This window comes from Nocardia pseudobrasiliensis NBRC 108224, assembly GCF_001613105.1.
GTDB lineage: Bacteria > Actinomycetota > Actinomycetes > Mycobacteriales > Mycobacteriaceae > Nocardia > Nocardia pseudobrasiliensis.
Map to the genome: position 1 here is coordinate 227,648 of NZ_BDBS01000005.1, position 57,671 is coordinate 285,318.

The following is a 57,671-nucleotide window of genomic DNA, read 5'->3' on the forward strand; positions in this document are numbered from 1 at the left end:
ACACCCAGCCCCGGTGTTCGAGGGACCTCGATCGCACCGTCGGTGAAGCGGAATCGCTCGGTGATCACATCCTCCGACTGCCACGGATAGTGGGTATCGCAGGCGTACCGCAGATCGGAGACGGTGGCGGCGACATGGGTCATGGCCGCGAGGCTGACTCCGAGGTGGGTGTTCGAATGCATCGACAGGCCGCGGCCCCAGGTGCGACAGACCGCGGCCAGATCGCGCGTGGCCAGCAGCCCGCCCCAGAAGTGGTGATCCGACAGCACGATCTGCACCGCGTCGCGCTCGAACGCGGGCCCGACCTCCTCGAAGGAGGTCACGATCATATTGGTGGCCAGCGGAATTCCGGTTCGCCGATGTACCTCGGCCATATCGTCGAGTCCGGCCGTCGGATCCTCGAGATATTCGATCGTCCCGCTCAGCTCCTCGGCCACCCGCAGCGCGGTCTTCAGTGACCAGCCGCCATTGGGGTCCAGACGTAAAGGCGCGGCGGGGAATTCGACCGCCAGCGCGCGCACGGCCGCGATCTCCTCCTCGGGCGGCCGCACCCCACCCTTCAGCTTGAAGGATCGAAAACCGCCGTACGCCTGGAACTTTCGGGCCTGCGCCACCACGGCGGCCGGATCCAGCGCCGCGCCCCAGTCGTCGCCCGGTACGCCCTCGTCCGGATGCTCGGCCCACTTGTAGAACAGATATCCGGAGTACTCCACTCGATCGCGCACGGCCCCGCCGAGCAGCGTATGCACCGGAACTCCGAGATGCCTGCCCAGCGCGTCCAGCACGGCCACCTCGAAGGCCGACACCACACTCGACCGCACCTTGTCGGTGGTCAGCGCACCCCGCAGCCCGCTCGCGGCCGGTGCGCCGTCGAGCAGTGCGTCCGCGCCCCGGCCCAGTCCGGCCACGGTATTGACCGCGCCGATCGACACCCCGATCAAATCCCGCGACAGCGCCGCGGCCTGTTCCGAATAGACCGAGTCGCCATAGGTTTCGCCGAGTCCGCTCACCCCCGAGGAGGTCAGTACCTCCACGATCAACCGCGGCGTATACGGCTGATGCACCCCGGACAGATTCAGCAGCGGCGGATCGGCGATCAGAATCGGGGTCAACCGCACGTCGGTGATCGTGGGCAGCGCGGCCATCAGCGCGTCCCGTCCACTCGCCGGGGCAGCGACCAGGGATTGGCCTCGCGCAGCGGGGGCGGCAGCAGCGCATCGGGAAAGCCCTGCCACGCCACGGGCCGCAAAAATCGCTCGATGGCCGCGGTACCCATGGAGGTGAAGGTCGGACATGTCGTCGCCGGATAGGGCCCGCCGTGCTGCTGGGCCCACGACAGTGTGATGCCGGTCGGCCAGCCGTTCCAGATCAGCCGACCCGCCAGCCCGGTCAGCGCGGGCAGCAGCGTGCGCACCTGATCGGCCTCGGACTCCTCGGCGTGGATCGTCGCGGTCAGGCCGGGTTCGAGAACCGCAAGCGCGGACCGCAATTCGTCGATATCGCCGTATTCGACGACCAGCGACACGGGCCCGAAGCATTCCGCCCCCAGCACATCGATATCCGCGGCGAAGTCGGTCGCCGACACCTTCGACAGCGTCGGCCGAAAGCCCGATGCCGCGGGCTCCGGCGCGAAAAGCGCTGTCAGCGAGGGACTTTCCGAGAGTCGATCCGAACCCGACCGATAGCCGTCGGCAATGCGCTCGTTCAGCATGGCCTGCACCGGCACCGCCTCGGCCGCCTCCCGCAGCCGATCGTCCAGACCGTGTCCGCGCGGTAGGAACAGCAATCCCGGCTTGGTGCAGAACTGCCCGGCCCCGAGCGTGAACGATTCGACGTATCCGGCCGCGATCCGCGCACCCCGCGCCCGCACCGCACCCGCGGTGACCACCACGGGATTGACACTGCCGAGCTCCCCGTAGAACGGAATCGGCCGCGGCCTGGCATTGGCGATATCGAACAGCGCCCGCCCACCGGCCCGCGATCCGGTGAACGCCGCCGCCGCGATATCCGGATGCCGCAGCGCGCTCACCCCGGCCTGCGCACCGGTGATGATTTCGAAGATGCCCTCCGGCGCACCGGCTTCCCGAAGCGCCGCCACCAGAACATCGCGCGTGCGCACCGACAGCTCCGGATGTCCGGGATGCGCCTTGAGTACGACCGGACAGCCCGCGGCCAGCGCCGCGGCGGTATCGTGCCCGGCTACGCTCAGGGTCAGCGGGAAATTGCTCGCCGCGAAGACCAGAACCGGCCCGATCGGCACCACGGTCCGGCGGATATCCGGACGCGGTCCCATCGGCCAGTCGGGATCGGCGTGATCGATGGTGGCCCTCAGGAATTCGCCGTCCGCCAGCACCTGGGCGAACAGTCGCAGCTGAAAGACCGTGCGCACCAACTCCGATCGCAGTCGCGGCCGTTCGGGCAGCCGGGTCTCGCGCGCGGCCAGCGCCACCAGTTCGTCGCCCGCCTTGTCGAGCGCGTCGGCGGCCGCGTGCAACCAGTGCGCCCGTTCGTCCGGCGTGGTCTCCGCCGATCGCGCCGCCGCGCGCGCGGCGGCCGCGATGATTCGGTCGATCTCGACCGGCGTTGTCTCGGTCGTCATTTCGTTCTCCGTCTCCTCGGATGTCATAGCCGCACCTCGTCGTCGGCGACGGTCCACGCGCGGGCCTGCTCGCTGATCGTCACGCCGAGCCCGGGCCGCGCGGACAGCCACATCCGCCCGTCCCGAATCCGCATGCGCTCGTCGAACAGCGGATCGAACCATTCGAAATGCTCCACCCAGGATTCGAGCGGATAGGCGGCCGCCAGATGCGCGTGCACCTCCATCATGAAATGCGGTGCCAGGGGCAGATGTTCGCGCGCCGCCTGCGCGGCGACCTCGAGAAACCGGGTGATCCCGCCGACGCGCGGCGCGTCCGGCTGCACGATATCCACACCGCCGCGGATCAATTCGCCATGTTCCGCGGCGCTGACGAGCATCTCGCCGGTGGCGATCGGGGTGTCGAAGGTCCGGGCCAGCTGCCCGTGCCCCGCGAAATCGTAGGCGTCCAGGGGCTCCTCGATCCAGGTCAGGCCGAACGGCTCGAGGTCGCGGCACATCCGCCGCGCGGTGGGCCGGTCCCACTGCTGATTCGCGTCGACCATGAGCGGCACGCGGTCGCCGATCTTCTCCCGCACCGCGCGCACCCGGGCCAGATCCACCGCATGATCGGGATGTCCGACCTTGATCTTGATACCGCCGATGCCGCGCGCCAGCGATTCGGCGGCCCGATCGAGCACCTCCTCGATCGGCGCGTGCAGGAAGCCGCCGGAGGTGTTGTAGCAGCGCACCGAATCCCGATGCGCGCCTATCAGTTTCGCCAGCGGCAAGCCGGCCCGCTTGGCCTTCAGATCCCACAGCGCGATATCGAAGGCCGCGATGGCCTGCACCGCGAGCCCGCTGCGTCCGACCGACGCGCCCGCCCACATCAGCCGATCCCAGATGCGCCCGATATCGCTGGGATCCTGACCCAGCAGTTCGGGCGCGAGCTCGCGAGCATGGGCGAATTGGCCGGGACCGCCCGCACGCTTGGCATAGCCGAATCCGATACCCCGCAGGCCCGCCGCGCTGTCGATCTCGGCCAGCAGCACCGACACCTCGGACATCGGTCGCTGCCGCCCGGTGAGCACCTTGGCATCGCTGATGCCGTCGGGCAGCGGCACCGTGATCGAGGAGATCCGCACCCCGGTGATCCGATCGAGCACCGGGGAATCAAAGTCAGGCAATGCTTTTCACCAGTTCGGTCAGATCGGCCAGTTCGGCCTCGGTCAGATCGGTCAGCGGCGGCCGCACCCGGCTCGACGGCCGCCCGACCGCCGCCAGCCCCGCCTTGACGATCGATACCGCGTAACCGGGACCGCGATCGCGAATATCCAGATACGGCAGCACGAACGAGCGCAGCAGTCGATAGACGCCGGCACGATCCTGCGCGCGCACCGTGCGATAGAACTCCAGCGCGAACTCCGGTACGAAGTTGAAGATCGCCGAGGAGTATGTGGTGACGCCCATCTGCGTATAGGGCAGCGCGAAGGTCTCCGCGGTCGGCAGACCGCCGATATAGGTCAGCCGATCGCCCAGCCGGGCGTAGATGCGGGTCATCGTCTCGATACTGCCGACACCGTCCTTGAAGCCGACCAGATTCGCGCAGCGCTCGGCCATGCGGGCCACGGTCACATCGTCGCAGGCGGCATTGCCGCGGCTGTAGAAGATCACGCCCAGCGAGGTGGCCGCGCACACCGCCGCGACATGTTCGACCAGTCCGTCCGGCCCGACCTCGGTCAGATAGGGTGGCAGCAGCAGAATGCCTTGTGCCCCAGCGGCTTCCGCGGACCGAGCCTGTTCCACGGCGATCGCGGTCCCGGCCGTTGCGGGCGCGATCACCGGCACCCGTCCGGCGGTCTCGGCCACGGCCGCGCGCACCACGCGATCGATCTCGGCGCCGGTGAGCGAGAAGCCCTCGCCGGTGCCGCCCGCCGCGAACAGGCCCGCGACGTCGTACCGCGCGAGCCAGTCGATGTGCTCCCGATAGGCGGCCTCGTCGAAGGCCAGTTCGTCGTCGAAATGGGTGACCGGGAACGACAGCAGGCCGCGGCCCAGTGCCGGTCCGAGCTCGTCGGCGGACAGCTGCGACACCGAATTCCTCCTCGTTCAGTTCGACCGGGCCTAGGTGGGCCAGGTCTCGACCAGGTCGACGACGCGACGCAGGGCCGGATTGGCCGGTCGTCGCCGCCAGACCGCGTACAGTTCGGCGCGTTCGCTCACCCCCGACAGGGGCCGATAACTCACACCGTCCGGATGCAGATGCCGAGCTGTCTCCGGCACCAGCGCCAATCCGCGCCCGGCCGCCACCAGCGCGAGCATGGTGTGCACCTGGGTAAGCCGATCGGCGGGTTCGTAGGACACCCCGGCCAGGACCCGGTTCATCAATTCCGCGAAATAGCGTGCGGGGCCGGGTGCGTAGACCAGCATGCGCTGACCCTCCAACTCACGCACCGGAATCGGATCGGCGATCGCGAGCCGGTGCTCGGCGGGCGCGGCCAGCATCAGTGGTTCGCGATGGACCAGGCGGCCGTCGAATTCGGCGCGGTCGAACGGCGGGCGCGCGAGCGCCAGATCCAGTTTGCCGCTGGACAATTCGTCGAACTGCACGGCGCTGACCTGCTCGCCGAGGATCAGCTCGACCGTGGGCAGCGCCTCGGAGATCCGATTGAGGAACCGGCCCAGGAATCCGAATCCGGCGGTGGCGGTGAATCCGATGCGCACCGTGCCGGAATGTCCGGCGGCCACCAGCCGCGCGGTGCTCGGGGCGGCCTCGGCCAGTGCCAGCAGTCGGCGCGCCTCGGCCAGGAAGACCGCACCGGCGGGAGTCAGCTCCACCTGGCGCTGGGTGCGATCCAGCAGCAGTACGCCGACATCGCGTTCGAGCTTCTGGATCTGTCGGCTCAGCGGAGGTTGCGTCATCCGCAATCGTTCGGCGGCCCGGCGGAAATTGCCCTCTTCGGCGACCGCGACGAAACCACGCACCTGTTCCAGGGACAACATGGCGGTCACGATCGGTCCTTCGGTCGCATGAATCTGCTCTCCCTGCAGGCTAGGAGCGGTCTTTGATACCAGTCCAACATCATTTGAGTATCAGCGAGTGCGAAACGGGTATCGGAGATTCGTTCACATATGTAGCCGCGATTCAGCCCCCGGATTAGCCTGCGAGACACAGGCAGTCGATCGAAGGAGTGTCATGTCACGCGGCGTCGGGCTGGGACGTGCCGAGCCGGAGAGCGGTGTGAAATCCGCGCGACGGGCGATCGCGGTGCTGGAGGTGTTCGCGGCCAACCGATCTTGGCTCGCGCTGGCCGAAATACACGCCGCCACCGGCTTTCCGCGCTCGAGCCTGCACGGCCTGCTGCGCACGCTGCGCGATGCGGGCTGGCTCGAGGCCGACGAATCGGGCAGCCGATTCCGGCTCGGCGTGCGCGCATTGGTCTGTGGCACGGCTTATCTCGACCGCGATCCGGCGATCCCGTTCGCCACCGAAACCCTCGAGCGCCTGCGCGAGGAGACGGGCTTCACCACCCACTACGCCCGGCTGGCGGGCACCGAGGTGGTGTATCTGGAGACGCGCGAATCGCGTAGTTCGGTGCATCTGGTGTCACGGGTGGGCCGCGCGCTGCCCGCGCACGCCACGGCTCTGGGCAAGGCGCTGCTGGCGGAACTGGCCGACGGGGAACTGGCCGCGCTGCTGGCCCCTCGGCTGGCGGCGCTCACCCCGGCGACCATCACCGAACGTCCCGCGCTACAGGCGGAATTGGGTGTGGTGCGCGAGCGCGGCTACGCGACCGAACGCGAGGAGGGCACCGCGGGCGTCGCCTGCGCCGCGGCGGCGGTGCCGTATCGCATCCCCGCCACCGACGCCCTGAGCTGTTCCATCCCGGTCGATCGAGTCACCGAGGGGGAGCAGCATCGTATCGGCGCGCTGCTGCGCGACGCCGCCGTCGAACTGGCCCGGCAACTGCGCCGAGCCGGAATTCGCTGATTACCAGCTTGATTCGGCAAGGAGTGATCCATGGAGCGTGTGCTCATCACCGGCGCGGCCGGTATCGTCGGCGCGCTGATGCGGCCGCGACTGGCCCGCCCCGGGCGGGTGCTGCGGCTGCTCGACCTCGCCCCGCTCGAACCCGCGAGTCCCGACGAGGAGATCGTCACCGGATCGGTCACCGATCCGCAGGTCATGGCCGCGGCCTGCCGCGGGATCGACGCCCTGATCCATCTCGGCGGCATCAGCCGGGAGGACGGCTGGGAGCGGATCGTCGAGGTCAATATCGACGGCACGCATACCGTGCTCGAGGCCGCCCGGGTCGCCGGAGTGCCCCGCGTCGTCCTGGCGTCGAGCAATCATTCGGTCGGCTTCCGCGCGGTCGGTGAGGCGGGGCCCGCGGGCCTGCCGTCGGACAGCAGTCCGCGACCCGACACCTACTACGGCGTCAGCAAGGCGGCCGTGGAAGCGCTTGGCAGTCTCTATCATTCGCGGTTCGGGATGGATGTCACCTGCCTGCGCATCGGCAGCTGTTTCGAACGGCCCACCGATGTGCGTCAGCTGTCGATCTGGCTGTCGCCGGACGACTGCGCCCGGCTGCTGGAGGCGTGCCTGGCCACCGAGAAATCGGATTACCGTGTGCTGTGGGGGGTTTCGGCCAATACCCGCGGCGTGGTCTCGCTGCGCGAGGCCGAACTGATCGGCTATCGCAGCCATGACGACGCCGAGCGGTACGCGGCCGAGGTATCGCCGGGTGAACTGCCGGAACTCCTGGGCGGCGCGTTCTGCGAAGTGCCACTGGGGCAACACAATCCGATCTGACGATTCACATATCTGAACGCATCCCTCGATACCGAATAAGCATCGGAATTCGTATTGTGTTCGCCATACCGGCATGTGACCCTGAGCACACTTATCTGGCTCGGCAAGGAAGTCGCATATGCGGATCGGGGTCTGGAATCTCTATTTCTTCGGGGCGCTCGGCGGAATTCTGTTCGGTTACGACCTCGGGGTGATTTCCGGGGTTCTGCTGTTCGTCAAACCACTGTGGCAGCTCGGGTCTGTGGCCCAGGGTGTACTCGGCGGCTGTCTGGCGGCGGGGGCGGTACTCGGCGCGGCCTTCGCCGGGCGCATCACCGACCGGTGGGGGCGGCGGCGCTCGATCATGGTGGCCGCGGTGGTATTCACCATCGGAGTACTCGGTTGCACCGTCGCGCCGAATTTCGCGATCCTGGTGGTGGCCCGCTTCGTCACCGGCGTCGCGGTCGGCTGCTCCTCGGCGACCGTGCCGACCTATCTGTCCGAACTCGCGCCGACGCGGGTGCGCGGCGCGCTGTCGACGCTGAATCAGTTGATGATCGTGTCCGGCATCCTGATCGCCTACATCGTCGACTGGGCGCTGTCGGACGCGCAGAACTGGCGGCTGATGTTCGCCATCGCCGCGATCCCCGCGGTGGTGCTGTTCTTCGGTCTGATCGGCATGCCCGAGACACCGCGCTGGCTGGTGAAGGCCGGACGTGAGGCCGAGGCCCGCGAGGTGCTCGAGCGGACCCACCGCGACGGCGATATCGAGGGCGAACTAGCCAACATCCGCGAGGTGATCCGGCTCGACGCCGAACAGCGCGGGCGGCTGCGCGATCTGCTGACGCCCTGGGCGCGTCCGGCGCTGATCGTCGCGCTGATCCTCGCGATCGGCCAGCAGTTCGCCGGTACCAACGCGGTGAATCTGTACGCCCCCACGATGTTCAAGGATCTCGGCCTGGCCAATAACGGCTCGCTGCTGGCGTCGATCATCATGGGCGCGGTGAAGGTGGTCTTCACCGCCTGGGTGTTCCTGGTGGTGGACCGCTGGGGTCGCAAACCCCTGCTGCTCATCGGCAATGTGCTGATGGCGCTGGCGCTGTTCCTGCTGGGCGCGGCGGTGCTGGGTATGGACAAGGGCACGGGGACCGGCATCGTGGCGCTGGTTCTGCTCAATCTCTACTGGGTCGGTTACGAACTCGGGTGGGGCGCGGTGGTCTGGGTGATGATGGCCGAGATCTTCCCGCTGCGGGTGCGCGGCATCGGCATGGGCGCGGGCAGTGTGGTGCTGTGGGCGTCGACCTTCGCCATCACCTTCCTGTTCCCGGTGATGAACGACCATCTGGGACTGGCCTGTTCGGCCTGGATCTTCGCCGCGGTGAGCGTGGTGCTGTTCGTGCTGGTGCGCCGATTCGTACCGGAGACCAAGGGGCGCAGCCTCGAACAGATCGAATTGGATCTGCGCGATCGGGTCGGGGGAGCGGCGTGAGCGTGGTCTATGTCTCCAATGCGGCGAGCGCCGAGATCTCGGTGCTGCGGCTGGACTCCGACGGTGGGCTGGCGCATATCCAGACCATCGCCACCGGAGGTACGGTCATGCCGCTGGCGCTCTCGCCGGACCGCCGTCGGCTCCACGCCGCGCTGCGCTCGCGGCCGTATTCGGTCTCGAGTTTCGGAATCGATTCCGAGACAGGGCGTTTGCGGCATCGATCCACGGTGCTGCTGCCGGACAATATGGCGTATATGACCACCGATCGCAGCGGTCGATATCTGCTGTCGGCGTCCTATACGGGAAATGTGGTCTCGGTCAACGCCATCTGGCTCAACGGTGTGGTGGAGGAGCGGCCCGTCGCGGTGTATTCCACACCGCCGCACGCACACTCGGTCGTGGCGGATCCGTCGAATCGGTATCTGTTCGTGGCCGCGCTGGGCGGCGATGCGATCCTGCAGTACCTGTTCGATCCGGACACCGGCCGCGCCGTGCCGAACACCCCGCCGGTCGTCTCCGTCAAATCCGGCGCCGGGCCGCGACATCTGATCTTTCATCCAGGTGGGTGCTTCGTCTATGTGAGCAATGAACTCGACGGCACGGTCGGAGCCTACGAATTCGATTCGTACTCAGGCACTCTCGCGCTGATCGATCAGTATCCGGCCCTGCCGCCCGGCGTCACGCGGGCCTGGACCGCCGAGCTGCGGCTCACCCCCGACGGCCGTCACCTCTATGTATCCGAGCGGAACTCGAGTACTCTGGCCGGATTCCGGGTCGATCCCGCCTCCGGGGCGCTGGAACCGATCGGCCACACCCCTACCGAAACCTGTCCGCGCGGCTTCGCGATCGATCCCGGCGGCCGCTTCGCGGTGGTCGCAGGTCAGCGCTCCGACTCGGTGACCGTACACGTCATCGACCCGACGACGGGCGCGCTGACCACGCACACCCGGCTGCCGGTCGGCCGGGATCCGAACTGGGTCGAGATCGTCGATCTGCCCGCTGTGCCATGCTGAGAGGCATCAGGTGACGAGTCGGGGAGGCGATATGAGTGTCGAGGAACTGCGACTGAACGCGGGCGATGCGGAACTGGTGGTGAACCCCGACACCGGCCGCGTCACGCATTTCCGGATCGGCGGCGTCGAAATCCTGCGCACCGGCGCGCGATTCGGCTCCTTCCCGATGGCGCCGTGGTGCGGCCGGATGCGCGACGGCGTGCTGAACTGGGACGGACAGACCTATCAGCTGCCGCGCACCGCCGAGCCGCATGCCATCCACGGCACCGTGCGCGATCGGCCCTGGGAGGTCGTCCGGCACTCCGGCGGCGAACTCGAACTGGCTCAACGGCTGACCGAGCCCTGGCCCTTTCCGGGTCGGGTGGTGCAGAACTTCGCGCTGGCCGCGGATGCCGCGACCTTCCGCATGACCGTCGAGGCGGCGGCGGAACCCTTTCCGGCCCAGGTCGGATGGCATCCGTGGTTCGAGCGCAGCCTGAGCCCGGACGGTAAGCCGGTCGAGATCGCCTTCACCGCGGCCTGGCAGGAACAGCGGGGCGAGGACTATTTGCCCGACGGTAATCGCATCGCGCCGCTGCCCGGTCCGTGGGACGACTGCTTCGGCATGCCCGACGGCGTCGATGTCACCCTCACCTGGCCGGATACGCTGGAACTGTCGGTCACCAGCCCGGTGCGCTGGGTCGTGGTCTACGACCAGCCCGCCGAGACGGTATGCGTCGAACCCGAATCGGGCCCGCCCAACGGCCTGAACACCCAGCCCCGCGCGGTCCGGCCGGAGGAACCCCTCGTCGCCGAAATGCGCTGGCGCTGGCGGACGCTCGGCTGATCAGGAGGCGCGCGAGGAATCCGGGACGAGATGTCCGGCCTGGACCAGGACGCGTAGCGCGGCCCGGCGACGCGGGCAGTCCTCGGTGCGGCAGTCCAGATGCATCTGCATGATGGCGTGGGCTTGCTCCGGGGTTGGCGCGATGGGCTCGATCCAGCACGTGCTGAACATATCCACGGTTGCCGCCTCCCTCATCGTCACCTCGCCTCGCCGGTCCGAGACTATGCGTAGATTCCGCTCGAAAGAATGTGCCGACCGGACCGAATGTTGGTAATTTCGGACGGTGGCCGCCTTCGGTGCTCCATCCGGTGTCGTCCCGCACGGCAGCGTCAGTGTGCGGATGATGGCAGGCGTCGGACAGGCGCACGGTGTGGCCGAGTCGACCCTGTTGGCGGACAGCGGAATCGAGCCCGCGGACCTCGCCGACGAATATGCCAAGATCTGGCCCGATCAGGAATTCACGGTGGCGCGCAATCTGATCGCGGCGGTGGGTGATCGTCCGGGTCTGGGCATCGAGACCGCGCGGCAGGCCACCCTCGGCAAGGCCGGGATCGTCGGGCTGGCCGCGCTTGTCAGTCCGACCGTCGGACATGTGCTGACGCTGGCCATCCGTTATCAGGCGCTGGTCGCGGTCGCCGTGCGATATGTATTGCAGGAGCAGGGCGATCGGGTGCTGCTGGTGGTCGACGGGGACGGGATCCCCGAGGATGTGCGCGACTACTTCATCGAGCGCGAGGTCGCGCTGATCTTCATCGCGGGCCAGCGGCTCGGGGTCCGCATTCCGGTGCTGCGCCTGGATGTGCAACTCGACGCCGGACGCGGTGCGGTGCTGACCGAACTGCCGTCGCTGGCTCGTGAGCTGGTGGCGTTCGGGCGGCCGCGCACCCAGCTCGTCCTGCCGCGCAGCTATCTGGAACAGCCTATGCCGCAGGCCGATTCGCAGACCGCGACGCTGATCGAGCGGCAGTGCCGAGAGGCGTTGCAGCGGTTGGTGGCCGGGGGCTGGCGATTGTCGACCCAGGTGCGCGATCGGCTGTTGCGCGATCCCGGACTGGTGCCGTCGATGGCCGATATCGCCGCCGAACTGCACATCACCTCGCGCACCCTGCGCCGTCAGCTGGCCGCGGAGGGTGCGACCTTTCGCGGGCTGCTCAATACGGTGCGTGAGACTCGCGCGGCCGAGCTGTTGCGCACCGGTGCGTCGGTGGAGGATGTGGCACGGCTGCTCGGCTATGCGGAGACCGCCAACTTCACCCATGCCTTCACCCGCTGGCGCGGCATGTCACCGCGGGCGTATCGGCAGTCGCTGACGCGTAAGTCCACGGCCCGGGATTGATTCCCGAACGGATCCGCCTGTAAGCGCGATCACGGAAGCGTACTGACAGTTATTTTATAGGTAAAACACCTGTTAATCTTTTCATATGTCCACGACTGCCCGAGGCTCCGACCAGGACGATCGCCCGCGTCGCGGCCTGCGCCGGGCGCTGCCGGTGCACGGTCTGCTGCGATTGCGGCCCGTCGCCGATACGTGGCGATGGTCGGCGCTGAGCGCGCTGATCGCGATCGGCGTGCCGGAGTTGGTGCTGCTGGCGCTGGGGCATCTCGAGCTCGCGCTCTACACCAGCGCGGGTGGACTGTGCGCGCTGTACGCGCACGGGCTGCCGTATGCCGCGCGGGCGCGCACGCTGATCTGGGTGGTGCTGGGTATGACCGCCGGAACGGCCGTGGCCTCGCTCGCCGCGGCGCTCATCGACTCGGCGGCGCTGAAGGTGGCCGTGATCGCCCTGCTGGCAGGGCTTTTCAAGGTGGGCTGCGATGCGACGCGGGTCGGGCCGCCCGGCAATGTGGTGCTCACCTTCGTCGTCGCGACCGCGGCCTTCGTTCCGGCGCGGCTCGGCGATCTACCGTTGCATCTGGCTCTGGTGCTGTTCGGTGGGGCGCTGGCCTGGCTGGTGTGCTTGGCGCCCAGTATGTTTCGGCCGCATGCGCCCGAACGGCTGGCCGTGGCGCGGGCCCTGACGGCGACCGAGCGGCTGCTGCGCAGTACAGATGACGGACCAGCCGGGGCGCGGCTGCGCTACGAGGCGGCCGCGGCCGTCTATGCCGCCTGGCAGACATTGCGTCTGGTGCCCGCGGGCGCGGCCGAGCGCGCACCCCTGGCACGCCTGGTGGCCCGGGCCGAATCCTGCGCGGCCGCGCGGCGTTTCGATCAGGCCGATACCCTCGCCGAATGGGCGCGGGAATTGCGCCGCCCGCACGGCATACCGGTGGTTCGCTCGGCCACCGCCGAGGAGGCCGAGATGCGTGGTGCGGCAGTCGAATACGCGGCCGACAGTCCCGTCGGCGGGCTGCGTGGTCTGCTCGCGGCGTTCGCCCCCCGTTCGCCGCTGCTGCCCATCGGACTGCGGGTCGCCCTGGGCGGGGCCGCGGCGGGGTGGACCTCGATGGCGCTGGGTGTGGAGCGGCCCTACTGGGCGGTGCTGACCGCGGTCGCGACCTATGTCGCCAATACCGCGTTGACCTGGCAGCGTGCGGTACTGCGCGTACTGGGTAGTCTCGGCGGCGTGCTGTTGTTCACCGCGTTGGCGCCGCTGTTGCACAGCGCGGCGGCCCTGGTCGCAGTCTCGCTGATCTGTCTGCTGGCGACCGAGGCGACCATCTCGCGCAACTACGGCCTGGCCATGATCTTCGTGACGCCCATGGCATTGGCCATGTCGGAGTTCGTCATTCGCACCCCCGCGCACCGCCTGGTCCTCGACCGCTGGCTCGATACCTGTGTGGGCGCGGCCATCGGCATCGTCTTCTGCTTCCTCATCCCGAATCGCCGCGTCTCCGGCCGCGTCACCTCGGCCCTGCGCACCCTGGAAGCCGCCACGGCCACCGCCCCGACCACCTCCGACCCGACCGCCGCCCGCACCCGCCTGACCGCGGCCCTGATCGAAACCCGCGAAGCCACCGATATCGCGGTGGGCGAGTGGTGGAGCGCCCCCCTGCCCGAGGAACGCATCGTCGCCGCCGAACGCGCGGGTCACCGCGCCCTCGCCGACCTGACCACCAGATCGGTGGCGATTCCGTGACACCGTCACCCTCCGAGGACGCCGTCTTCGGCGTTCTCCGTCAATGGGCCGGCGTGCATCCCGACCTCGATACCGAGCCGGTCGGGATCATCGGCCGGATCAATCGCTGTGCCGCGCTGTTCCAGCAGGTCGGGGACGCGCCGCTGGGGCGGGCGGAGTTGAGCCGACCCGAATTCGAGGTGCTGTGCGCCATGCGACGGGTCGGTGGGGAATTGACGCCCGGACGCCTGGCCCGCGAGACCTTCGCCTCGCCCGCGGCGGTCACCAAACGTGTTCGGGGGTTGGAGGTTCGGGGCCTGGTGGCGCGGCGGCCCGATGGGCGCGACCGCCGGGTGGCCCATTTGTCGCTCACCCCGGCCGGAGTGGAATTGGTCGACGAGATCCTGCCGCGGCAACTCGCTTACGAGAAGAACCTGCTGGCCGGACTCCCCGGGGACGAACGCGCCGATCTGGCCCGCATCCTCGCCGCTCTGCTGCTGCTCCTGGAAGGCCGCCTCGGCGCGATCGAGCACTGAGCTTTAGCCACGAGCCGCCGGGGTAAGGCCACCATGGGCCGTTTCGAGAGGAGTGGACATGGGTTTTCCCGAGCAGCAGCAGGAAGTTCCCGGGGTGCAGGGCCGGATGACGCCCGTACCGGATTGCGGTGAGGACAGCTATCGGGGCAGCGGCAGGCTGACCGGTAAGGCGGCGGTGATCACCGGTGCGGACAGCGGTATCGGCCGCGCGACCGCCATCGCCTTCGCCCGTGAGGGCGCCGATGTGCTGATCTCCTATCTGAATGAGCACGACGACGCGAAACAGGTTGCGGAGCTGGTCGAACAGGCCGGTCGCCGGGCCGTCCTGGTCGCCGGTGACCTGTCCGACCCCGCGCACTGCCGCGCCGTGGTCGACCGGGCCGTCGAGGAATTCGGCCGCATCGATGTCCTGGTGAGCAATGCCGCGTATCAGATGTCGCACGACACTCTGGAGGAGATCAGCGACGAGGAGTGGGACTACACCTTCGACCTGAATATCGGCGCGATGTTCCGCCTGGTCAAAGCCGCGCTGCCGCATATGGGCCCGGGTTCGTCGATCATCGGCAGCTCATCGGTCAACTCCGATATGCCCCGCCCCAAACTCGCTCCCTACGCCGCCACCAAGGCCGCCATCGCCAACTTCTGCGCGAGCCTGGCGCAGTTGCTGGGGGAGCGCGGAATTCGCGTCAACAGCGTCGCCCCGGGTCCGATCTGGACCCCGCTGATCCCGTCGACCATGCCCACCGAGAAGGTCGCCGAATTCGGCGACAACACCCCACTGGGGCGCGCGGGCCAGCCGGCGGAGCTGGCTCCGGTGTATGTGATGCTGGCCGCGGATGAGAGCAGCTATGTTTCCGGTTCTCGGATCGCTGTGACCGGCGGTAATCCGGTTCTGTAGGGGGCCTGGTTCCCGGCGCTGGGCGCCGGGAACCAGGAAAGGGGATCAGGAAAAACGAGCCCAAACCCGATGCTCCCCGAGCGCGTCCACCAACCCGTTGGAGATCCGCTCGAGATCCTCACCCAGATAGGCCCCGGCCTGATCGCCCGCGATGCCATTGCGCTTCATGGCCTCTTCTCCGGCCCCCGCCGCGGCGAGTGGTTTGCCGTGTCGCCACATCTCACCGATCAGTAGGTCGACGCGGTGGTCCGAGGCGGCGGTGAGGAAGACCGCGGCATCGAATTCCACCGACCGCATGGTCGCGAAGCTGCGATCGATCGCGATTCCGCTCTGGTGGTTCAGCTTTCCGGCATGCGGGGCCACCACCATCGGGCTGGTCGCGGCGCGCTGGAAGTACCGCACGAGATCGTCGAGCATCGAGGTGTCCACCGCATCGTCCACCACGATCGCGACCTTGCGCCCGTCCACGGGGAACGCCCCGCGCAACTGTGACAGCGCCGGACTCGGAGCGAGTTCGACGACCGTCGACTTCGGTTGCGGCACAGGCAGTCCCAGCTGCGTTGCGACGAAACCGGCCAGATCGGTATCGACCTCGGCGACCATCTGCACCCCGCGCTCCCGGATCGTCTCGTCCTCGCATTTGCCCAGTTCGAAGGCGAACGCCTCACCGAGATGCCGCTGCTCCACCGGGGTCAGGCTGCGATAGAACATGCGCGGCTGCGAGTAGTGATCCGAGAACGACACCGGCGCATCGGTATTCGCCGACATGCGCACCTTCCGTGCGGGCGGTGCGATCGGCGTGGGCGATTCCACATAGGCCCGATCGGCCGTCAACGCCGTGAACGGGCAACCGCCGCCGGTCGAATTCGGTTTGTACGCATTGATTCCCGGATGCACGCCGGTCTGATGCATACCGTCGCGGAAGTTGTCGTTGACCGGCGCGTGCGGTCGATTGATCGGCAGCTGTGTGAAATTGGGCCCGCCGAGCCGGGTGAGCTGGGTGTCCAGATACGAGAACAGCCGCCCCTGCAGCAGCGGATCGTCGCTGGGCTCGATACCCGGCACCAGATGGTCGGGGCAGAACGCGATCTGCTCGGTCTCGGCGAAGAAGTTCACCGGATTCGCGTTGAGCTGCAGCGTGCCGATGATCTGCACCGGCGCCAACTCCTCCGGAACGATCTTGGTCGGATCCAGCAGATCGATACCCTCGAATGTCTGCTCGGGCGAATCCGGAAAGACCTGCACGCCCAGATCCCATTCGGGAAATGCCCCGGCCTCGATGGCATCGGCCAGATCCCGGCGATGGAAGTCCGGATCGAAGCCGCCGGTCAGCTGCGTTTCCTCCCACAGCATGGAGTGCACGCCCAGGCGCGGCTTCCAGTGGAATTTGACGAGGGTGGTGTTTCCGGCGTCGTTCACCAGCCGGAAGGTGTGGATGCCGAAGCCCTCCATCATGCGGAACGACCGCGGCAGCGCCCGATCCGACATCGACCAGAAGGTGTGCGCGGTCGCCTCGGTATGCAGGGTGACGAAGTCCCAGAACGTGTCGTGGGCGGTCTGCGCCTGTGGAATCTCTCGATCGGGGTGCGGTTTGGCCGCGTGGATGACATCGGGGAATTTGATGGCCTCCTGGATGAAGAAGACCGGGATATTGTTGCCGACCAGGTCGTAGACGCCCTCGTCGGTATAGAACTTGGTCGCGAAGCCGCGGGTGTCGCGCACGGTGTCGGCCGAACCGCGCGAACCGGCCACGGTCGAGAACCGCACGAATACCGGCGTCTCCACCTCGGCCCGCAGGAATTTCGCCCGGGTCAACTCGGCCGCCGCGCCATTGGCCCGGAAGACGCCGTGCGCCCCCGCGCCGCGCGCGTGCACCACCCGTTCGGGGATGCGCTCGTGGTCGAAATGGGTGATCTTCTCGCGAAAGTGGAAGTCCTGCACCAGCAGCGGTCCGCGCGGACCGGCCTTGAGCGCATGATCGGTATCGCTCATCACCACCCCCTGCGAGGTGGTCAGGGCCTCGCCGCGCGGGCCGCGCGCGCCGGGTTCGGCGTTCACGGGCTCACCGGTGGGACTGCGATACTCCGGTTCGCGCTGATCGAGCGCGGGTCCCGGCGGCGGACAGGTCGATCCGGTCTCATCGGGCTTGGTATCGGTCATACCGCAGCGGCTACCCGGCAGCCATGAACTCAATCCCGCGCGCGATCTCGCCCGTTCGACCCCGGCACATCGGTCGATCCCACGGGAGAGCTCACCGCGGGATCGACCGATACGCCGGTGGCGTGGGCTACTGGTTGGCGACCGCGGACAGTCCACGGTCCATCGCCCGACCGGCGGCCGGAATACGCGGCAGCCGAGCACAATCCAGCGCCGAGTAGTACGCCGCCTCATATCCGGCCCCGAGCTGATCCACCGAGAAGCGCTCGATCACCCGGCGGCGGCAGGCGACCGGATCCAGTCGCGACGCCTCGGCCATGGCCGCGGGCAATTCCGCCGGATCGTCACAGATGAAGCCGGTGACCCCGTCCTCGACCACCTCCGCGACCGCGCCGCCGCGCAGCGCGACGACCGGTGTGCCGCAGGCCATCGCCTCGATCATCACGATGCCGAACGGTTCCTCCCACCGGATCGGGAAGATCAGGCAGCGCGCCTGGGACAGCAACAGCCGCTTGGCGACCGCGTCGGCCTCGCCGAAGACGAAATCGCGATCGGTCAGCAGCGGCTTTACCGCACGCCGGAAATAAGCCTTTTCCGCGGGTTCGTTCATCTTCGCGGCGAGTACCAGTGGCATACCTGCGGCATGCGCGGATTCCAATGCGAGATCCGGTCCCTTGTACGGCGCATAGCGGCCCAGGAACAATGCGAAATCCTGCTTTTTCTTCTGGAATGGCCATTCGCTCGGCAGTACGGCGTTGTAAACCCGTCCAAGCCAATTCAATTGCGGCGCCAATTGCCGCTGCCGGTCGCTGATCGCGATCAACTGGGCCGAATCGCCCAGCGCCCGATAGTAGGTCTGCTCCTCGCCGTCGACCGGACCGTGCACGGTCACCACGGTCGGGATGCCGAGCGCCTCATACACCGGCGCGTTGAGCGGGCCCGCGAAGGTGTGGTCGTGGATGACGTCGATGCGCTCGGTACGAGCCAGTTCGGCGATGATCTTGCGCACCTTCAGGGCATTGAGTACCTCGGGAAACGGATCCCCCAGGCGTTCGGCGAGAATTTTGTCCCAGACCCGGATGAAGCGGGCGGACGTGCCCGCCCGGCCCGCGCCCAGGAGGGTGACCCGGTGTCCGCGTGCGACCAACGCATCGACAAGCTGTGCCACCACCGCTTCCACGCCGCCGTATCCGGCGGGCGGAACTTCGAAATACGGCGGGGCCACCATGACGATATTCAGTGGCGCACCGGAACCCTGAATGTTGTATATCAGGGAATCGGAACCGGACGGGGTACTGCTCATGGTACTGCCTCCTCAACGGTGTGAAGCTGCAACCAAGACGGCATACGACAACCCTCGGATCGGGGTCGATCGCTCGACCGGTGTGATACCCAGCACAGCCCGAGTTAATCCCTTCAGGCCGAAATTCGGTTATCCACCGCGGCGTTCGAACAACCGATCCCGCGCGACATCGAGCGCTCTGGACACCGCACCCGCGAGCACTCCGTCCTCGCCCAGCGCGCTGGCCACCAACCGTGGTCGCAGTGGCCCCAATTCGGTCATCCGTTCGGTTATCGCCGCGCCGAGCAGATCGAGGTTGTGGCCGATGCCGCCGCCGAGCACCACCAGTTCCGGATCGAGAATGGCCGCCACGGCGGTGATCAGCGCGCCGATCCGGCGGCCCTCGGCGGTCACCACCGCGGCGGCGCGTGCGTCACCGGCCGCCGCGGCGGCGAAGATCTCCGCGGCCGAGCCGGCGGCCAGCCCCGCGCGTTCGGCGATGCGCGCCACTCCGCCCGCGGCGGCGACGGATTCGGTCATACCGCGCTGGCGGGCATCCGAGGCCGGGGTGTCGACCTCGGTGGTGGGCAGGAACGACACCTCACCGGCCGCGCCCGAACTGCCCACGTAGAGTTCGCCGTTGATCACGATGCCCATACCGACACCGGTGCCCACGGAGATCAGCACGAAGTTGCGCACCCCCGCCCCGGCCCCGAATGCCAACTCGCCCAGGGCGGCCAGGTTGATATCGTTCTCGATCGCGGTCTCCACCGCCAGCGCGGCGTGCAGCCGTTCGACCAGTCCGGCGCGACCCCAACCGGGCAGATTCTGCGCGTAGTCCAAGCGCCCGGTCTCCGGATTGAGCACGCCCGGACTGCCCACGACCGCGTAGGTGACCGCCGCCCAATCCATTTCGGCCTCGGTGGCGACCCGATCGGCGAGGGCGCGCACGCGCCGCACCAGATCGGCGGCCGAGCGCGCCGAGTTGCGCACTTCGCGCCGGGCGATGAACTCACCGCGCAGATCGGCGATCGCGATGCGGATCCACTGCCGGCCGATATCGATTCCGGCCACCACCCCCGCGCGGGCATTGAGATCGTAGATCGCGGTGCTCGGCCCCGGCCGCCCCGACAGCGACCCGACCAGTCGGACCAGTCCGGCCTCCTCGAGACCCGAAAGCGCCGCCGACACCGTGGGTTTGGACAGCCCGCTGGCCTTCGCCAGCGCGCCGCGCGAGGACGGCCCGGCCAGGCGCAGATGATCGAGCAGCAGGCGTTCGTTCATGGTGCGCAGCAGTTGTGGCTTGCCGGTCGGAATCATCGAAACTCTCCTCGCACCTCTGGACACCCGATAGTTAGTAAACTACCTTTCTTACCAACGCTCAATCGGGCGTGCCCCTCTCTCTTCGGCACGGTGATCCTCATGCGTCGAATTCTGATCGTCGCCGCGGCGGTGGCCGCACTCGCCCTGGCGACCGGATGTTCCTCCGGCACAGGCACAAATCGCAAGGTCGGCGGTACCCCGACCATCGCGCTGCTGCTTCCGGAATCCAAGACCACACGGTACGAGGCCTTCGACCGCCCCCTGTTCGAGGCCAAGGTCGCCCAGCTGTGCGCCGGCTGCAAGGTGCTCTATTTCAACGCCGACCAGGACGCGGCCAAACAGCAGAACCAGTTCGAGGCCGCACTCACCCAGGGCGCGGATGTGATCGTCTTCGATGCCGTCAATGCCGATGCGGTTGCGCCGCAGGTGCATTCGGCTCAGCAGAAGAAGATTCCGGTCATCGCCTACGACCGGCTCATCTCCGGTGTCGGCTACGACTACTACGTCTCCTTCGACAATGTGAAGGTCGGCCGGGTGCAGGGCGAGGCGCTGCTGGCCGAACTGGCCCGCCGCGGCACCCTCGACAAGGGTCAGATCCTCATGCTCAACGGCGCGCCCACCGACCCCAGTGCGGGTGACTACAAGAAGGGCGCGCATCAGGCCCTCGACGGCAAGGTGCGGATCGGCCGCGAATTCGACACTCCCGACTGGAGTCCCGACAAGGCGCAGCAGGAGACCGAACAGACCATCACCGCCCTGGGTAAGGACGCCGTCGTCGGGGTGTACTCGGCCAATGACGGAATGGCCAGCGGCGCGGTGGCCGCGCTACAGCGGGCGGGTTACTCGACCCTGCCGCCGCTGACCGGTCAGGACGGGGAATTGGCTGCGGTGCAACGGATTCTGACCGGCCAGCAGACCATGACCATCTATCTGAACTACCGCGCGCAGGCGGAGAAGGCGGCCGAACTGGCCGTGGCCCTGGGGCGCGGCGACAAGCCCGCGGCGCCGGCCACCACGAACAACGGCGCGGCGGATATCCCGTCCTATCTGCTCGACGCCATCGCGGTGAACAAGGACAATGTCGCGAGCACCATCGTCAAGGACGGCCTCTACAAGGCGGCGGAGATCTGCACGCCGGATGTGGCGGCGGCCTGTGCCTCAGCGGGGGTGAAATGAGTTCCTCCGCAACGGTTCTCGAGGCGCGCGATATCACCAAACGGTTCGGCGGGGTGCAGGCGCTGGCGGGTGCGGATCTCGAGGTGCGTGCCGGGGAGGTGGTCGCGCTGGTCGGCGACAACGGCGCGGGGAAATCGACTCTGGTGAAGGCGATTTCGGGCGCGGTGGCCGCCGACTCCGGCGAGATCCGGTTCGCGGGCGCGCCGGTGCGCATCGCCCGGCCCCAGGACGCGCAGGCCCTCGGCATCACCACGGTCTTCCAGGATCTGGCCCTGTGCGACAACCTCGACGTGGTCGCCAATCTTCATCTCGGTTCGGAGACGAGGAGTCTCGGCGTGCTCGATGAGATCCGGATGGAGCGGGCCGCCCGCGATCTGCTGACCTCGCTGGATGTCAAGATTCCCGATGTGCGCACGCCGGTGCGCGCGCTGTCGGGTGGTCAGCGGCAATCGGTGGCGATCGCGCGGGCGCTGCTGGGTGAGCCGCGCATGGTGATCCTCGACGAGCCGACCGCGGCCCTCGGTGTGGAACAGACCGCGCAGGTGCTGGCGCTGGTGCGGCGGCTGCGCGAACGCGGGCTGGCGGTACTGCTCATCAGCCACAACATGGTCGATGTGCGGGCGGTCAGTGACCGGGTGGTGGTGCTGCGATTGGGCCGCAACGCGGGGGAGTTCGAGACCGCGACGAGTACCCAGGAGGCCATAGTCGCGGCGATCACGGGAGCGGCGCAATGAACCGACTGAGGGGTCCGGCGGATGCGGTGACCGACCGCATCCGCCGGGGGGAGGTCGGTTCGGCGCCGGTCGTGATCGGGCTGGTCGTCATCGCGATCGTCTTCGATCGGCTCAACGCGCACTTCCTGTCCCCGGAGAATCTGACCAATCTCGCGCTGCAGATGGCGGCCACCGGCACCATCGCACTGGGCATCGTGCTCGTGCTGCTGCTGGGGGAGATCGATCTGTCGGCGGGTTCGGTGAGCGGGCTGACGGCCGTGGTGATGACCCTGCTGTATGTGCGCCACGGCTGGAACTGGGTTTTCGCGGTGCTGGCCGCGCTGGTCGTGGCGGCGGCGATCGGGGCGCTGCACGGCGTCATGCTGACTCGATTGAATATGCCGTCGTTCGTGGTGACGCTCGCCGGGCTGATCGGCTGGCAGGGGTTGATGCTGTATCTGCTCGGTAAGCAGGGCACCGTCAATCTGCCGTTCGATCGCGGGATCGCGGTGATCAGCGATACCTGGCTGGCGCCCGGCGTGGCGTGGGCGCTGGTGGTGCTGCTCGCGGGCGGGCAACTCACGGCGAGCCTGCGCACGCGCCGGTTGCGCTCGCGGGCCGGGGTGGCCGTCGCCTCGCCCGCCTGGCTCGCGGCCCGTTCGGGGGCGCTGGCCCTCGCGCTCGCGGTGACCGCGCTGGTGCTGAACTCCGATCGCGGCGTCCCGCTGACGCTGGTGATCTTCGGCGGCCTGGTCGTCGCCGTGGATCTGGTGTTGCAGCGCACCGTATTCGGCCGTCGCATCTATGCCGTGGGCGGTAATGCCGAGGCGGCCCGGCGGGCGGGGATCAATGTCACCCGGGTGCGGATCGCGGCCTTCGTCGGCTGTTCGGTGCTGGCGGCGGTCGGCGGCATTCTCGCCGCCTCGCGGTTGGTCGCGGTGAATCAGAGTTCCGGAGGCAGCGATATTCTGCTCAATGCCATCGCCGCCGCCGTCATCGGCGGCACCAGCCTGTTCGGCGGGCGCGGGCGCGCCTATGCCGCGCTGCTGGGAATCCTTGTCATCCAATCGATCACCAATGGCATGCTGCTGCTCAATGTCGACTCTTCGGTGCGGTTCATGGTGACCGCGGTCGTGCTGGCGGTGTCGGTGGCGATCGATTCGGTGGCGCGGCGGGGCGCGGAGGGCGCGCGATAGCGGTCAGCCCAGGCGGCGGATGGCGATGATGTTGTCGAGCAGGACGGCGGATTCGCCATCCGGGCCGACGGCGGGACGCTCGCGAGTATCCAGAACCTCGGCGCGCCAAACGTTTTCGTCCAGGCCCAGCTCCTCGTACACCTCGTTCGGGGAGGGGAAGTGGACGTGGTTCTCCGGGTGGCGCGACCACGGCGGCATGGCCCCGTGATCGATGATCAGCAGCAGCCCGCCGGGGACCAGCGCCCGCGCGGCCCGGCGCAGCACCTGCGCGCGCGGGAACTCCACCGGCGACTGCAGGAACTGCGCGTTGACCAGATCGAATGCGCCGTCGGGGAATTCGGCCACCAGATCCCGCCGCTCGGTCCGAATCCGTTCACCCACACCACGTTCGGCGGCCGCGGCCCGCAAGCGGCCCAGCGCGATCTCGGTGATGTCGACCGCGGTGACCTGCCACCCGCGCTCGGCCAGCCACACCGCGTCCCCACCCTCGCCACACCCCAGATCCAGCGCCCGCCCCGGCGTCAGTTCGGCCCCGAACGCCACCAGCCAGTGGTTGGGATTCCCACTCCAGATCCGCTCTCGCTCTCCGTAGAGCCCGTCCCAGAACTCCTGCGCCGATGCCGCCGGTTCGGGACTGTGATGATGCGTCGTCTCGGTCATATCTCCACCATGGCGACACCTGCCCCGGACTGACAAACTTCTTTGCCGATCCGGCAAGTCAGGAGCTCTCCCGCTTGGCTCGCGCCCGGCGCTTTCCCTCGTGCATGGCCTGGACCCGGGCGATCGGGATGATATGACCCTCCTCGATGAGATCGATGGGCAGCGATTGCGGGGCGGGCATTTCCGTGGCCCAGGGGTCGCGGTTGCCGAGGGCCTCGGGGGCGGTGTGGATGGTGAAGTCGCGCGGGGCGATGTTGTCCAGATCGGACCAGGTGAGGGGGAAGGAGACCGTGACGCCGGGGCGGATGCGGGGGCTGTAGGCGGTGACCACGGTGCCGCCGCCGGAGCGGGTGGAGTCCAGGAAGACCTTGCCGCCGCGGTCCTCGCGGATGAAGGCGGTGGTGGCCAGGTCGGGGTCGAGGCGTTCGGCGCGGGCGGCTATCGCGCGCGTGGCCGCGGCGGTGTCCTCTATATCCAGGCCCGCTCGGACCGGAACGAAGATATGGACGCCCTTGGAACCGCTGGTCTTCACCGCACCCGCGAGGCCGTCGTCGGCCAGGGCCCGGCGGACCAGATGCGCGGCGTCGACGGCCTGCCGGAACGGCTGATCGGGGGCCGGATCGATATCGAGGACCAGATGTGTCGGACCCGCGGCGTGGTCGGTCAGCAGCAGCGTCGTGTGATATTCGATCGCGCGCTGATTGCCGAACCACAGCAGCGTGCGCAGATCCTCGCAGACGGCATAGGTGATCTCGCGCCGCGAACTCTCGGCCCACATGGTCACCCGCGGCACCCACTCCGGCGTGTACTTGGGCAGGTTCTTCTGCATGAACGGCTCCTGCCCGGGCCGCACGCGAACCACCGACAGCGGCCGGTCCCGCAGATGTGCCACCATCCGGTCGCCGACCGCCTCGAAGTATTCGATGAGATCGCGCTTGGTCGCGTCCGCGCCGTCGAACAGCGGCTTGTCCAGATTGGTCAGTGAGACGCCCGCACGGACCTCGTCGCCGGTCATGAATCTCACCCTGCCCCGCGCCGACCGGGCGGTCAACCAGGCAGGGCGATATCCACCCGGATTGTCTTCGGCCGACGCGACGCCAGACTGATCACGCTCGCGACCAGGAGATTGAGGCCCAGCGCGATGAGCCCGCCGTTCACCCCGAACAGCGGATCGCGCCCCACCGCGTGCAGTCCGAATACCACGACGCTGCCGACGATCAGCCCGGCCGCGACGCCGAACGCGGTCAGCCGCCGCCAATACAGTCCGAGCAGCACCGCGGGCAGCAGCTGCGCGATGCCCTCGTAGGACAGCACCGACAGATTCACCAGGGCCTTGGGATACAGCACCGCCCCGGCCAGCGCGATCGCGCCGACCACCACGCACACCAGCTGCGACCAGCCGCGCTGTCGCGCCTGCCCGCCGGTCCCGCCGCCGAGAACGGTTCGGCCCCACAGCGTTCCGATGGCCACCAGGAATACGCTCATCGGCACGATCGCCGACAGCGCCCCGGCGATCCCGATCACCGCCACCAGCGGCGCGGGCAGTGAATCGGTCACCAGCTCGTACAGCGCCAGATCCGAATTGCCCAGCGCCGGAAAGACGAACAGCGCCGCCGCGCCGATGAGGATCGGAACAACCAGCAGCAGCTGATACCACGGCAGCAGCATCGAATTGCGCCGCAGCGCCGTCGGTCCGGACGCCGACAGATACCCCGCGACCGTGGTGGGGAAGATGCAGATGGTGGCCACATTCAGCAGGATCGTCGACACGTACCAGGTCGCGCCGAAGGAGCCGCCGCCCGCGCCGGGAAAGGTCAGCCACTGCGGCCGCTCCGCGACCAGCCGGTCCAGCAGCTCGCCCGGACCGCGAAAGTAGTGCCAGGGCACCCAGATCGCGAGGAATACCACCGACAGCACCGCGAGCCCGTCCTTGAGCACGCTCACCCACGCCGATCCGCGCAGTCCGGAGGTCAGGATGAACGTCTCCGCCACCACGAACGACACCGCCGCCGCCACCCGCAGATCCACCGAGCCGTAGGACATCGCGTGCACCACCACGCCCATGCCCTGAATCTGCAGCTGTATATAAGGAACGAGGAACACCGTGCACAGCACCGCCACGGTCACGCCGAGCGGCCGTGAGCCGAACCGGTGTTCGGCGATATCGGCGATCGACAGCAGTCCGTGCCGGGCGCAGTAGGTCCACAGCAGCGGCGCGACGAAGTAGGCCACCACCAGTCCGGTGCTCAGATAGGCGATCAGATAGAAGATCGGCACCCCGTACCGGTAGGACCATCCGGCCGCGCCGAGAAACGAGAAGCTGGTGTAGGACTCGCCCGCCATCAGCAGCAGCACGAACAGGGTGCCCAGTCCACGCCCCGAGATCGACCATTCCGCCAGGGATTTCGCCCGGCCGCGCCCGGACAGCACGCCGATGACGACCGTCACGACCATCGCCACCGCGAACAGGGATACGGCCACCGCCGCGCGACCGGTCACGACCGCTCCCGCTCGATGTCGTCGTCGACCGGGACGAATTCCGGTGCGCCGCTTCGATAGGCCGGATCGAAGCGGGCCACCAGGGCCACCAGCGGACCGGTCAGCGCCGTGACCGCCAGCAGATAGCAGACCAGGAACGGGATTCCGAACACCCGCGGCTCGATTCGATCGGCGACCACCGGCGCCAGGCAGTACAGCAGTCCGGGCAGGATCAGCAACCACAGGACCGGGCCGCGACGGCGCAGCGGTGTGGGGTCGGACATCGTTGCCTCTCGGTGGGTTCCGGCGATCGGTCCCAGCCACCTTTGCCGATGCGGGCGGCGGTGGCCAGCGCGACAGGGGTGTGTCGCGCACTGGTTGTCTCATTCGTCCGGATTGCTGTCCGGGAACCGTTGTGCTAGGGGGTTATTCGGTCGATCGGATGTAACCTCCCGTTCAGCGAGCCGTCAGCTTCCGAGAAGATGTCCGATTTGTCTGTTTAGTCGAATTCGGAAATGAGTTCGACGTGCAGATTTCCGATTTATTACGAATGTCCCCATGTCGCTTTGGATTTGCCCCCGGGGGATCGGATCTCGGTAGCTAAATAGTACCTGATGCCGTTTCGGATCCGCATTTCAAGATCATGTAAACGAAGATCAAAAGAGTTGCCACACAAGCCTGTTGGTATGTGTAAGCTGACGGTCAATCACGAACCCACTACGCGGTGGGTTGAATCGGCGAGGGCGGTGTCGTAGTGACTGTCGACAGACTCCGAATGCGCCGCGTAGCGGTTATTGTGGCCGCTCTCGGCGTATTGGCTTTGATGATTACCGGTGCACTGGATCGGGTGCTGCTGGGCGTATTCGTCTGCGCCGGACTCGGACTGGGCTGGCTCAATGCGCAACTCACCTGGAAGTCGGTCACACACGTCATTCGGTCGGAAACCGCGAGCAAGCAGGGTTTGGTGCTGTCCACGGCGGTACGCCTGCTCGCCACGACGGTGCTCGCGATCCTGGTGGCTTTCCTGGCCCGTCCCAATGGAATCGGCATCTTCTTCGGGCTGGCCGTCTTCCAAATCGTCGTAGTCCTGCACACCGTGGTCCCCGAATGGAAAGGGCTGCGCCAAACGCCATGAACATCGTGCATCTCCTGGCTCAGGAGGAATCCGAGCCGAAGATCAAGGTCGGCCATCACGCCGTCGCGCACCTGTGGGGTATGGATTTCAATGTCGACACGATCGTGTCGACCGTGGTCGCCGCGGTGATCGTGATCGGATTGGCCGTATTCGTCCGGATCAAGGTCACCTCCGGGGTGCCCAACGGCCCGCAGTTGTTCTTCGAGGCCGTGACGATTCAGATGCGCAATCAGGTCGAATCGGCCATCGGTATGAAGGTCGCGCCGTTCGCATTGCCGCTGGCGGTCACGCTGTTCACCTTCATCCTGCTGTCGAACTGGTTGTCGGTGCTGCCGGTGCAATACGGCGACGGTGAATTGATCGCCCCGCCCGCGGCCGACGTCAATTTCGTTTACGCGCTGTCGCTTTTCGTGTTCGTCTTCTACCAGGGCGCTGGTATCGCGCGCCGCGGTCCGGTCAACCACGCGAAGCAATTGCTCAAGGGACATGCCGGCTGGTCGATGGTGTTCATCAACGTCATCGAGGAGATCGCCAAGCCGCTGTCGTTGTCGCTGCGATTGTTTGGCAATATGTTCGCTGGCGGCGTCATGATCTCGGTGATCGCGTTGTTCCCGTTCTGGATCAGCTGGGGGCCCAACGTCGTCTGGAAGCTGTTCGATGTGTTCGTCGGCGCGATTCAGGCGTTCATCTTCTCGCTACTGACCGTGCTCTACTTCAGCCAGTCCATGGCCCTGGAGCACGAAAACCACTGACCGACTCTTCGCCGAAGAGAAAACGTTCGAGAACAGGAAGTGAAACATGGCAGCAGATCCCGCGATTGTCCAGGGCGCCCTGATCGGTGGCGGCCTCATCATGGCCGGTGGCGCCATCGGTGCCGGCATCGGTGACGGTCTCGCCGGTTCGGCGCTGATCAACGGGGTCACCCGGCAGCCGGAGGCCGAGGGCCGGTTGCGCGTCAACTTCTTCCTGACCGTCGGTCTGGTCGAGGCGGCGTACTTCATCAACCTGGCCTTCATGGCGTTGTTCGTCTTCGCCACACCGGGGGCGTAACCCCCATGGCCGCGCGAACGGATGTCACGGCCGCGGGGAACTTCCTCATCCCCAACGGCACCTTCTTCGTCGAACTGTTGATCTTCCTGATCGTGCTCGGAGTTATCTGGTTCTTCGTCGTTCCGCCGATCCGAAAGGTGTTGGCCGAACGCGAGGCTCGGGTCGATGAGACCACGGCGAACTTCAAGGAAGCGAAGGAGACGTTCGCCGAGGCCGAAGCTCGTTATCAGTCGGGACTCGAGAAGGCCCGCGCCGAAGCCGCCGAAATTCGCAATACCGCGCGCGCCGAGGGCCGGGCCATTCTCGAACAACTTCGCTCCGAGGCCCAGGAGGAGGCCGACCGGATCGTCGCCGACTCCGCCGCGCAGTTGCGGTCGGAGGCGGATCAGGTGGCCGCGGAGTTGCGCGCGGAGGTCGAACCTCTGGCGGAATCGCTGGCCGAGCGAGTTTCCGGCGTCAACGGCCAGCGGGCCGGCAGCAGCGCCGGACGGCAGAGGGGACAGGCGTCGTCATGAATCACACCAGCGGCATCCTCGCCGCGGGGCCGTACCACATCGTCTTCGAATGGCCGGTCTTCTTCAGTCAGCTGTTCGCCTTCGGCGTGATCGTGTTCGTCTTCGTCAAATGGATTCAACCGCCGCTGAAGTCGCTGATGGCGCGCAATCAGGAGGCCGTTCGCAAACAGCTCGAGGAGAGCACCGAGGCGGCGGATCGGCTGACCAAGGCCAAGCAGGCCTACGACAACGCGATGGCCGAGGCTCAGAAAGAGCTGGAGCGCATGCGGGTCGACGCGCAGGACGACGCCGAGCACATCATCGCCCAGATGCGCGAGGCCGCCGCCGCCGAGGTCGAACGGGTCCGCAAACAGGGCCGCGAACAGATTCTGCAACTGCGCCGCCAACTCATTCGCGACCTGCAGACCGATCTCACCGCGGCCATGCTCGACCGCACCGAGGAGAAGGTCCGCATCCGGATCACCTCGCCCCAGGCCCAATCCGAGAGCATCGAACGCTTCCTCGAGGAGCTCGAGGTTTTGGCCAATGGTGAGCACGCCGTTCGCAGGCAGGCGCAATCCCGCTGGAACTGAATCTATTTCGGGACGAGTGCCGCGAGTCCGGAAGGGCTTGCGGCACTCGCCGTTTCACCGGATGACGACTATTCCTTCTCTTCCGGTGCCTTCTCCAGGGCCTTGGTCTCCGTCTTGCTCATCGCGAGATCCTGGGTCAGTTCGGCCCGGACCTTGTAGGACTCACCCTCGGTGAATTGGCCTCCGCTGGTCTTGGGGATCCCTGCCCTGACGTCGGCGGTCCCCTTGCCCTCCTCACAGCTACCCGAGCCGGTGCCCTCGGCGTAGACCAGCTTGCTCAGGTCCTCTTTCTTGTTGCCGTCTTTGTCCTTGCCGGTGTCGCGCACTGTCACCGTGATGGTGTAGTCGGCGTCGGAATTCTCCGGGCAGGTGAAGGAGACCGCCACCGAGGCCTCGTTCTCGCTGACGGCGGTGAGCTTGTCCACCGTCACCGTCGACTCTTCCTTCGTCGTTCCCTCGTCCTCGGCGTGGGCGGGGATCACCCCGCACAGTCCCACGAGGGCACCACACGCCATCACACCCGCAACCTTGTTGAGCACGTAACTCAATCCTTTCCTGCCGGATGGAAATTCGATACCGAGTGTTCTTCGCTACCGAACCGGCTCGAGATTGGTCAGCGGATCAGTCGGTGACCATCGCTCCGGTGTGCAGGGCCAGACCGGCGCGCGGCGCGAGATCCGCGTGCAGCCAGCCGGATTCGTCGATTTCGACGATGGGCCCGGTGCAGGTCCCCGCACTCGGCAGGCCGTGCATGACATCGCAATAGCGGCCCGGCGGAAGCGAAGTCCGGTACGAGCGGGTAGCCGGGGAGTCCGAACCGTTGAGGACGATATATCCGGCCGAACCGCGACCGAAGGCGATGAGATCGCCCGAATCGTCGGTCCAGTCGACCACCGGTTCGTCTCGGACCCGCTGATGGAACCCGACCATACCGCCGATGCCGGGCCACGCGTGCTCGCACAGCCAGTGTCCGTCGCCGCAGACCGCATCGGTGGTGCGGCCCAGCGGATCCGAGGGCGAGGGTTCGTCGTAGGCGTCGAAGGCGTAGTCGCTGAGGACCTTCGGATGGCCGTAGGTCCAGGCGAGCAGGAAGGCGTTGGCGAGGGTGTAGCGCTCCGGATCGGCGTAGGTGAGGGTGGAGCCGTTGCGTTCGGTGTCGTGATTGGCGACGAAGACCACCGAACCCGCCGACGGCAGCGCCGAGCCGAAATCGCGCAGCTGGGCCAGATGTCCGTGGCGGAAGATCGCGCTCAGCGTGCCCGCGTAGCGCAGATCCATGACGTCGCCGGTGGCCAGATACTCCTCGGGCCGCACCTGCTCGTTCCAGCTGTAGACGACCTCCTGATATACGTAGGCGGGCCGGGACAGCCGGGCCTCGATGGCCGAAAGATCCTCGGGGGCGATGTATTTCGCCGAGTCGACGCGGAAGCCGTCGATACCCAGCGACAGCAGATCGTTCAGATAGCCCGCGATTCGGTCGCGCACGCGATCGTTCTCGGTCGCCAGATCCGAGGCGTTGAGGGTCTGGCAGTGGTGCGTCTGATAGCGGTCGGAGTAGTTCTCGATGGCGTCGTTCGGCGTGCCGCAGTGATGGAAGTCGTCGGGACCGTAGGGTACGGCCGGATACTCGTAATGGCAGTAAGGCGTTGCGCCACTACCGATTCCGCACCCCTGGATCGCCGACATATTGTTGATGATCGTGTCCACGTACACCCGCACCCCCGCGGCATGGCAGTCGCGGACCATACCCGCCAGCTCCGCGCGCGTCCCGTACCGGCTGGTCAACCCGTAGGACACCGCCGAATAACTCTGCCACCACGGAAAACCCAGCTCCGGTAGCAGCGAATGCTCCTCCGGCGGCGAGGTCTGCACGGCCCCGTAACCCAGCGGACCCAGCGTGCGGCCGCACTCCCGGCCGATCGAGCGCCAGTTCCAGCCGAACATCTGCGCGATGACATCCCGCTCCGGCGCCGGTTCGGCGGCGACCGGAGCGGTCAGTCCCACGACGACGGTCAGCGTGCCGAGCAGCAGCGCCCAGGACCGAAGCATGTCCGGCCTAGCCGATTCGGGCATTGCTCGGCGCCGCAACGAGACCGCACAGTCCGCGAATGCTCATGGAGGCTCATGGTAGCGGTGATCAGTCCTTTTCCTCGGCCATGACCGCCTCGCCGCGAGCCACCATGCCCGCCTCATCGGACAGCTTCAGATGCGGAATGAACAGCGTCAGCACGAAGGCGAGGATCGCACCCGGAATCACGTACCAGAAGCCGGGCACCAAGGCGTCTGCGTAGGCGCCGACGATGGCGTCGTGCAGCGGGCCGGGCAGGTGCTTGACCACCGAGGGCACCAAACCGCCCGGCTGCAGACCGGATTGGGCGGCCTCCTGCCAGTGCGTCTTGAACACATCGGTCAGCCCGTCGGTGAGGCGGCTGGTGAAGATCGACCCGAAGATCGCCACACCGATCGCGCCGCCCATCTCGCGGAAGTAGTTGTTGGCGCTGGTCGCGGTGCCGATCTGCCCGGGGGCCACCGCATTCTGCACCACCAGCACGATGATCTGCATGATCAGACCCAGGCCCGCGCCGATGACCAACAGCATCGCCGACACCAGCCACATGGAGCTGTGCGCGTCGATCCGGGTCATCCACAGCATGCCCGCGATGATGATCAACGCGCCCAGCGGCGGATAGATCCGGTACTTGCCGGTCTTGGTGATCGCCGTCATCGAGGTGATGAGGGTCGCCATCATGCCGATCATCATCGGGATCAGCAGCAGTCCGGACACCGAAGCCGAAGCGCCGGTGGCCATTTGGAGATAGGTCGGGATGAATGCCAGTGCCGCGAACATCACCAGGCCGACCACCAGGCCGATGGCCGAGGTCAGCACGAAGGTGCGATTGCGGAACAGCCACAGCGGCAGCATCGGCTCCTCGGCCCGCGCCTCCACGACCACGAAGACGCCGACGATGATCACCAGGGCGGCCGCCATCGACAGAATCGTCGGCGAACCCCACGCGTACTGCTTACCGCCCCAGTCGGTGATCAGAATCAGCAGCGTGGTCGCGGCCGACATGAGCACCACGCCGAGATAGTCGGGCTTCACCTTGGGTCGGTGGCTCGGGATGCTCAGATAGCGGAACGCGATGACCAGCGCGGCGAGGCCGACCGGGACATTGATCCAGAAGCACCAGCGCCAGCTCAGCTGATCGGCGAAGAAGCCGCCCAGCAGCGGTCCGGCCACCGAGGTGACGCCGAAGATCGCGCCCATGGGCGCCATGAACTTGCCACGGTCCTTGGCCGGGACGATATCGGCGATGATGGCCTGCGCCAGGATCATCAGACCGCCGCCGCCCACACCCTGCAGCCCGCGGAACACGATGAATTCCCAGAAGCCGGTGGACAGCGCCGCGCCGATCGAGGCCGCGGTGAATACGGCGATCGCGAACAGGAACAGCCAGCGGCGGCCGAACAGATCGCCGAATTTGCCGTAGATCGGCATGACGATCGTGGTGGCCAGCAGATACGAGGTCGCGGTCCAGGCCATATTCGAGATGCCGCCGAGCTGGCCGACGATGGTCGGCATCGCGGTGCCCACGATGGTCTGATCCAGGCTGGCCAGGAACATGCCCGCGATCAGCGCGGAGAAGATGAGCCAGACGCGCTTCTGGGTGAGGACTATCGGGGTGGGCGGCGATTCGGCCGTCGTGGTCATCGGGAGCTCTCCTCGGTGGTCGGTAGGTCGTCGCGGAACAGGCGGGCCGCCAGTTCGCACTGCTCGTGGAGGGCGGTCGCCAGGGACCGATCCGATTGGTCGGCCAGCGACATCGCCGCGTGGGTGGCGAGGGTGGACATGAGTGCCGCGGTGAGGGACGCGAATTGGGGTGGGAGCCCGCCCAACCGCGCGGTCAGCAGCTCGCCGACGGCATCGCCGTGCCGTACGCCCGCGGCGACGAACGCTGCCACCACGCGCGGTTCGGTCTTGACCAGCTCGAAGATGAGCGAAATGCTCTCGCGCACCACGGCTTCGGGTTCGTACGCTGAGGCCCAGAGCGCGGTGAGGTCCTCGATCAGCACGCCGGTGGGACCGCCCGCGACGAACTGCTCGCGCATTTCCTGGGTACCGATCTCGATCGGGCCGAGGACGGCGTCCATCTTCGTCTCGTAGTAGTTGAAGAACGTGCGGGGGGAGACGCCCACCGCCTTGGCGATGTCGTCGGTGGTGGTGGCGTCCAGTCCGCGTTCGACGGCGAGGCGACGCGCGGCCAGGCACAGATCGTGCCGGGTCTTGCGCTTCTTCAACTCGCGCAGGCCGAGTTCCGGTGCGGTGTCGTACTTCTGGATGACCACATCTAAAAGTTACAGGATCTGCAATTTTTCATGCACTGCAATTTGCGTCACATCGGCCGCAGATAGGTGAGGGCCGCCTCCAGGATGGTGTCGGCGTAGGTCGAGGTGAGGCCGTCCAATCCCAATGACCAGCGGTATTGCAGTGGGCCGAGCAGTAGATCGATGGCGATCTCGGTGTCCAGATCATGGCGCAGCTGACCCGTGGCGACCGCCGAGTTCAGGCGTTCGGTCAGGGCCGCGCGCTGCGGGAGCAGTAGCCGTTCGCGGTAGTAGCGGCCGATCTCCGGATCGTGCTGGATCTCGATGTACATCGCGCGCAGGAAGCCGTCCTTGGCCGGATCGGTGAGTTCGGCGGCCGCGCCGCGCAGCAGCAGGCGCAGATCGGCGCGGATATCGCCGGTATCGGGCAGGCTCAAACCTTCGGGGCTGGAATAGCTTTCGAGCATCGCGTCCAGTACCACCGCACCCTTGGACGGCCACCAGCGATAGATCGTCTGCTTGCCGACCCCCGCCCGGGCGGCGATCGCCTCGATGCCCAGTTTGGGATAGGGCACCTCGCCGATCAGTTCGGCCGCGGCGGTGAGGATGGCGGCCCGGGCGCGCTCGCTGCGCCGGGTGGCGCTCGGCTTGTCGGTCATGGCGTGGAGTTTAGCGCGAAATGAGACGATACGTCTCGTCTTGACATGACGTGGGAAGGGATGGGATGCTGCTGCGGCACGAGACGGACCGTCTCGTTACGAGAGGAGTTACCTTGACCAGAACTTGGTTCATCACCGGAGCCAACCGCGGCCTGGGCCGGGCCTTCACGGTGGCGGCGCTGGCGCAGGGTGACCGCGTCGTCGCGACCGCTCGTGATCCGCGGACCATGGCCGACCTCGCCCAGGATCGGCTGACCGTGCTGCCGTTGGATGTTCGCGACCGCGAGCGCGTATTCGCCACGGTCGAGCGGGCGTTCGAGGTCGCCGGATCGATCGATGTCATCGTGAACAACGCGGGCTACGGCCTGGTCGGCGCGGTGGAGGAACTCGACGAGCGGCAGATCCGCGAACAGATGGACACCAATTTCTATGGCGCGGTGTGGGTTACGCAGGCCGCGATCCCGCATCTGCGCGAGCAGGGGTCGGGCCATATCGTGCAGATCTCGACCGTCGGCGCGGTCGGATCGCTGCCGCTGTTCAGCATGTACAACGCCAGCAAGTGGGCGCTGGAGGGTTTCAGCGCCTCGCTCGCGGATGAGCTGCGCCCCTTCGGCATCTCGGTGACGCTGGCCCAGATGGGCGGCTTCGACACCGATTGGGCGAAGTCGAGTATGCGCTTCGCACAACGCAATCCGGCCTACGACGAGATCCGCGCGGGCATTCTCGGCATGGCGGAGTATCCGGATCCCGCGAATCCGCCCGCCGCGGCCGAGAATCCGGAGTGGGCGGAGCCCGCGCCGGAGGTGGCCGCGGCCGAACTGCTCGACCTGGTGGCCATGTCGAATCCGCCGCTGCGCCGGATCATCGGACCGGGCGCCCACGAGATGGTGACGATGGCCCTGGATCAGCGTCGGCTCGACTACATCTCCGATCCGAAGTTCACCTGGCCGAGCTGAGCCGCCGTTCGCCGCGCCACGGAACCGATCGGTCGGATACCGTGCACGGGTGTTGTTCCGGCTGGTGGTTGTTATCGCTTCGGTCTGTGCGGTGTTGTCGTTGAGCGGGGCCGATCCGGACCCGAGCGGATTGGCCCGCTTCTACGGTCAGCGGCTGAGCTGGCAGCCCTGCGGTATCGATGAGATGGACGCCGCCGGAGCCGAATGCGCCGAGGTGCGCGTGCCGCTGGACTACTCCCGGCCGCGCGATCGCGCCATCACCGTGGCGATCTCGCGCATCCGGGCGGGCAATGGGGAGCAGCGGCGCGGGGTGCTGCTCGCCAATCCCGGCGGTCCCGGCGCGGAGGGCTTGGACACCGTGGGACTGCTCGGCGATGTACTCGATCCGGAGGTTCTCGCCCGCTACGACCTGATCGGTATGGATCCGCGCGGTATCGGACGGTCCACCGCCGCGCCGCTGTGCGGCTGGCCGGTGGGGGAGATGATTCGCTCGGCCGGGCTGTCGGACAAGGGGTTTCGCCACGACACGGTGGAAGCGGCCGGTATGGCGGCCACCTGTCTGGCCCGCGACTCCGCCACGCGGCGGCAGTTCACCACCCGCAATACCGCCCGGGACATGGACGTGATCCGGGCGGCGCTCGGCGCACCCGCGCTCGCCTACTACGGCGTCTCCTACGGCACCTATCTGGGCGCGGTCTACACACAGATGTTCCCCAGCCACAGCGATCGCATGGTGTTCGACAGCGCCATCGACCCCGCTCGGTATTGGGAAGGGATGGTGCGGGATTGGGGGCCGTCGGATGAGATCGCGCTGGACGAATGGGCGCGCTGGGCGGCCGCGCGCGATGAGAGTTATCGCCTCGGTGATACTCCGGACAAGGTGCGTGCCACCGTCGAGGAGCTGCTCCGCGCGGTCGGGCGGCAGCCGGTCATCCTGGACGGATTCGCCATCGATGACCACTGGCTGCCGTTTCTACTGCACAATCTGGTGGTCAGCTTTCGATCCAATGGCGTACTGGCGGAAACGATTCGGGAGATAACGGATGCGGTGGGCCAGCCGCCCGCGGCGGCGCGGACCCCGCGGTTGCAGGGTCTGCTCGAGGCGATACGGGACGGGGAGAATTCCGCGCTAACCGAGATCGCCTGCGCCGATGCCGGTGCGCCGACCGAAATCGCCTGGTACCGGCGCAATATCGAGGCGACCCGGGTCACCCAGCCGGTATTCGGCGCGATGGCCAACAATATTCAACCGTGCGCGTTCTGGCCGCGACCGGTGGAACCGGCCACGGCCGTGCGCAATGCGGTGCCCGCGCTGATCGTGCAGGCCGCCGACGATCCGCGCACGCCCTATGCGGGAGCCCTGCAGCTGCATGCCGTCATGGCCGAATCCCGGCTGATCACCCTGCGCGACACCAGAATTCACATGACCTTCCGGCCCGGACTGAGCGCCTGCGTTCGGTTCTCCGTCAACGCCTACCTGGCCACCGGGTTCCGCCCCGCGGCCGATGCGATCTGCGATCCGGACGAGCCCACGCGCTAGGCGTCAGGGCACGATCACCAATTTGCCCCGGGTGTGGCCGGTGCGGCTGGCGTCGAAGGCCGCGCCGACCTCGTCGAGGCCGAAGGTCCGCGCGACCTCCACCGTGAGCGCGCCGCGGTCGGCCAGCGCCGCCAGTTCGGTGAGTTTCGCGCCGTCCGGCCGGACCCAGATCACATGTCCGCCATGCTTTTCCACCTCGCCGTCGGCGATCGAGGCGTGTCGGCCGCCGGTCGCGAGGATGGCCAGGGTGGTGTCGAGCTGACCTCCGACGAAATCGGCCACCGCGGTGACGCCGTCCGGGGCGAGCGCGCGGATCCGCTCGACCTCGCCGTCGCCGTAGGCCACCGGTTCGCCGCCCAGCTCGCGCACGAAGTCGTGATTGCGTTCGGAGGCCGTCGCGATCACCCGGGCGCCGCGGTCGCGGCCGATCTGTACCGCGAAGCTGCCGACGCCCCCCGAGGCGTTGTAGACCACCAGGGTGTCGCCGGGGCCGACCTCCAGCCGATCGAGAGTGCGCTGGGCGGTCATCCCCGCGAGCGGCAGGCCACCGGCCTGTGCCCAGTTCAGCGCCGCGGGTTTGCGGGCGAGGTACTCGGCCGGGACGGCCACCAGTTCGGCGAAGGTGCCCGCGTGCACGACCTGCTTGCGGGCATAGGCCATCACCTCGTCGCCGACCGCGAATTCGGGGGCGTCCGGTCCGAGGGCGACCACCTCGCCCGCCACATCCCAGCCCGGGATCACCGGGAACACGCCCTCGATCATCGGATCCAGATATCCGGCCAGGACCTTCCAATCGACCGGGTTCACCCCCGCCGCGCGCACCCGGACCAGCACCTCACCCGGCCCGAGCCGCGGTTCGGGCAGTTCACCGACCCGCAGCGTGGAATTGTCGTGGGCGTAGGCGTCGTAGCTGACGGCACGCATCGAATCAGGCCTCCTCGGTTCGGGGTTCCTGCTCGTTCAAGTGCTACCCACGTCCATGGTATTTCCCCGCCGCGAATTCGGTGGGAACCGTCACGTCAGGCTGGCAACCCCATGCCCTCGGCCAGCAGCGGCCACGAATCGTGCAGCGCTTCCTCCCAGTACGGCCAGTAGTGGGTGCCGACCGGGGTGAACTTGTAGGTGGCCGGGATACTCAGCGAGTCGAGCCGGTTCTTCAGATTGGCCGTGCAGCCGTTGACGGCCGCCTCGATGATCATGCCCAGCGCGAGGTTCACCCCGCCCGTCGGTCCCGGGGCGTTGGAGGTGTAGTACTTCACATCCTCCATCACCGGAATACCGCTCCCGCTCGAGACGTAGAGCAGCGTCCCGCGCAGCTTCTCGGCATTGATCACCGGATCGTTCTGCGACCACAGCGGGCTGTCGGAGGGCCCGTACATGTTCTGGGTGTTGCCGCCCGCCCAGGTCTCGGTGGCGAGCTTGACGAACTGCTGTCCCATCGGATCGGCGATCTGCGCGCAACCGCTGTAGGCGGCCACCGACTTCCACAGCCCCGGCTTGGCCTCGGCCAGCTGCAGCACCGACGTGCCGGAGGTCGACAGACCGGCCAGGGCGTTGAGCCCGGTGGAGTTCAGCGTCGAATCCAGCAGCGGCGGCAGTTCCTCGGTGAAGAACGTCTTCCACTTGTTCACGCCGAGAACGGGATCCGGCTTCTGCCAGTCGGTGTAGTAGCTCCCGCGCCCGCCGATCGGCTCGATGACGTTGACCTGCTTGTCGGCCAGCCACTCGAGCGCCTTGGTCTGCGCCTGCCAACTCGCGGTGCCCTCACCACCGTCGAGCCCGTTGAGCATCCACAGATTCGGCGCGGACCGGGACTCGTCCACCGGCCGCTGCACATCCACAGCGACCTCGGTATCCATCGCCGCCGAATACACCTTCAAATGCCAAGTCCGCCCGTCCTTCTTGACGGAGGTGACCGCCGACGCCTTCCCCGGCTCCGCCGAGGCGGTCTGCCCGACCAGCCCCACGGCCAGCATCGCGGCGAGCGCCACGGCACACGCCCGGGCGGTGGCGTTACGTAGTAGAGAGAATCCCACGATTCGATAAGTCTGTTGCGGGTGCGATTCCGTTACGGGTCAATCCTGTTCGTCGGCTACGACTTCGACAGCTGCATCACCTGCAGTGAGGAGATGGCCGTCGCCACCAGTTTGTTCTTGCTGTTGTAGGCCTCCGCGCCGACGAACATCGCGCTCGAGCCCGGTTTGCGGACCGTGGCGGTGAGGGTGAGGCGTTCGCCGACGAAGACCGGGCGCAGGAAGTGGGTTGTCAGGTCCAGGCTCGTCGTCGGGTTCTTGGCGGTGATGTAGCTCAGGGGGGCCATCAGGTCGTCGAACATGGCGGCGAGGAAGCCGCCCAGCAGCAGGCCCATCACATTGCCGTACTTCTCGGGGATCTCGACCGAGGCCGTGATCGAGTGACCCGGGGTGAACTCCTCGAAGTGCAGGCCCAGGGTCGTCGTCGCGGGCGGGGGGAGTTTCAGTTCGACGCCGGGCGGGGTCATCTGATCGACCGCCGCCATGGCGTACTTGAAGATCTCCTCGTGTCCCTTGATCGTGGTGTCATCGGCCATGATCGGTACCTCCCTCGCCTCGGATAATTGCCTCGTAGCGCTCCGGCGTCAGTTCCCGATAGCCGTGCTCGACGCCGTCACGGATGTAGATGGATTCCCCTGCTCGCGGCGCGAAGCCCTCACGCTGCAACGTCAACTTCGAAAGTTTCAGTGTCGCTGTCGTTTCCAGCGCCGAGCGTACCCGAATGAACAGCGGCTGTGCGTAGGTTGGCAAGGCCGCATCGAGGTGGGCGGCCAGCGCCTTGCCGTCGAACCGGACGCCGTCGCCGAGTACGACGGCCGCCATACCCGCGCGACCCTCGCTGCCGGGCACCGTCACGCCGTACACGCTGGCCGCCGCGATACCGGGCCACCGCGTGAGCTGCTCGGCCACCTCGATGGTCGAGACGTTCTCGCCCTTGTAGCGGAAGGTGTCACCCAGCCGGTCCACGAAGAACAGATTGTTCCCCTCGCCCAGGCGAAAGGCATCGCCGGTATTGAACAACGCGTCTCCGTCACGGAAGGCATTGGTGACGACCTTCGTGCGGGTGGCCTCGGCATCGCGATAACCCGTGAACGGGGTCTTCTTCCGAATCGGACCGAGCAGCACGCCGGTCTCGCCCGGTGCGCACTCCACCAGCCGCCCGTTCTCGCGGACGAAATCCTCGCGTTCGAAATCCCATTTCGCGAGCTTGCCGCCCAGCCGCAGCTTCCCGACCGATCCGACCGTTCCGGACAGGTTGAGGGTGGCGATATTCCCCTCGGTGGACGCGTACATCTCCACGATCCGCGGTATCGCGAACCGGTCCCGCAGTCGCTCCCAGATATCGGCCTGCAACCCCTGCCCGACGATCACCCGCAGCCGATGCCGATCGTCGTACTCACCCGGCGGGGTATTGACCAGATACCGGCACATCTCGCCGATGTAGTTGAAACCCGTTGCCTCGAAACGATGAATGTCGCGCCAGAATCCGCCCGCGGAGAACCGCCGCCCGAGCGCCAGCGTGGATCCGTGGGTGAGCACACTGGCCAGCGGGATCACCAGCGCGTGGGTGTGGAACAGGGGAAGGCAGTTGTAGACGACGTCCCCGGGTTCGAAACGCCAGGCCAGCGCCCCGAGCACCCGACCGACGCTGGTCAACCGCTGGTAGCTCATAACGGCGGCCTTGGGCAGGCCGGTCGTGCCGCTGGTGAAAACGTAAGCGCCCGTATCCCCGAGGGTGTGCCGTGCCGTCTCGGGCGGGTCGGTAACCGTCGCGCTCGGCGCGAACCGCGCCAGACCCGATGTCTCGCAGTCTATTTCGCTCTCTTCCACATCCACCAGACTGTGTTCGACCAACTCCTTCGGCAGCCGGTCGCGAATGGCCAGGAACGCGGGCAGACATTCCGAACCCACGACCACATGTCCGGCCCCGCACACCTCGAGCGCGTGGGCGAGACCGTCCCCGCGAGCCTGCGTATTGGCCAGTGCCACAACGACACCGAGCTTGCCCGCCGCCAGATAGTGCCAGAGGAATTCCGGCCGGTTCTCCATGACCAGGGCCAGGGCATCGCCCTTGCCCATCCCCGCGGCCCGATAGGCGTGTGCGATGCCGTTGACGATCCGATTGGCCTGCGCGTAGTCGAATCGCCGATCCTCGAACAGCAGCAGCGGCTCGGCCGCCTGGGTTCTGCTCCGCCGCTCGAGCTCGAGGGCCAGCGTCCGATTGGAGCCGGAACCCTCGAGCAGACCGCGGGTCAGGGTCGCGTACGACCGGATGCGGTGGATCGGCACGCTAGGCCTTAGAGCTGTCCGCCGCCGCCATGGCGGCGAAGTACATCTGCTGTGCGACCTCGGCGACGAGATCCCAACGCTCCCAGGTCATCGGCGTCGGCTCCTTGTCGGGGACGAACCGATACCGCGACAGATCCTCGACCCCTTTGAGGCTCGAAAGGATCTCGTCGTCGATCAGGGCGTTGCCGGTGTACTTCGCCGGATCCTGTTCCAGCACGGCCATGATGGCGTCGACGACGATGTCCTCGGTGCGCCAGTCCTCGGGACTGCCGATGCCGAGATTCTGCGTCGCCAGCGTCCCGATCAGCGTGCGGGTCCAGACCGTGTTGCACGCGATCCCGTCCGCGGCAACCTCTTTGCCCAATCCGAGGGTCAGCAGCGTCGCGTTCAACTTGGAGGACATGTACGCCACCTTGCCGCCCATATGCTGAATCCCCTCGGGATCCAGCGGCGGACTCAGGTTGACGATATGACCCCAGCCGCCCCGGCGCATATGCGGAATGCAGTGGTGCGCAAGCAGGAACGGGGCCCGGGCATTGATGGCCATCACCAGGTCGTAGCGCTTGTGCGGCGTACCCTCGACCGACTGTAACCACATCGCACCGGCATTGTTGACCAGAATGTCGATGCGGCCGAAGCGCTCCACGGTCCGATCGACCAGGTTCTGCAGATCCGCTTCCTTGCGCACATCGCAGTACAGCCCGAGCGCCTGCGCGCCGCGCTCCTCGATCTCGCGGACGGTATCGGGCACGCTGCCCGGCAGCCGGCCCCCGGCCTCCATCGTCTTCGCGCCGATGACGATGTTCGCGCCCTGTTCGGCCAGGGCGAGGGCCAGCGCCTTGCCGATGCCGCGGCTACCGCCGGTGATGATCGCCACGCGACCTTCGAACTGGGTCACATTCAGCTCCTCTCGCATTCCACAGCGGTCACTCGCCGACGGCCGCGACCGGTTCCCGCTCGGGAAGGTCGTAGCGCTTGGCGACTTCCTGCTCGAACGATTCCGCCCACGACTCCAACCGGTCGACATTGCGCCGCATATCGCGGAAGGTCTGGTCGGGGGTCTTGTCGGTGAGCAGGTCCAAGTGCAGCTGAGCGCAGATCGGCACCTTGCTGTACTCCACGAACAGATACTTGTCCGGCTGCGCGGCCTGTGCGCCGAAAGCGCGCAGATTGGCCTGCATCCGCGACTGGATACCCTTGAATCGCGTTGCGATGGGATGGAATTCGGCCGCCGCCTCCTCATTGCCGATCAGATCCCGGAACAGCAGCTGCGAGGGCAGCGCCCAGTAGAACGACGTATCCCACATCACCTTGGTGAACATGGCCGGGGCGCTGCCGAAGATGCCGTAGTTCTGGTGGTACATCCCCAGATAGTTCGGCCACATATCGTCGAGCATCAGGCGGTTGTAGGTCTGGGAGACCTCGGGGGTCAGCTTGCCCTTGCGGTCGAGCTCGATCAGCCGCGCGGTGATGGTGTTGGTGTAGGCGATGTAGTCCGAACCCGGGCTGTAGAAGGCGTCGAGGAAGACGCCCGCCTCACCGACACAGGCCCACCGATCGTGCGAGAAGATCTGCTCCGACGCGTAACTGGCGTTGCGCACCTGGAGGAAGTCGAGCACCTCGCCGCCCTCGATGAACTTCGCCAGCGACGGCTCGTACTCCGAAATCCACTGGCGGGCTTTCTTTTCCGTGCCGTAGGTGCGGAACGGGTGGATGTTCTCGTCGGTCACGATGCCGATGCTGGTGTTACCCGACGACAGCGGGATCATCCATACCCAATAGCCGGAGCCCATCAGGTGATTGGTCGAGAACCACCGGCGTTCCTGGGTGGGCGGTCGCCACGTCGGATTGGTGGTGTCGGTCATCTTCTCCACGTCGTACTCACCGCGGAACCGCCACCACGCCGCATTGATCTTGTGCGGGCTCGGCGCGCTCAGGCCGAGCTTGCGCTGAATCAGCCGCTGGCGGCCCGACGCGTCGACCACGAACCGCGCCCGCACGGTCTGCTCGGCGCTGTCCCCGGTGACCTCGTAGTGCACGATATGGTCGTCGCCGGTGCTCGACAACTCGATGTCGAGCACCTTCGCCTGCTCCACCAGATCGATGCCGAGTTCGCCGGCCCGCTCGCGCAGATCGCGTTCGAAGCGGCCGCGGTCGATCTGATAGGAGGTCACCCGCGGGAACCGCCGGGCCCCCAGTTCGGGCCGCGCCTCGAGCGGCCCGTGGGAATCGCCGAAGAACATCCGCAGTCCGAGCTTGTGCAGATGCCGCCGGTTGAAATAGCCGGTGAGGCCGAGTTTTTCGCTGAAGTAGTGCGCACCGCCCTCGACGGTGGCCTCACCCACCTTGTAGGCGCCGTCGGGGATGTCGCCCCCGCTGCGCTCGAGGACCAGCACCGTGAGATCGGGCATGGCGATCTTCAGCTGTCTCGACAGCGTCAGCCCCGCCAGGCCGCCACCGCAGATCACGACGTCGTATCTTTGCGCCGCTTTCATCATAGTTCTCCGTTCAGGCTGTTCAACTGCGCTGGAGTGGCCTCAGTGCCCGTCCACCAGACTCGTGAAACTCGGGTAGGCGTCCTCGGCGGACAGCTCCTGAGCGATCGTCCGCATCACCTGCGCGTCCGCGTTCTGGATGAACAGGTGGCCACCGGGAACGGTGGTGAGCGAGAATCCGCCGCTGGTCAACTTGCCCCAGCCCTGCAGCTGATCCGTTTCGAACACCGGATCGTCCGCGCCGCGCAGCACCGAGATCGGGGCGCGCAGCGTGTAGCCGTTCTCGTAGCGGTACTCGCCCAACATCTTCAGATCCGCCCGGATCGCCGGCAGCCAGTGCATGATCGCGCCCTCGTCCTCGACGGGGATGTCGAGCAGCTTGTTGTCGCGCAGCACCGCCAGCACCCGGCTGTCGGACTCGACTGCCAGGTCGAACCCGTCGCGGATGTGATTCAGATTCCGCACGTAATTCTCGACCAGCGCCGGTGCGGGCCAGCCGCCGATGATCAGTTTCATCGGCACCTCGTTGTAATGCTGTTCGAGGTATTTGGTGAGCTCGTAGGCGAGTAGTCCACCCATGCTGTGCCCGTAGACCACGAAGGTGCGATCCAGATGCGGCAGCATGGCCTCGGCCAGTTCCGCGACGAATTCCGGCATCGAGTCGATCGGCAGATCGTCGAGCCGATCCTCGCGGCCCGGGAACTGGAGGCCCACCACCTCGACGGTGTCGGGCAGGTAGTTCGGCCACGGATTGAACACCGAGGCCCCGCCGCCGACGAAGGGCAGTGCGAACAACCGGATCGAGGCGGTGTTCGAGCGGCCGATCACCGTGCGGATCCAGCGTTCGGGTCCGGTGGCCTGTGTCGGGGATGTCGTTGCGGCGCCGGTGGTTTCACCGGAGACCTGAGCCAGCACCTCACCGGCGAGTTCGATGATCGACGGGCCGCGCATCAGACCCATGGTCGGGAAGTCGATCTCGAGATGTTTGGCCAGCATATTGCGGATCTGGCCCGCCATCAGCGAATCCATTCCCAGATCGGTCAGGCCGACGTCCTGGGCGAGGCGTTCGACCGGCATATCGAAGATCCGCGAGATCTGTTGCGTCAGTGCGGTTACCAGCCGCGGCTGCCGCTCGTCCTCGGGAAGTTCGAACAGCTCGGCGCGCAGCCCCTCGGTGCCGAACCCCGCGGACGTACCCGCGGTGTCCTGCGCGGCGAGATGTGCGAGCCGGGGCGAACTGCGCACGATCGGCATGACCTGATTCATCTTCGCCCAGTTCACGCCGAATACGCTGGCGCGGCTGACGCCCTGGACCAGGCAGCGGCCGATGAAATCGAGCGCGTGATCGGGTGAGATCGGCGTCCAACCCAGCCACGACAGGGTGTCGAGCTTGTTGCGGGCGACGAAGCCGACCTCCGCGATGGCGCCCCAGTTGACCGTCAGCGCGGGCAGGCCGAGCTGATGGCGATGTACCGCCAGCGCCTCCAGGAACCCGTTGGCCGCAGCGTAATTCGACTGACCCGGCGTGCCGACGTTCCAGCTCATCGAGGAGAACATCACGAAGGCGTCCAGCTCGAGTTCGCGGGTGTGGTTGTGCAGATGCCAGGCGCCGTCGACCTTCGGCCGCACCGCCCGCAGGAACTCCTCCTCGGTCATCGTGGCCAGCGGACCGTCCGCGATGACCATGGCCGCGTGGTAGATCCCGCGCAGCGGAGGCAGGGTCGCGATCCGTTCGAGCAGTCCGACCACCTCGGCCTCCACCGAGACGTCGGCGCGTTCGAGCACCACCTCGACGCCCTTGGCGCGCAATGCCTCGATCGGCTGCTCGTTCTCGGCGTCGACCTGTGCCCGGCGGCCGACCAGCACAATGGTCCGGGCGCCCTTACCGGCCAGCCACTGCGCGGTGCGCAGGCCGAATCCCGTGTAGCCGCCGGTGATCAGGTAGGTGCCCTCGGGATCGAACACCTCGTCACCGGTCGCGGTCGGATAGACCAGCACCTGCGCGTCGGAATCGAATTCGACGACGACCTTGCCGATCTGCTTGGCATTGGCCATGTATCGGAAGGCCGACTCGACCTCCGCGGCCTCGAAATCGGTATGCGGCAGCGGGGGCAGGGTGCCCGCACCCACATGCTCGAGGACCTTGTCCATGGCCTCGCGGCACCGGGCCGGAACCTCCAGCAGCATGCGGTCGATATCGACGGCCGAGTAGCTCAGGTTGTTGCCGAACGGCTTGAGCCCCAGCTTGTAGTTGTCGTAGATGTCCTTCTTGCCGATCTCGACGAACCGGCCGTGCGGACGCAGCAACTCCAGACTCTTCGGAATGGTCTCGCCCTGCAGGGAATTCAGCACGATGTCGACACCGTCGAAGCGCTGGCGGATCTCGTCGGCGAAGCTCAGTGAGCGGGAGTCGAAGACCTCCTCCACGCCCAGCGAGCGCAGGTAGTCCCGCTTCTCCGGGCTGCCCGCGGTCGCGAGAACCGTTGCGCCCAAACGATGTGCGATATGCACCGCGGCGAGTCCGACGCCACCGGCGGCCGCGTGCACCAGCACCCGCTCGCCCGGCCGCACCCGGCCCACGTCCACCAATGCGTACCACGCGGTCAGATAGGCCATCGGCAGCGTCGCGGCCTCGACGGCCGACAGATTGCCCGGCGCCGGGTAGACGTGCTGGGCATCGGTGACCACCGAGGACCCGAAACACCCACGGGCGAAGGCGATCACGGCGTCACCGGGAGCGAGCCCCTCGACCTCGGAACCGACCGCGGTGACGACACCGGCGCATTCCACGCCGAGGTTGCGCTCGTAGAACCCGCCGAGGGTCGCACCCTCCGACAGCACGCCGAGGGTCAGCATGATGTCGCGGAAGTTCAGACCGGTCGCGGTCGGCCGCAGCGCGACGTCGTTCGGGCCGAGGGCGGGCCGGATCTGCTTCTCGTAACGCAGCTCATCGATGCCGGGTTCGGCGGGAACGCTGAGCGCGAACGGGATCTCGTCCGACATCCGGGCGGGCGTCGCGACCGAGGATTCGAACTCCGCGAGCGAGATGTGCTCGAAGCGATCGACGAAGCGGGTGTCGCCGCGGTAGGCGACCTCCTCCTCGTCGGTCCGCACATGCAGCAGTTCGTCGAACAGCTGGGCCGCGCGCAGGGCCGCCCCGGCCGCCGGATCGAAGTCGATGATCTTGGCCCGCAGGCTGCTGTGCTCGCTGAGCAGCACCCGCAGGATGCCCCAGCTCGGCACCTGCGACGGGGTGACCAGATCGGCCCGCTCCACCTGCGGCCCGCCGGAGGTCGCCACCCAGAATCGCGGCGCCACCGGCCATTCCAGATTCTCGACCGCCTGCGCCAGCGCGATCACGCTGTAGGCGCCGTGGCTTTCCACGCGCGAGAGCAGTTCGGTGGTGAGTTCGGCGGCGGCGAAGTCCAGATTCCACAGGTGCAGAACACCGGCCACGGAACCCGCGCTCTCGCGCACCTGCTCGAGCACCCGCCGCAGATCGGCGTTGCTGGTCGGATCCACCTGGAAGGCGCGCTCACCGGTCTGCTCGAAAGCCGTTCCGCGTGTGACGGTCACGCTGCCCGCGGCGGCCTCGCCGAGCAGATCGAGATAGCTCTCGGCCACCCCGTCGGCATCGGCCAGCACCACCCACGCACCCGACTCGATCCGCGGCTGATGCGGTGCGAGGTCGACTTCGCCTGTGCGCGCGGCGATCACCGAACAGCCGGTCTGCTCCGCGCTGGTCATATCCGAGAAGATCCGGACCTGTTCGAAGCCCGCCGACGGCAGGAACTCGCGCCAGGTGTCCTCCGACATCAGCGGATAGTGCGGCCGCAGATCGTGATCGGCGAAGCGCCACCAGCCGTCGGTCATGCCGAAGGTCAGATCGACCCAGTGCGGCGGATTGGTCTCCTCCACGATCAGCATCAGTCCGCGCGAGGTGAGCAGCTGTTCGACATTGCCGAGGGTGACGCGCAGATTCTCGGTGGCGTGCAGGACATTCGCCGCGACCACGATGTCGAAGTAGTGCGGATCGAAGCCCTGCTCGGCGATGTCGTGTTCGACATCGAGGATCCGGTAGTCGACGAAGTCGTATTCGGCGAACCGCTGTCGCGCCTTGTTCAGGAACAGCTGGCCGATATCGGTGAAGACGTACTCCGCCCGATCGGCCGGGAGTTCGGCGAGGATCCAGCCGGTCGTACCCGCGGTGCCCGCACCGATTTCCAGGACCCGGATGGGCCGATCGGTCGGCAGCGCCCGCACGGCCTCGGCGACCACCTTGGCGACCGTGCGGTTGCAGCGCTCGAAGGAGAACGAGGTCTCGTAGAGATCGACGACCGACTGGAACTCGCTCTCGGGGAAGATGAGTTCGATCGGGTTGACGTCGTCACGCAGTACCGCGGCCTGTTCGGTGCCGCAGCGTTCCAGAATCGCGTACTCGGACTCGCATTCGGGATGTTGTTCGCGCAGTCGGGCCAACGCCGCGGCGGTGTCGACCCGGGCGGGAACGGTCAGCAACTGCCAATCGTCGCCGCCCCTACCGGTGATCCCGTGCCGCGACAGCAGTTCCAGCAGGCGAGCCAGATAGTCGCGATGCTTGTCGTGCACGCCCAGTTCGCGGGAGATCTCGTCGAGGGTGAAGGTGCGGCCCTGTGTGAAATCCATGCCCAGCCGGTAGAAGGCCTCGGTCACATACGCGATGCACAGGCGGTTCATCTCCGCCTCGGTCACCGCGTAGTACTCGCGATTGAGCGACCAGTCGCGCACTTCCTCGATGATCGGATCGACGGCGGCCTGCAGGGCCTCGGCATCCGGTACGAAGTCGGCGGGCAGCAGCGTCCTGGTGCGCACCGGCGCCGCGCGCCACTGGTACTCGTAGAGCCACTGCATCAGCGCGTCGCGATCCTCGGTGGGCTGGGTGATCGACTTGCCCTTGAAGCCCTCGAATTCGGCCACCAGCGTGCCGTCCTCGTTGAGCAGCCACAGATTGCCTTCACAATAGGCCGGATCGTCGAGGATGTTCGCCTCGCCGTAGCAGTACACGCGCTTACCCGCTTTCGCGTGGAAGCTGAACCGCTTGACGTCGTAGGGAATGTAGAGCGTCTTGTCGTCGGTGTTCGGATCGTTGCCCATCGCGATGGACAGCGACTGGAAGCACGCGTCGAGCAGCGCCGGATGGATCAGATGCCGGGAGGCCTCGTCCGCGATGGCATCGGGGGTGTCGATGCGGCCGAGCGAGCGCAGTTCGCCGTACTTCAGCTTGGTGATCGCCCGGAAGATCGGACCGAGCATCAGGCCGTTGTTGCGGAACTTCGCGAAGACCTTCGCCGGATCGAATTCCAGGGGGCAGTGCGCGTCCAGCTCCGAGAACGGTACGGGCACTTCGGTTTCGGGCGCGCCGCGGCGCAGCGTGCCCTCCGAGTGCAGCACCCAGTCCTTGTCACCGTCCTGCAGGCTGTAGATCCCGAAGTGCATCGACTGGGACAGCACCACCTGCACCAGCGGGGCGGGCCGATCGTCGAACACGAACAGCGGGCGACGGAACTCGACATTCTCGACCGAGTAGCGATCCGCGCCGAAAGCGTCTGTGGCGCAACCGACCACGAGGTCCAGATGACCCGCGCCGGGGAACACGATCGGACCCTGGACGCGATGGTCCTCGAGCCACGGGAACACGGCCGTATCCATGACCAGTTCCCAGACGTACTTGTCCGGCTCGTCGGCGACGGGTTTGCGGGTCCCCACGAGGGGATGGCCCAGCGACGGGAAGCGCGCCTCGCGCGAGGTCGGCGTCTCCAGCCAATAGGTTTCGCGCTGCCACGGGTAGAAGGGCAGCTGCACGCGCTCGGAGTCGCCGTCGAATACGGTCTCCCACGCCGGGTCGAATCCGGCCGTGTACAGCGAGCCGAGCGAGGCCAGCAGGGTGGCGCGATCGCTCTGCTTGCGATGCAGCGACGGTACCGCGACACCCTGGGCCTGCCGCTTGGTGAGCAGTTCGCCGATGGCGGTCGAATGGATCGGATGCGGACCCAGTTCCACGAAGGTCAGATGCCGATCCTCGATGAGGCGGTCGATGGTGGGCGCGAACCGGACGGGTTCGCGGATATTGCGCCACCAGTACTGCGCGTCGAGTCCGCCGGTCGGCACGACATTGCCGGTGACCGTCGAATACATCGGAACCGTGGCCGGACCCGAGGTGATACCCGAGAGCGATTCGAGCAGTTCGTCGTGCAGCGGATCCATGTGATGGCTGTGGAAGGCCACCGCGACCTGCAGCATGCGGCAGAAGATCCGATCCCGATCCAGTTCGGCCCGGATCTCCTCGAGCGCATCGGGATCGCCTGCGAGCGCGGTGGATTCGGGCCCGTTGAGCGCGGCGACCTCGACCCGGCCGCGGTAGTCGGTGATGCGCTGCTCGGCCTCGTGATACGGCAGGCCGACCGCGAGCATCTTGCCCTTGCCGGAGGCCTGCTGCTGAACGCGGCTGCGGTGGAAGATGACTCGAACCGCGTCCTCGAACGACAGCGCGCCGGAAACATACGCCGCGGCGACCTCGCCGATGCTGTGTCCGATGACGGCCGCGGGGGTGATGCCCCAGCTCTGCCACAGCGCCGCGAGTCCGACCTGCACCGCGAACACCGCGGGCTGGGCGATGAAGGTCTCGCCGATGCGGCTGTCGGCCTCGTCGCGACCGAGTTCCTCGAGCACGCTCCAGTCGGCGTGCTTGCGCAGTTCGGCGTCCACGCGCTCGACGGTCTGCCGGAAAATCGGGTTCTCGGAAAGCAATTCGCGGGCCATACCCCACCACTGCGGACCCTGACCGGAGAAGACGAAGGCCACATTCGACAGGCCGGGGGTCTTCACCCCGGTGCGCAATGCCTCGGGCTCCGAACCGCGGGCCAGATCGCGCAGGGCGTCGCGCAGCTGCTCGGTGGAGGAGGCCACCATGGCCAGGCGCTGGTCGTAATGCGAGCGCGTGCGGGCCTGCGCGGCGGCGACCGCGGGCAGTGCGGTCTTCGGATCGCCCAGGAAATCGGCGTAGGTGTCGGCGTAGGCCAGCAGCGCGTCCTTGGTCTTCGCGCTGAGGGTGAACAGTACGGGCTCGTCGGCCTCGACCTCGTCGGTCGAATCCGCTTGCGGTGCGGCGGCGGGCGGACCCTCCAGGATGACGTGGGCGTTGGAGCCGCCGAAACCGAAGGAGTTCACACCCGCCAAGCGCGGGCCGTCGCCGGGCCAGGGCTGCCGCGACTGCGCGAGCGCCAGGCCGAGGTCCTCGAACGGGATCGTCGGATTCGGTTCCTCCGCATGCAGATTCGCGGGGATCTCACCATTGCCGACGACCAGGCAGGCCTTGATGATGCCGACCATGCCGGCCGCGGACTCGAGGTGGCCGACATTCGACTTCACCGCGCCGACGATGCAGGGGCCCTGGCCGTTTCGTCCCGCGCCGAGCACCTTACCCAGTGCGCGCGCCTCGATCGGGTCGCCGACCGAGGTGCCCGTGCCGTGCGCCTCGATATAGCCGATATCGGTGGGCGTGACGCCCGCGTCGCGGCAGGCGTCCCTGATCATCTCGGCCTGCGCGTCCTCGCTCGGCACCGAGATGCCGTTGGTGCGGCCGTCCTGATTGGTCGCGCTGCCGCGGATGACCGCGTAGATGTGATCGCCGTCGGCGACGGCCGCCGACAGCGGTTTCAGCACGATCGTGCCCGAACCCTCGCTGCGGATGTAGCCGTCACCGGATTTGCTGAACGACTGGCAGCGGCCCTCGGGGGACAGGAAGGTGCCCTGGCTGAAGCCGATGGTCGCCTCCGGCAGCAGCAGGGTGCTGACGCCGCCGACCAGCGCCATGGTCGCCTCGCCCGAGCGAATGCTGCGGATCGCCAGGTGAATCGCGACCAGCGAGGACGAACAGGCCGTATCCACGGTCATACTCGGGCCGCGCAGATCCAGCAGATACGAAACGCGGTTGGCCACAATGCAGTTGGTGACGCCGGTCATCGTATGACCGCCGATCTGATAGCGGTTCTCCGGATTGAGCTGGATGATGCCGTAGTCGTGGCCGGAGACGCCGGCGTAGACGGCCACCTTCTCGCCCGCGATGCTCTCGGGGACGATGCCCGCATCCTGGAGGGCCTCCCAGGTGGTCTCCAGGAACAGCCGCTGCTGGGGATCGATGCGCGCGGCCTCGGTCGGGGTGATCCCGAAGAAGTGCGCGTCGAACGACGACACGTCGTCGAGATAGCCGCCGGTGCGGGTGCGCATATGTCCGGGGCGGCCCGCGTCGCGGTCGTAGAAAGCGGTTGCGCTCCAGCGGTCCTCGGGAACCTCGCGAACCGCGTCACGCTCCTCGATCAGAAGTCGCCAGAAGTCGTCGACATTGCGAACCTGTCCTGGGAACCGACATCCGATCCCCACGACTGCAATGCCATCGGATACGGCCGGCGCGGTCTCATTCGGGGAGCTGTGAACAGAATTCATCGCATAACCTCGTTTTGTAACAACACATCGATCGACGCGAACAAAATTTCATTTGTTGGCGACGGCAATGTGTCTCCCGGGACGCACATCGGGGACTTCGGCTTCCCCCTGGACAGCCTTCCGCCCCGCAAGCCGATAGATGATCACGACTTGCTTCCGATGAAAATCATAAGTGAACAGTGATGGACGCACATCCCCCCGATCGGGTGGGCTTTTCCAGTTTTCTCGTGTAAACCGCAGCAAAAGTTTCGACCGGGTTTCCTGCGAAAGAATTGTTCGCGATTTATACCGGGTAGTTCGATGGCTTTCCGCGACTCGATTCAACCGATGGCGGAGTGGGTCGGGCGGGCGCTCGGCCCGAGTTCGGCCGGAACGTGCGCGTAACCGCGGAAGGTGAGTTGTGGACGCAGTTGTGGCGGCGCCGCGGCCCGCATCTTCGGAAAGCGTTCGAACAGCGCGCGCAGGGCGTAGCCGGCTTCCATCCGCGCCAGGTTGGCGCCGAAGCAGGCGTGCACGCCGCTGCTGAACGACAGGTGCTCATTGGCATTCGAGCGGGCGACGTCGAATCGGTGCGGATCGGCAAATACCCCGGGGTCTCGATTCGCGCCGGCCACCGACAGCATGATCATGGTGCCCTGCGGCAGTGGGATGCCCTCGAGTTCCACATCGGTCAGGGGCACCCGGGCGGTGAGGAATACCGGCGGCTCGCAGCGCAGCGCCTCCTCCACGGCATTGGGCCACAGCTCCGGTTCCGCGCGCAGCCGGTCGATCTGGTCCGGATTGCTGAGCAGCAGGTGGATCGCGTGGCTGATCAGATTGGCGGTGGTTTCGAAGCCCGCGCCGATGATGATGCTGGTGTTGGCCTTGAGGGCGTAGTCGTCCAGCTCGCCGCTGGCGATCATATTGCTGAGGACGTCCTCGCCCGGTTCCCGCCGCAGCCGCTCGATATGGCGGTCGAGGTAGTCGTTGAGCTCCTGTGCCGCCCGCATGCCCCGGTTGTAGGCCCGCCACGGGATGCCGATGTCGAGCATGGGCGTCATCTGCTCGCCCCAGATCAGGAATTTCTCCTGGTCTTCCCTTGGCATGCCGAGCATTTCGAAGATGATCGCGATGGGCACGCGGGTGGCGAACGCCTCGACCAAATCGACCGTGCCGTCGGCGGGCATGGCGTCGAGCAGTTCCTCGGTGACGGTCTCGACCCGATCGCGCAGCTTCTTGACCGCGCGCGGGGTGAATGCCGAGACCACCGGTTTGCGCATCTTGGTGTGCTCCGGCGGATTCAGCCGCAGCATCGCGGGCGGATCGGCCGGATTGGCCGGCGGCGGCACCCGGTTCGCGAACTTCTGCAGTACCTTGGGGATTTCGATCCGGGCCGAGCTGCGCACGCCGAAGCGATTGTCCCGCAGCATCATTCGCACCAGCGCGTAGTCGGCGGTCGCCCAGGGCAGCGGCGTCTTCACCAACTTGCCCTGGGCGCGGATCTGTTCGATGAACCGGTGCGGATCCTCGATACCCTCCGGTCCGACCATCTTGGCGAAGTTGTCACCCCGCATCGTCTGGACTCGCAGTACCGCTCGCGGTACACCCTGTAATGTCAACCAGCGCAACCAAAACTGCAAATTCATCGGATGAGCAACCAATCTCCGCGACGGCGTGAAATTCGTCCATTAACTGCCGAAAAACTGCAGCGGAGAACCCAGGCCCCCTGCGGCTCCTCGCCTCGCGGATCGATCGAAGATCACGACCTGCTTTCGAAGGAATCGTAAGCGAATGGGTTTGGTGGAACATCCCCCCGATCGGGTGGAGCCGGACATCCATGTAATTGCATGCTGTGTCAAGCAATATGCCGTCGCTGATCCGAGCGTCGCGGCGCATCAAGGGGGCTATCGTCTTGCCCCCAAAACTACGGGGCCCTGGTATTGGCGGCTTGCGAGGGGTTGCTCCCATTCACATTTCGCCGATACCACTGTATTCGGAATTACCAGTCGGATGTAATCGGTTGATTCGGCATCATGGCCCGCGGGCATTGCCCGTTCCCGAGGCTATGCGGGCAGGACGCGGTCCGCACCGACGGCGACGCCGACGATCGTGCAGTTTTCGGTGCCGTGGTTGCGCCAGGTGTGTCGGGTGCCGTTCTGGATGACCACGTCGCCCGCCCGCAACACCGTCTGCTCGCCGTCGTCCAGGTCCAGTGTCACCTCGCCCGAGACGACCAGGACGTAGTCGATGCTGTCGGTGGTGTGCATCCCGCCGGTGCCGGGTTCGGCGACGGCCATCGCGCCCGGCATCTGTCGTTCCAAATCGTCCAGGGCCGTGGCGGTGTCGAGTTCCGGGGGCGGGACCGGCTCGCCCGGCGGGATCGTATTGATCATGAAACGGGACCCGTTCGGAGGCGGGTACCACGCCTCGGCGGGGCGCGGCGAGCCGTCGTCCGGGAATGCGGGCCGTTCGTCGCGACCCCACAACCGGTAGGCGGCGAAGCCGGGCATCAGTGGGGTGGTGACGGGTTCGATCGCACTGTCGTCGACCACGCGCGCCTTGCCCTCGGAATCGTGTCCGGTCACCACCCGCCGAATCTTCGTATGCTTCATTCGACCACTCTCAATACCGTCGCGTATGGATACGGTTGCGTATGGATACGCAATCGTATCTTTCCCTGGTGGGGGCCGTCAATACTCCGGCGTATCCTCTTGATCGTGGCAAAGGAGACGACCCGGCTGTCCGCCCGGGACTGGGCGCGGGCGGCACTCGAGGCGATCGCCGCCGGCGGGCTGTCCGCGGTCGCGGTCGAACCGCTGGCACGCACCCTCGGCGTGACCAAGGGCAGCTTCTACGCGCACTACCGCAACCGGGACGAACTGATCGACGCGGCGCTCACGGAATGGGTGCGGGGTCACGGCGAAGCAGCGCTGGCCGAATTCGCCGCGGTCGCCGATCCCGAACAACGCCTGCGCGATCTACTCACCACGGTCGTGCGGGCCGTCCAGCCGCTAGCCCCCTCGGTACACCTCAGCCTGCTCGGCGACCGCACCGACCCCCGGGTCGCAGACGCGGTCGCCCGAGTAAACCGCGCCCGACTCGACCTCCTGACCCGCACCTACCGCGAACTCGGCCTACCACCGGACCGCGCCGCACATCGAGCGCGAATCGCCTACGCCGCCATCCTCGGCCTGATGCACCTGGCTCAAACCGACGACTTCCTCCCTCCGGCAATGCTTTCCGAGGAAGCGACCGAGGTCTTCCTGCCGTCCTGACCAGCCAGGCCCAGATCGGTCACTGATCCTGGACGGCCTGACCCATCGCATCGCGTGCGTCACTCAAGCGATCTGAACCGTGTCGTAAAGCTTCCCCTTGTGATATTTGTAAAGCCAGGCCGCATGGAGAAGATTGGGCGCGCAATGAATCAGAGATTTGCGCTTGTCGCCCATCCACCGAGTCGGCCCCTGCTCGTGATACAACTGACTCGGACTCGTCCGAGTCAAACAATCCCCGAGCGTCTGATACGTGTAATCGGGCCCATTCCCATCGCACCACCCCTGAGCGGTCTGATCATTATGAGCGATATAACACTTACCCGCCCATCCCCCCGCCGCCGAATCGGGCTCCGCCCCAGCAACCGAGCTGGTCAGGGCGATACCCGCGAACGCGGCAACCGCAGTAGCCACCCGCCCGACCCCGACATGCCTGAACCTCATTACAATCCCTCCCTATAAATATCGCGATCCGATGATCGACCGCGTTCCCTGCACGTTCGAACATACGGATTCGCAGCGCCCAGAACATCTCGCAGAAGTTTATTTCCCCCGAAACTGTCGAGATAGCAAGATCACGAAGGTCAACTCCGGCTGTACACCGTCGGCGGGATGCAGCGCAGCGCGGTCATCCGGAACAAACGAAACCGCCGCCCGACCCGGATGGGTCGAGCGGCGGTCTGTGGTGGAGCTAAGGGGAATCGAACCCCTGACCTTCTCGATGCGAACGAGACGGGGAGCTGCTGGCCAGTATCGAAAGTAGCTGTCTACCTGCGAAATCGCATCACTGTGATTCACGCTGAATCGTGCTGATTCGTGGGCAATTGTGGGCAGCGCATGGGCAGACGAATGCCCCGCCAAGGGGCACCGAGGCGGGGCGTTCGATGACGTATCCGAGCCGATTACCGTCCGGCGTTCGACTCCCCGGCGCTGTCACCTCCTCTCCGGCGTTCCGGATGCGATGCCCAGTAGCGGGCGACCACTCCGTCGATCTCGGTTTGGAGGCGAGGCTGCTCGGTCTGCTCGCGTAGTTCGGCGGCCACGCGCGACAGAGTCTCTAGATCCGCGCGGCTGGCTTCTCGCAAGATCGCTTCGGCTTCCGCGAGCTGCTGGGCGTTGAGCTTGCCGCGCCGAGGAAGCCACCTCGCGTCACTCATGAGGCGGTTACCGATCGAGTTGCGCGATGCAGACGACCCGCCGCCTCCAAGGTGCTCAGCGCCGCGTGTTTCTGCTTGCACTGAACCGAGTCGTTGTGCAGGTGGATCTGCAACAACCGGTGCGCCTGTTCTGGCGTGAGTGGACCCGGATCGAAAGCGCAGTGGTCGTAATACGGATAGTCGTTCGGATCGTCCGAGCCATTCTCGAAATGGATCGACACCCGCACGGTGTCGTAGTCAATGTTCATGGCTTCACCCCGACTGCGTTCGATGCCTCGAAACCCGATGGGATGGCAAACTCCTCGTGTGGATTCAGGCTGAGCCGGTACATGACTCGGTCGCCGCTGAATCGAGTACGACCGTGCAGCCAGCGGTGGTTGTGCAACACGTATCCCTGCCCAGGTTCCAAGCCGAACTGGATCATGTGGCGTTCCACAGCGTCACTCAACGCGGGCAGCCATCGGACGATCCCCGGGGCGAACATCGCCAGTTCGTCTCGCCGGTACCGAATCCGAACTCGCCCGTCCGTCGTGCGCTCGAATATCGAACTCAGGTAGCCCGCCGCCCCACCGAACAAGACCGTGTTGGGCTGTGAAAGTGCCTGTGCTGCTTGCGTGTTGCTTGCGGCAAGGTCGAGGAACATGCTCCGACCATCGATTGCGATGGTGTCACCGCCTCGGCCCTTCCGACCGCAAACCACCATCAACAGCGCAGGCGGTTCCGGTATGCCCGATCGGTCCGTGTGCGGAGCGAGTGCGCCGTTACCGAACCCCTCGAAACCGGCACGGCTGCCGAGCTTTCCGCGATGCATCAACGTTGTCACGCCATCCGGTCCGCTATCCCGGTGCGGGACAACACGACCCAAAGACGCCCCCAGGGCGACCAATTGTGCTCGAGTCCGAATGCCTTCGAATCGAGCCAAGCCATCCGCAGCCAGCTTTGCGGCTACCCCTGCTGCCCACTCATGCTGTAAGTCCACGAACATGGATCAACCGTGCGTCCGGTTCTACCGGCCCGTCCACTGACAAACTGTCACCGCGCA

50 protein-coding genes (1 of these 50 cut by a window edge) are annotated in these 57,671 nt (G+C 66.7%); 20 read left to right on the forward strand and 30 right to left on the reverse strand.

Features of this window, described 5'->3' with window-relative positions; genetic code table 11:
- The 5 genes in view from NP4_RS07965 to NP4_RS07985 are tightly spaced (at most 30 nt apart) and all read right to left on the reverse strand, a layout consistent with a single transcriptional unit that may run on beyond the window.
- Positions 1-1,145: the 5' portion of a glucarate dehydratase family protein gene (locus NP4_RS07965; RefSeq protein ID WP_067994240.1), read on the reverse strand. The gene continues 136 nt to the left of window position 1, outside the view; 1,145 of the gene's 1,281 nt are visible here — the first part of the coding sequence; it begins with the start codon at positions 1,143-1,145; its stop codon lies off the left edge, out of view.
- Positions 1,145-2,599, reverse strand: coding sequence for an aldehyde dehydrogenase (NADP(+)) (locus NP4_RS07970; RefSeq protein ID WP_067994845.1), 1,455 nt, complete (start codon positions 2,597-2,599; stop codon positions 1,145-1,147). Before NP4_RS07970 ends, NP4_RS07965 begins: the two co-directional genes overlap by 1 nt.
- 23 nt (positions 2,600-2,622) lie before the next feature.
- Positions 2,623-3,741 (reverse strand): L-talarate/galactarate dehydratase, encoded by a 1,119-nt coding sequence (locus tag NP4_RS07975; RefSeq protein WP_281277660.1) that lies wholly within the window; start codon positions 3,739-3,741, stop codon positions 2,623-2,625.
- A gap of 13 nt (positions 3,742-3,754) precedes the next feature.
- A complete protein-coding gene (gene kdgD / locus NP4_RS07980; RefSeq protein ID WP_067994245.1) occupies positions 3,755-4,669 on the reverse strand; it encodes a 5-dehydro-4-deoxyglucarate dehydratase in 915 nt (304 codons plus the stop codon).
- 30 nt (positions 4,670-4,699) lie between these two features.
- The gene (locus NP4_RS07985) at positions 4,700-5,578 is read right to left on the reverse strand and encodes a LysR substrate-binding domain-containing protein (RefSeq protein ID WP_067994849.1); all 879 of its coding nucleotides are present in this window, start codon (positions 5,576-5,578) and stop codon (positions 4,700-4,702) included.
- Between the two features lie 193 nt (positions 5,579-5,771).
- On the opposite strand from NP4_RS07985, the gene NP4_RS07990 reads away from it, so the two are divergent.
- The 5 genes from NP4_RS07990 to NP4_RS08010 all read left to right on the forward strand — a co-directional run bounded on the left by NP4_RS07990 (position 5,772) and on the right by NP4_RS08010 (position 10,695).
- Complete coding sequence (locus NP4_RS07990; protein ID WP_067994248.1) at positions 5,772-6,566, forward strand: IclR family transcriptional regulator; 795 nt, start codon at positions 5,772-5,774, stop codon at positions 6,564-6,566.
- Positions 6,567-6,596: 30 nt separating this feature from the next.
- On the forward strand, positions 6,597-7,388 hold the full coding sequence (locus NP4_RS07995) for an NAD-dependent epimerase/dehydratase family protein (protein ID WP_067994250.1): 792 nt from the start codon (positions 6,597-6,599) through the stop codon (positions 7,386-7,388).
- A gap of 118 nt (positions 7,389-7,506) precedes the next feature.
- Entirely contained in the window at positions 7,507-8,856 is a 1,350-nt protein-coding gene (locus tag NP4_RS08000) for a sugar porter family MFS transporter (RefSeq protein ID WP_067994253.1), read from the forward strand.
- The gene (locus NP4_RS08005; RefSeq protein ID WP_174556105.1) at positions 8,853-9,869 is read left to right on the forward strand and encodes a lactonase family protein; all 1,017 of its coding nucleotides are present in this window, start codon (positions 8,853-8,855) and stop codon (positions 9,867-9,869) included. Before NP4_RS08000 ends, NP4_RS08005 begins: the two co-directional genes overlap by 4 nt.
- Positions 9,870-9,900: 31 nt before the next feature.
- Complete coding sequence (locus NP4_RS08010; RefSeq protein ID WP_067994256.1) at positions 9,901-10,695, forward strand: aldose epimerase family protein; 795 nt, start codon at positions 9,901-9,903, stop codon at positions 10,693-10,695.
- Here NP4_RS08010 and NP4_RS08015 read toward each other — a convergent pair whose 3' ends face one another.
- Positions 10,696-10,890: a hypothetical protein gene (locus NP4_RS08015; RefSeq protein WP_067994854.1), complete on the reverse strand. Its 195-nt coding sequence runs from the start codon at positions 10,888-10,890 to the stop codon at positions 10,696-10,698.
- Between the two features lie 88 nt (positions 10,891-10,978).
- Between NP4_RS08015 and NP4_RS08020 the strand changes: the two genes are divergently transcribed.
- The 4 genes from NP4_RS08020 to NP4_RS08035 all read left to right on the forward strand — a co-directional run bounded on the left by NP4_RS08020 (position 10,979) and on the right by NP4_RS08035 (position 15,185).
- Positions 10,979-12,031 (forward strand): AraC family transcriptional regulator, encoded by a 1,053-nt coding sequence (locus NP4_RS08020; protein WP_067994259.1) that lies wholly within the window; start codon positions 10,979-10,981, stop codon positions 12,029-12,031.
- 85 nt (positions 12,032-12,116) lie between these two features.
- A complete protein-coding gene (locus NP4_RS08025) occupies positions 12,117-13,772 on the forward strand; it encodes an FUSC family protein (RefSeq protein WP_067994261.1) in 1,656 nt (551 codons plus the stop codon).
- A complete protein-coding gene (locus tag NP4_RS08030; protein ID WP_067994264.1) occupies positions 13,769-14,287 on the forward strand; it encodes a MarR family winged helix-turn-helix transcriptional regulator in 519 nt (172 codons plus the stop codon). Before NP4_RS08025 ends, NP4_RS08030 begins: the two co-directional genes overlap by 4 nt.
- Before the next feature lie 58 nt (positions 14,288-14,345).
- The gene (locus NP4_RS08035) at positions 14,346-15,185 is read left to right on the forward strand and encodes an SDR family oxidoreductase (protein ID WP_067994267.1); all 840 of its coding nucleotides are present in this window, start codon (positions 14,346-14,348) and stop codon (positions 15,183-15,185) included.
- 45 nt (positions 15,186-15,230) lie between these two features.
- Here NP4_RS08035 and NP4_RS08040 read toward each other — a convergent pair whose 3' ends face one another.
- The 3 genes from NP4_RS08040 to NP4_RS08050 form a co-directional block, all read right to left on the reverse strand.
- Positions 15,231-17,345: a catalase gene (locus NP4_RS08040; protein WP_067994269.1), complete on the reverse strand. Its 2,115-nt coding sequence runs from the start codon at positions 17,343-17,345 to the stop codon at positions 15,231-15,233.
- Between the two features lie 127 nt (positions 17,346-17,472).
- Positions 17,473-18,645: a glycosyltransferase family 4 protein gene (locus NP4_RS08045; RefSeq protein WP_169813688.1), complete on the reverse strand. Its 1,173-nt coding sequence runs from the start codon at positions 18,643-18,645 to the stop codon at positions 17,473-17,475.
- A 129-nt stretch (positions 18,646-18,774) separates the two neighbouring features.
- Complete coding sequence (locus NP4_RS08050; protein WP_067994272.1) at positions 18,775-19,944, reverse strand: ROK family transcriptional regulator; 1,170 nt, start codon at positions 19,942-19,944, stop codon at positions 18,775-18,777.
- 102 nt (positions 19,945-20,046) lie between these two features.
- On the opposite strand from NP4_RS08050, the gene NP4_RS08055 reads away from it, so the two are divergent.
- The 3 genes from NP4_RS08055 to NP4_RS08065 are packed head-to-tail and all read left to right on the forward strand — an operon-like array spanning position 20,047 to position 23,032.
- Positions 20,047-21,123 (forward strand): sugar ABC transporter substrate-binding protein, encoded by a 1,077-nt coding sequence (locus NP4_RS08055; protein WP_067994275.1) that lies wholly within the window; start codon positions 20,047-20,049, stop codon positions 21,121-21,123.
- Positions 21,120-21,857, forward strand: coding sequence for an ATP-binding cassette domain-containing protein (locus NP4_RS08060; protein WP_067994277.1), 738 nt, complete (start codon positions 21,120-21,122; stop codon positions 21,855-21,857). Before NP4_RS08055 ends, NP4_RS08060 begins: the two co-directional genes overlap by 4 nt.
- A complete protein-coding gene (locus NP4_RS08065; RefSeq protein WP_067994279.1) occupies positions 21,854-23,032 on the forward strand; it encodes a sugar ABC transporter permease in 1,179 nt (392 codons plus the stop codon). Before NP4_RS08060 ends, NP4_RS08065 begins: the two co-directional genes overlap by 4 nt.
- Before the next feature lie 3 nt (positions 23,033-23,035).
- On the opposite strand, the gene NP4_RS08070 is transcribed toward NP4_RS08065, so the two are convergent.
- The 4 genes from NP4_RS08070 to NP4_RS08085 are packed head-to-tail and all read right to left on the reverse strand — an operon-like array spanning position 23,036 to position 26,454.
- Positions 23,036-23,692 (reverse strand): class I SAM-dependent methyltransferase, encoded by a 657-nt coding sequence (locus NP4_RS08070; protein ID WP_067994281.1) that lies wholly within the window; start codon positions 23,690-23,692, stop codon positions 23,036-23,038.
- Positions 23,693-23,750: 58 nt separating this feature from the next.
- The gene (gene ligD / locus NP4_RS08075; RefSeq protein ID WP_067994284.1) at positions 23,751-24,707 is read right to left on the reverse strand and encodes a non-homologous end-joining DNA ligase; all 957 of its coding nucleotides are present in this window, start codon (positions 24,705-24,707) and stop codon (positions 23,751-23,753) included.
- 32 nt (positions 24,708-24,739) lie between these two features.
- The gene (locus NP4_RS08080) at positions 24,740-26,191 is read right to left on the reverse strand and encodes a sodium:solute symporter family protein (RefSeq protein WP_067994287.1); all 1,452 of its coding nucleotides are present in this window, start codon (positions 26,189-26,191) and stop codon (positions 24,740-24,742) included.
- The gene (locus NP4_RS08085; protein WP_067994290.1) at positions 26,188-26,454 is read right to left on the reverse strand and encodes a DUF3311 domain-containing protein; all 267 of its coding nucleotides are present in this window, start codon (positions 26,452-26,454) and stop codon (positions 26,188-26,190) included. Before NP4_RS08085 ends, NP4_RS08080 begins: the two co-directional genes overlap by 4 nt.
- Positions 26,455-26,945: 491 nt before the next feature.
- Here NP4_RS08085 and NP4_RS08090 point away from each other — a divergent pair, with 491 nt between their 5' ends.
- The 5 genes from NP4_RS08090 to NP4_RS08110 are packed head-to-tail and all read left to right on the forward strand — an operon-like array spanning position 26,946 to position 29,442.
- Positions 26,946-27,305 carry an ATP synthase subunit I gene (locus NP4_RS08090; RefSeq protein ID WP_067994293.1) on the forward strand — a complete coding sequence of 120 codons (360 nt, stop codon included), beginning with the start codon at positions 26,946-26,948 and terminating at the stop codon, positions 27,303-27,305.
- Positions 27,302-28,057 carry a F0F1 ATP synthase subunit A gene (gene atpB / locus NP4_RS08095; protein ID WP_067994296.1) on the forward strand — a complete coding sequence of 252 codons (756 nt, stop codon included), beginning with the start codon at positions 27,302-27,304 and terminating at the stop codon, positions 28,055-28,057. Before NP4_RS08090 ends, atpB begins: the two co-directional genes overlap by 4 nt.
- 46 nt (positions 28,058-28,103) lie before the next feature.
- The gene (locus NP4_RS08100; RefSeq protein ID WP_062512981.1) at positions 28,104-28,355 is read left to right on the forward strand and encodes a F0F1 ATP synthase subunit C; all 252 of its coding nucleotides are present in this window, start codon (positions 28,104-28,106) and stop codon (positions 28,353-28,355) included.
- Between the two features lie 5 nt (positions 28,356-28,360).
- A complete protein-coding gene (locus tag NP4_RS08105) occupies positions 28,361-28,870 on the forward strand; it encodes a F0F1 ATP synthase subunit B (protein ID WP_067994300.1) in 510 nt (169 codons plus the stop codon).
- Positions 28,867-29,442, forward strand: coding sequence for a F0F1 ATP synthase subunit B family protein (locus NP4_RS08110; RefSeq protein WP_067994303.1), 576 nt, complete (start codon positions 28,867-28,869; stop codon positions 29,440-29,442). Before NP4_RS08105 ends, NP4_RS08110 begins: the two co-directional genes overlap by 4 nt.
- Positions 29,443-29,510: 68 nt before the next feature.
- Here NP4_RS08110 and NP4_RS08115 read toward each other — a convergent pair whose 3' ends face one another.
- From NP4_RS08115 to NP4_RS08135, 5 genes are all read right to left on the reverse strand, one after another.
- Positions 29,511-29,981, reverse strand: a complete 471-nt coding sequence (locus NP4_RS08115) for a hypothetical protein (protein WP_067994308.1) — start codon at positions 29,979-29,981, stop codon at positions 29,511-29,513.
- Between the two features lie 82 nt (positions 29,982-30,063).
- Positions 30,064-31,491 (reverse strand): alpha-amylase, encoded by a 1,428-nt coding sequence (locus NP4_RS08120; RefSeq protein WP_067994311.1) that lies wholly within the window; start codon positions 31,489-31,491, stop codon positions 30,064-30,066.
- Positions 31,492-31,579: 88 nt separating this feature from the next.
- Positions 31,580-33,154 (reverse strand): MDR family MFS transporter, encoded by a 1,575-nt coding sequence (locus tag NP4_RS08125; RefSeq protein WP_067994314.1) that lies wholly within the window; start codon positions 33,152-33,154, stop codon positions 31,580-31,582.
- Positions 33,151-33,789, reverse strand: coding sequence for a TetR/AcrR family transcriptional regulator (locus NP4_RS08130; RefSeq protein WP_067994316.1), 639 nt, complete (start codon positions 33,787-33,789; stop codon positions 33,151-33,153). The genes NP4_RS08125 and NP4_RS08130 overlap by 4 nt, the downstream gene beginning before the upstream one ends.
- Before the next feature lie 47 nt (positions 33,790-33,836).
- A complete protein-coding gene (locus NP4_RS08135; RefSeq protein ID WP_067994319.1) occupies positions 33,837-34,427 on the reverse strand; it encodes a TetR/AcrR family transcriptional regulator in 591 nt (196 codons plus the stop codon).
- Between the two features lie 65 nt (positions 34,428-34,492).
- Between NP4_RS08135 and NP4_RS08140 the strand changes: the two genes are divergently transcribed.
- Both NP4_RS08140 and NP4_RS08145 read left to right on the forward strand, forming a co-directional pair.
- On the forward strand, positions 34,493-35,383 hold the full coding sequence (locus NP4_RS08140; protein WP_067994322.1) for an SDR family NAD(P)-dependent oxidoreductase: 891 nt from the start codon (positions 34,493-34,495) through the stop codon (positions 35,381-35,383).
- Positions 35,384-35,432: 49 nt separating this feature from the next.
- A complete protein-coding gene (locus NP4_RS08145) occupies positions 35,433-36,923 on the forward strand; it encodes an alpha/beta fold hydrolase (protein ID WP_067994325.1) in 1,491 nt (496 codons plus the stop codon).
- Between the two features lie 3 nt (positions 36,924-36,926).
- On the opposite strand, the gene NP4_RS08150 is transcribed toward NP4_RS08145, so the two are convergent.
- From NP4_RS08150 to NP4_RS08190, 9 genes are all read right to left on the reverse strand, one after another.
- Positions 36,927-37,847 carry an NADP-dependent oxidoreductase gene (locus NP4_RS08150; protein WP_067994328.1) on the reverse strand — a complete coding sequence of 307 codons (921 nt, stop codon included), beginning with the start codon at positions 37,845-37,847 and terminating at the stop codon, positions 36,927-36,929.
- 95 nt (positions 37,848-37,942) lie between these two features.
- Positions 37,943-38,899, reverse strand: a complete 957-nt coding sequence (locus NP4_RS08155) for an alpha/beta hydrolase (protein ID WP_067994856.1) — start codon at positions 38,897-38,899, stop codon at positions 37,943-37,945.
- 116 nt (positions 38,900-39,015) lie between these two features.
- Entirely contained in the window at positions 39,016-39,492 is a 477-nt protein-coding gene (locus NP4_RS08160; RefSeq protein WP_067994330.1) for a PaaI family thioesterase, read from the reverse strand.
- Positions 39,482-41,245, reverse strand: a complete 1,764-nt coding sequence (locus NP4_RS08165; protein WP_067994333.1) for a long-chain-acyl-CoA synthetase — start codon at positions 41,243-41,245, stop codon at positions 39,482-39,484. The genes NP4_RS08160 and NP4_RS08165 overlap by 11 nt, the downstream gene beginning before the upstream one ends.
- 1 nt (position 41,246) lies before the next feature.
- Positions 41,247-42,143 carry an SDR family oxidoreductase gene (locus tag NP4_RS08170; RefSeq protein WP_169813689.1) on the reverse strand — a complete coding sequence of 299 codons (897 nt, stop codon included), beginning with the start codon at positions 42,141-42,143 and terminating at the stop codon, positions 41,247-41,249.
- Between the two features lie 28 nt (positions 42,144-42,171).
- Positions 42,172-43,740, reverse strand: coding sequence for an NAD(P)/FAD-dependent oxidoreductase (locus NP4_RS08175; RefSeq protein WP_211335852.1), 1,569 nt, complete (start codon positions 43,738-43,740; stop codon positions 42,172-42,174).
- Positions 43,741-43,782: 42 nt separating this feature from the next.
- Positions 43,783-52,158, reverse strand: a complete 8,376-nt coding sequence (locus tag NP4_RS08180; protein WP_169813690.1) for a type I polyketide synthase — start codon at positions 52,156-52,158, stop codon at positions 43,783-43,785.
- A gap of 383 nt (positions 52,159-52,541) precedes the next feature.
- Positions 52,542-53,774, reverse strand: coding sequence for a cytochrome P450 (locus NP4_RS08185; RefSeq protein ID WP_245997768.1), 1,233 nt, complete (start codon positions 53,772-53,774; stop codon positions 52,542-52,544).
- Between the two features lie 489 nt (positions 53,775-54,263).
- The gene (locus NP4_RS08190; RefSeq protein ID WP_067994346.1) at positions 54,264-54,812 is read right to left on the reverse strand and encodes a cupin domain-containing protein; all 549 of its coding nucleotides are present in this window, start codon (positions 54,810-54,812) and stop codon (positions 54,264-54,266) included.
- Positions 54,813-54,917: 105 nt separating this feature from the next.
- Here NP4_RS08190 and NP4_RS08195 point away from each other — a divergent pair, with 105 nt between their 5' ends.
- Complete coding sequence (locus NP4_RS08195) at positions 54,918-55,475, forward strand: TetR/AcrR family transcriptional regulator (RefSeq protein ID WP_067994858.1); 558 nt, start codon at positions 54,918-54,920, stop codon at positions 55,473-55,475.
- An 899-nt stretch (positions 55,476-56,374) separates the two neighbouring features.
- On the opposite strand, the gene NP4_RS08205 is transcribed toward NP4_RS08195, so the two are convergent.
- From NP4_RS08205 to NP4_RS08215, 3 genes are read right to left on the reverse strand one after another with little or no spacing between them, the layout of a single operon-like run.
- The gene (locus NP4_RS08205) at positions 56,375-56,629 is read right to left on the reverse strand and encodes a hypothetical protein (RefSeq protein WP_067994351.1); all 255 of its coding nucleotides are present in this window, start codon (positions 56,627-56,629) and stop codon (positions 56,375-56,377) included.
- The gene (locus tag NP4_RS08210) at positions 56,626-56,877 is read right to left on the reverse strand and encodes a hypothetical protein (protein ID WP_067994355.1); all 252 of its coding nucleotides are present in this window, start codon (positions 56,875-56,877) and stop codon (positions 56,626-56,628) included. Before NP4_RS08210 ends, NP4_RS08205 begins: the two co-directional genes overlap by 4 nt.
- Positions 56,874-57,614 carry a TauD/TfdA family dioxygenase gene (locus NP4_RS08215; RefSeq protein ID WP_067994357.1) on the reverse strand — a complete coding sequence of 247 codons (741 nt, stop codon included), beginning with the start codon at positions 57,612-57,614 and terminating at the stop codon, positions 56,874-56,876. The genes NP4_RS08210 and NP4_RS08215 overlap by 4 nt, the downstream gene beginning before the upstream one ends.
- Between the last annotated feature and the right edge of the window lie 57 nt (positions 57,615-57,671).

Bases quoted from the DNA above. Each gene is read 5' to 3' on its own strand.
- NP4_RS07970 (WP_067994845.1), bottom strand. From the start codon at position 2,599: ATGACGACCGAGACAACGCCGGTCGAGATCGACCGAATCATCGCGGCC.
- NP4_RS07985 (WP_067994849.1), bottom strand. From the start codon at position 5,578: ATGTTGTCCCTGGAACAGGTGCGTGGTTTCGTCGCGGTCGCCGAAGAG.
- NP4_RS07990 (WP_067994248.1), top strand. From the start codon at position 5,772: ATGTCACGCGGCGTCGGGCTGGGACGTGCCGAGCCGGAGAGCGGTGTG.
- NP4_RS07995 (WP_067994250.1), top strand. From the start codon at position 6,597: ATGGAGCGTGTGCTCATCACCGGCGCGGCCGGTATCGTCGGCGCGCTG.
- NP4_RS08000 (WP_067994253.1), top strand. From the start codon at position 7,507: ATGCGGATCGGGGTCTGGAATCTCTATTTCTTCGGGGCGCTCGGCGGA.
- NP4_RS08010 (WP_067994256.1), top strand. From the start codon at position 9,901: ATGAGTGTCGAGGAACTGCGACTGAACGCGGGCGATGCGGAACTGGTG.
- NP4_RS08015 (WP_067994854.1), bottom strand. From the start codon at position 10,890: ATGAGGGAGGCGGCAACCGTGGATATGTTCAGCACGTGCTGGATCGAG.
- NP4_RS08025 (WP_067994261.1), top strand. From the start codon at position 12,117: ATGTCCACGACTGCCCGAGGCTCCGACCAGGACGATCGCCCGCGTCGC.
- NP4_RS08035 (WP_067994267.1), top strand. From the start codon at position 14,346: ATGGGTTTTCCCGAGCAGCAGCAGGAAGTTCCCGGGGTGCAGGGCCGG.
- NP4_RS08040 (WP_067994269.1), bottom strand. From the start codon at position 17,345: ATGACCGATACCAAGCCCGATGAGACCGGATCGACCTGTCCGCCGCCG.
- NP4_RS08045 (WP_169813688.1), bottom strand. From the start codon at position 18,645: ATGAGCAGTACCCCGTCCGGTTCCGATTCCCTGATATACAACATTCAG.
- NP4_RS08050 (WP_067994272.1), bottom strand. From the start codon at position 19,944: ATGATTCCGACCGGCAAGCCACAACTGCTGCGCACCATGAACGAACGC.
- NP4_RS08055 (WP_067994275.1), top strand. From the start codon at position 20,047: ATGCGTCGAATTCTGATCGTCGCCGCGGCGGTGGCCGCACTCGCCCTG.
- NP4_RS08060 (WP_067994277.1), top strand. From the start codon at position 21,120: ATGAGTTCCTCCGCAACGGTTCTCGAGGCGCGCGATATCACCAAACGG.
- NP4_RS08065 (WP_067994279.1), top strand. From the start codon at position 21,854: ATGAACCGACTGAGGGGTCCGGCGGATGCGGTGACCGACCGCATCCGC.
- NP4_RS08070 (WP_067994281.1), bottom strand. From the start codon at position 23,692: ATGACCGAGACGACGCATCATCACAGTCCCGAACCGGCGGCATCGGCG.
- ligD (WP_067994284.1), bottom strand. From the start codon at position 24,707: ATGACCGGCGACGAGGTCCGTGCGGGCGTCTCACTGACCAATCTGGAC.
- NP4_RS08085 (WP_067994290.1), bottom strand. From the start codon at position 26,454: ATGTCCGACCCCACACCGCTGCGCCGTCGCGGCCCGGTCCTGTGGTTG.
- NP4_RS08090 (WP_067994293.1), top strand. From the start codon at position 26,946: ATGCGCCGCGTAGCGGTTATTGTGGCCGCTCTCGGCGTATTGGCTTTG.
- atpB (WP_067994296.1), top strand. From the start codon at position 27,302: ATGAACATCGTGCATCTCCTGGCTCAGGAGGAATCCGAGCCGAAGATC.
- NP4_RS08100 (WP_062512981.1), top strand. From the start codon at position 28,104: ATGGCAGCAGATCCCGCGATTGTCCAGGGCGCCCTGATCGGTGGCGGC.
- NP4_RS08105 (WP_067994300.1), top strand. From the start codon at position 28,361: ATGGCCGCGCGAACGGATGTCACGGCCGCGGGGAACTTCCTCATCCCC.
- NP4_RS08110 (WP_067994303.1), top strand. From the start codon at position 28,867: ATGAATCACACCAGCGGCATCCTCGCCGCGGGGCCGTACCACATCGTC.
- NP4_RS08120 (WP_067994311.1), bottom strand. From the start codon at position 31,491: ATGCTTCGGTCCTGGGCGCTGCTGCTCGGCACGCTGACCGTCGTCGTG.
- NP4_RS08125 (WP_067994314.1), bottom strand. From the start codon at position 33,154: ATGACCACGACGGCCGAATCGCCGCCCACCCCGATAGTCCTCACCCAG.
- NP4_RS08135 (WP_067994319.1), bottom strand. From the start codon at position 34,427: ATGACCGACAAGCCGAGCGCCACCCGGCGCAGCGAGCGCGCCCGGGCC.
- NP4_RS08140 (WP_067994322.1), top strand. From the start codon at position 34,493: ATGCTGCTGCGGCACGAGACGGACCGTCTCGTTACGAGAGGAGTTACC.
- NP4_RS08150 (WP_067994328.1), bottom strand. From the start codon at position 37,847: ATGCGTGCCGTCAGCTACGACGCCTACGCCCACGACAATTCCACGCTG.
- NP4_RS08155 (WP_067994856.1), bottom strand. From the start codon at position 38,899: ATGCTGGCCGTGGGGCTGGTCGGGCAGACCGCCTCGGCGGAGCCGGGG.
- NP4_RS08160 (WP_067994330.1), bottom strand. From the start codon at position 39,492: ATGGCCGATGACACCACGATCAAGGGACACGAGGAGATCTTCAAGTAC.
- NP4_RS08175 (WP_211335852.1), bottom strand. From the start codon at position 43,740: ATGAAAGCGGCGCAAAGATACGACGTCGTGATCTGCGGTGGCGGCCTG.
- NP4_RS08185 (WP_245997768.1), bottom strand. From the start codon at position 53,774: ATGCGGGGTGACAACTTCGCCAAGATGGTCGGACCGGAGGGTATCGAG.
- NP4_RS08190 (WP_067994346.1), bottom strand. From the start codon at position 54,812: ATGAAGCATACGAAGATTCGGCGGGTGGTGACCGGACACGATTCCGAG.
- NP4_RS08205 (WP_067994351.1), bottom strand. From the start codon at position 56,629: ATGAGTGACGCGAGGTGGCTTCCTCGGCGCGGCAAGCTCAACGCCCAG.
- NP4_RS08210 (WP_067994355.1), bottom strand. From the start codon at position 56,877: ATGAACATTGACTACGACACCGTGCGGGTGTCGATCCATTTCGAGAAT.
- NP4_RS08215 (WP_067994357.1), bottom strand. From the start codon at position 57,614: ATGTTCGTGGACTTACAGCATGAGTGGGCAGCAGGGGTAGCCGCAAAG.